General features: G+C 64.8%; 61 protein-coding genes and 4 pseudogenes (1 of these 65 only partly in view). 31 read left to right on the top strand and 34 right to left on the bottom strand.

Annotated features, from left to right (window positions below; genetic code table 11):
* Together G341_RS0111240 and G341_RS0111235 are read right to left on the bottom strand one after the other, a co-directional pair.
* On the bottom strand, window positions 1–280 hold the 5' end (the start) of the coding sequence (locus G341_RS0111240) for an NAD-dependent epimerase/dehydratase family protein (RefSeq protein WP_018179241.1). It extends 635 nt beyond the left edge of the window; 280 of the gene's 915 nt are visible here — the first part of the coding sequence; the start codon lies at window positions 278–280; the stop codon falls past the left edge of the window.
* 125 nt (window positions 281–405) lie between these two features.
* A complete protein-coding gene (locus G341_RS0111235) occupies window positions 406–1,089 on the bottom strand; it encodes a type 1 glutamine amidotransferase domain-containing protein (RefSeq protein ID WP_018179240.1) in 684 nt (227 codons plus the stop codon).
* A 263-nt stretch (window positions 1,090–1,352) separates the two neighbouring features.
* Between G341_RS0111235 and G341_RS0111230 the strand changes: the two genes are divergently transcribed.
* Both G341_RS0111230 and G341_RS21805 read left to right on the top strand, forming a co-directional pair.
* Complete coding sequence (locus G341_RS0111230) at window positions 1,353–3,107, top strand: hydroxysqualene dehydroxylase (protein WP_018179239.1); 1,755 nt, start codon at window positions 1,353–1,355, stop codon at window positions 3,105–3,107.
* A gap of 60 nt (window positions 3,108–3,167) precedes the next feature.
* Window positions 3,168–4,161 (top strand): annotated as a pseudogene (locus tag G341_RS21805) (SDR family NAD(P)-dependent oxidoreductase).
* 33 nt (window positions 4,162–4,194) lie between these two features.
* Here G341_RS21805 and G341_RS0111220 read toward each other — a convergent pair.
* Window positions 4,195–6,579 carry a phosphoketolase family protein gene (locus G341_RS0111220; protein WP_018179238.1) on the bottom strand — a complete coding sequence of 795 codons (2,385 nt, stop codon included), beginning with the start codon at window positions 6,577–6,579 and terminating at the stop codon, window positions 4,195–4,197.
* Window positions 6,580–6,585: 6 nt separating this feature from the next.
* Complete coding sequence (locus G341_RS0111215; RefSeq protein WP_026303547.1) at window positions 6,586–7,155, bottom strand: hemerythrin domain-containing protein; 570 nt, start codon at window positions 7,153–7,155, stop codon at window positions 6,586–6,588.
* A 189-nt stretch (window positions 7,156–7,344) separates the two neighbouring features.
* On the opposite strand from G341_RS0111215, the gene G341_RS0111210 reads away from it, so the two are divergent.
* Together G341_RS0111210 and G341_RS0111205 are read left to right on the top strand one after the other, a co-directional pair.
* Window positions 7,345–7,923 (top strand): type 1 glutamine amidotransferase domain-containing protein, encoded by a 579-nt coding sequence (locus G341_RS0111210; RefSeq protein WP_018179236.1) that lies wholly within the window; start codon window positions 7,345–7,347, stop codon window positions 7,921–7,923.
* A gap of 71 nt (window positions 7,924–7,994) precedes the next feature.
* Window positions 7,995–8,597 carry a Dps family protein gene (locus G341_RS0111205; protein WP_018179235.1) on the top strand — a complete coding sequence of 201 codons (603 nt, stop codon included), beginning with the start codon at window positions 7,995–7,997 and terminating at the stop codon, window positions 8,595–8,597.
* Between the two features lie 69 nt (window positions 8,598–8,666).
* Here G341_RS0111205 and G341_RS21800 read toward each other — a convergent pair whose 3' ends face one another.
* From G341_RS21800 to G341_RS0111180, 5 genes are all read right to left on the bottom strand, one after another.
* Window positions 8,667–9,542, bottom strand: coding sequence for a DoxX family protein (locus G341_RS21800; protein WP_081622509.1), 876 nt, complete (start codon window positions 9,540–9,542; stop codon window positions 8,667–8,669).
* Window positions 9,543–9,613: 71 nt separating this feature from the next.
* On the bottom strand, window positions 9,614–9,883 hold the full coding sequence (locus G341_RS0111195) for a DUF7218 family protein (RefSeq protein ID WP_018179233.1): 270 nt from the start codon (window positions 9,881–9,883) through the stop codon (window positions 9,614–9,616).
* 72 nt (window positions 9,884–9,955) lie between these two features.
* Window positions 9,956–10,444, bottom strand: coding sequence for a flavin reductase family protein (locus tag G341_RS0111190; RefSeq protein WP_018179232.1), 489 nt, complete (start codon window positions 10,442–10,444; stop codon window positions 9,956–9,958).
* A gap of 44 nt (window positions 10,445–10,488) precedes the next feature.
* On the bottom strand, window positions 10,489–10,659 hold the full coding sequence (locus G341_RS23800; protein ID WP_155826930.1) for a hypothetical protein: 171 nt from the start codon (window positions 10,657–10,659) through the stop codon (window positions 10,489–10,491).
* A gap of 110 nt (window positions 10,660–10,769) precedes the next feature.
* Window positions 10,770–11,222, bottom strand: coding sequence for an Hsp20/alpha crystallin family protein (locus tag G341_RS0111180; RefSeq protein WP_026303546.1), 453 nt, complete (start codon window positions 11,220–11,222; stop codon window positions 10,770–10,772).
* Between the two features lie 336 nt (window positions 11,223–11,558).
* On the opposite strand from G341_RS0111180, the gene G341_RS0111175 reads away from it, so the two are divergent.
* On the top strand, window positions 11,559–11,762 hold the full coding sequence (locus G341_RS0111175; protein ID WP_018179229.1) for a hypothetical protein: 204 nt from the start codon (window positions 11,559–11,561) through the stop codon (window positions 11,760–11,762).
* Window positions 11,763–11,826: 64 nt separating this feature from the next.
* On the opposite strand, the gene G341_RS0111170 is transcribed toward G341_RS0111175, so the two are convergent.
* Window positions 11,827–12,837 (bottom strand): helix-turn-helix transcriptional regulator, encoded by a 1,011-nt coding sequence (locus G341_RS0111170; RefSeq protein ID WP_018179228.1) that lies wholly within the window; start codon window positions 12,835–12,837, stop codon window positions 11,827–11,829.
* Between the two features lie 62 nt (window positions 12,838–12,899).
* On the opposite strand from G341_RS0111170, the gene G341_RS0111165 reads away from it, so the two are divergent.
* The 3 genes from G341_RS0111165 to G341_RS0111155 all read left to right on the top strand — a co-directional run bounded on the left by G341_RS0111165 (window position 12,900) and on the right by G341_RS0111155 (window position 14,919).
* Window positions 12,900–13,328, top strand: a complete 429-nt coding sequence (locus G341_RS0111165; protein WP_018179227.1) for a VOC family protein — start codon at window positions 12,900–12,902, stop codon at window positions 13,326–13,328.
* Window positions 13,329–13,478: 150 nt separating this feature from the next.
* Window positions 13,479–14,480, top strand: a complete 1,002-nt coding sequence (locus G341_RS0111160) for an IS481 family transposase (protein ID WP_081622508.1) — start codon at window positions 13,479–13,481, stop codon at window positions 14,478–14,480.
* A gap of 103 nt (window positions 14,481–14,583) precedes the next feature.
* Entirely contained in the window at window positions 14,584–14,919 is a 336-nt protein-coding gene (locus G341_RS0111155) for a hypothetical protein (RefSeq protein WP_018179225.1), read from the top strand.
* A gap of 117 nt (window positions 14,920–15,036) precedes the next feature.
* Here the strand turns inward: G341_RS0111155 and G341_RS0111150 are convergent, their stop codons facing one another.
* Complete coding sequence (locus G341_RS0111150) at window positions 15,037–16,026, bottom strand: TIGR03557 family F420-dependent LLM class oxidoreductase (RefSeq protein ID WP_026303545.1); 990 nt, start codon at window positions 16,024–16,026, stop codon at window positions 15,037–15,039.
* A 132-nt stretch (window positions 16,027–16,158) separates the two neighbouring features.
* Between G341_RS0111150 and G341_RS23795 the strand changes: the two genes are divergently transcribed.
* From G341_RS23795 to G341_RS0111125, 6 genes are all read left to right on the top strand, one after another.
* Window positions 16,159–16,425 (top strand): hypothetical protein, encoded by a 267-nt coding sequence (locus G341_RS23795; protein WP_155826929.1) that lies wholly within the window; start codon window positions 16,159–16,161, stop codon window positions 16,423–16,425.
* Window positions 16,426–16,576: 151 nt separating this feature from the next.
* Window positions 16,577–16,810 (top strand): hypothetical protein, encoded by a 234-nt coding sequence (locus G341_RS0111145; protein ID WP_018179223.1) that lies wholly within the window; start codon window positions 16,577–16,579, stop codon window positions 16,808–16,810.
* Window positions 16,811–16,890: 80 nt separating this feature from the next.
* A complete protein-coding gene (locus G341_RS0111140; protein WP_018179222.1) occupies window positions 16,891–17,484 on the top strand; it encodes a mycothiol transferase in 594 nt (197 codons plus the stop codon).
* A gap of 207 nt (window positions 17,485–17,691) precedes the next feature.
* Entirely contained in the window at window positions 17,692–18,111 is a 420-nt protein-coding gene (locus tag G341_RS21795; RefSeq protein WP_155826928.1) for an STAS domain-containing protein, read from the top strand.
* 223 nt (window positions 18,112–18,334) lie between these two features.
* Window positions 18,335–18,631, top strand: coding sequence for a DUF3263 domain-containing protein (locus G341_RS24420; protein ID WP_018179220.1), 297 nt, complete (start codon window positions 18,335–18,337; stop codon window positions 18,629–18,631).
* A gap of 255 nt (window positions 18,632–18,886) precedes the next feature.
* Window positions 18,887–19,663 carry a GAF and ANTAR domain-containing protein gene (locus G341_RS0111125; RefSeq protein ID WP_245556974.1) on the top strand — a complete coding sequence of 259 codons (777 nt, stop codon included), beginning with the start codon at window positions 18,887–18,889 and terminating at the stop codon, window positions 19,661–19,663.
* A 23-nt stretch (window positions 19,664–19,686) separates the two neighbouring features.
* On the opposite strand, the gene G341_RS0111120 is transcribed toward G341_RS0111125, so the two are convergent.
* The 3 genes and pseudogenes from G341_RS0111120 to G341_RS0111110 all read right to left on the bottom strand — a co-directional run bounded on the left by G341_RS0111120 (window position 19,687) and on the right by G341_RS0111110 (window position 22,240).
* Window positions 19,687–20,355 carry a DUF998 domain-containing protein gene (locus tag G341_RS0111120; protein ID WP_018179218.1) on the bottom strand — a complete coding sequence of 223 codons (669 nt, stop codon included), beginning with the start codon at window positions 20,353–20,355 and terminating at the stop codon, window positions 19,687–19,689.
* Window positions 20,356–20,696: 341 nt separating this feature from the next.
* Window positions 20,697–21,065, bottom strand: a pseudogene (locus G341_RS21790) (CBS domain-containing protein); the annotation flags it as partial.
* Window positions 21,066–21,451: 386 nt separating this feature from the next.
* Window positions 21,452–22,240: an SDR family NAD(P)-dependent oxidoreductase gene (locus G341_RS0111110; RefSeq protein ID WP_018179216.1), complete on the bottom strand. Its 789-nt coding sequence runs from the start codon at window positions 22,238–22,240 to the stop codon at window positions 21,452–21,454.
* Window positions 22,241–22,336: 96 nt separating this feature from the next.
* Here G341_RS0111110 and G341_RS0111105 point away from each other — a divergent pair, with 96 nt between their 5' ends.
* Window positions 22,337–23,245 carry an SCO6745 family protein gene (locus G341_RS0111105; protein WP_018179215.1) on the top strand — a complete coding sequence of 303 codons (909 nt, stop codon included), beginning with the start codon at window positions 22,337–22,339 and terminating at the stop codon, window positions 23,243–23,245.
* Window positions 23,246–23,258: 13 nt separating this feature from the next.
* Here the strand turns inward: G341_RS0111105 and G341_RS0111100 are convergent, their stop codons facing one another.
* From G341_RS0111100 to G341_RS0111080, 5 genes are all read right to left on the bottom strand, one after another.
* Entirely contained in the window at window positions 23,259–23,777 is a 519-nt protein-coding gene (locus G341_RS0111100) for a hypothetical protein (protein WP_018179214.1), read from the bottom strand.
* A gap of 76 nt (window positions 23,778–23,853) precedes the next feature.
* A complete protein-coding gene (locus G341_RS0111095; RefSeq protein ID WP_018179213.1) occupies window positions 23,854–24,657 on the bottom strand; it encodes a sulfate ABC transporter permease in 804 nt (267 codons plus the stop codon).
* On the bottom strand, window positions 24,635–25,513 hold the full coding sequence (cysT, locus tag G341_RS0111090) for a sulfate ABC transporter permease subunit CysT (RefSeq protein WP_018179212.1): 879 nt from the start codon (window positions 25,511–25,513) through the stop codon (window positions 24,635–24,637). Before cysT ends, G341_RS0111095 begins: the two co-directional genes overlap by 23 nt.
* On the bottom strand, window positions 25,514–26,479 hold the full coding sequence (locus G341_RS0111085) for a sulfate ABC transporter substrate-binding protein (protein WP_018179211.1): 966 nt from the start codon (window positions 26,477–26,479) through the stop codon (window positions 25,514–25,516).
* A 374-nt stretch (window positions 26,480–26,853) separates the two neighbouring features.
* Complete coding sequence (locus tag G341_RS0111080; protein ID WP_018179210.1) at window positions 26,854–28,212, bottom strand: TIGR01777 family oxidoreductase; 1,359 nt, start codon at window positions 28,210–28,212, stop codon at window positions 26,854–26,856.
* A 148-nt stretch (window positions 28,213–28,360) separates the two neighbouring features.
* Between G341_RS0111080 and G341_RS0111075 the strand changes: the two genes are divergently transcribed.
* Window positions 28,361–29,170, top strand: a complete 810-nt coding sequence (locus tag G341_RS0111075; RefSeq protein WP_018179209.1) for an SDR family NAD(P)-dependent oxidoreductase — start codon at window positions 28,361–28,363, stop codon at window positions 29,168–29,170.
* Between the two features lie 22 nt (window positions 29,171–29,192).
* Here G341_RS0111075 and G341_RS0111070 read toward each other — a convergent pair whose 3' ends face one another.
* Window positions 29,193–29,912: a 2OG-Fe(II) oxygenase gene (locus G341_RS0111070; protein ID WP_018179208.1), complete on the bottom strand. Its 720-nt coding sequence runs from the start codon at window positions 29,910–29,912 to the stop codon at window positions 29,193–29,195.
* Window positions 29,913–30,072: 160 nt separating this feature from the next.
* On the opposite strand from G341_RS0111070, the gene G341_RS0111065 reads away from it, so the two are divergent.
* A complete protein-coding gene (locus G341_RS0111065) occupies window positions 30,073–30,582 on the top strand; it encodes a methylated-DNA--[protein]-cysteine S-methyltransferase (protein ID WP_018179207.1) in 510 nt (169 codons plus the stop codon).
* Here G341_RS0111065 and G341_RS0111060 read toward each other — a convergent pair.
* The 4 genes from G341_RS0111060 to G341_RS0111045 all read right to left on the bottom strand — a co-directional run bounded on the left by G341_RS0111060 (window position 30,579) and on the right by G341_RS0111045 (window position 34,897).
* On the bottom strand, window positions 30,579–31,247 hold the full coding sequence (locus G341_RS0111060) for an alpha-ketoglutarate-dependent dioxygenase AlkB family protein (protein ID WP_018179206.1): 669 nt from the start codon (window positions 31,245–31,247) through the stop codon (window positions 30,579–30,581). The two genes, G341_RS0111065 and G341_RS0111060, sit on opposite strands and share 4 nt — an antisense overlap.
* 19 nt (window positions 31,248–31,266) lie before the next feature.
* Entirely contained in the window at window positions 31,267–31,539 is a 273-nt protein-coding gene (locus G341_RS0111055; protein ID WP_018179205.1) for an Ada metal-binding domain-containing protein, read from the bottom strand.
* Between the two features lie 118 nt (window positions 31,540–31,657).
* Window positions 31,658–33,832: a hypothetical protein gene (locus tag G341_RS0111050; RefSeq protein ID WP_018179204.1), complete on the bottom strand. Its 2,175-nt coding sequence runs from the start codon at window positions 33,830–33,832 to the stop codon at window positions 31,658–31,660.
* A gap of 12 nt (window positions 33,833–33,844) precedes the next feature.
* Window positions 33,845–34,897 (bottom strand): LamG domain-containing protein, encoded by a 1,053-nt coding sequence (locus G341_RS0111045; RefSeq protein WP_245556973.1) that lies wholly within the window; start codon window positions 34,895–34,897, stop codon window positions 33,845–33,847.
* 201 nt (window positions 34,898–35,098) lie between these two features.
* Here G341_RS0111045 and G341_RS21785 point away from each other — a divergent pair, with 201 nt between their 5' ends.
* Complete coding sequence (locus tag G341_RS21785; protein WP_018179202.1) at window positions 35,099–36,367, top strand: DUF4185 domain-containing protein; 1,269 nt, start codon at window positions 35,099–35,101, stop codon at window positions 36,365–36,367.
* A 17-nt stretch (window positions 36,368–36,384) separates the two neighbouring features.
* Here the strand turns inward: G341_RS21785 and G341_RS0111035 are convergent, their stop codons facing one another.
* From G341_RS0111035 to G341_RS23925, 3 genes are all read right to left on the bottom strand, one after another.
* Complete coding sequence (locus tag G341_RS0111035) at window positions 36,385–37,305, bottom strand: RNA polymerase sigma-70 factor (RefSeq protein WP_018179201.1); 921 nt, start codon at window positions 37,303–37,305, stop codon at window positions 36,385–36,387.
* The gene (locus G341_RS21780) at window positions 37,289–38,236 is read right to left on the bottom strand and encodes an NAD-dependent epimerase/dehydratase family protein (protein WP_043451318.1); all 948 of its coding nucleotides are present in this window, start codon (window positions 38,234–38,236) and stop codon (window positions 37,289–37,291) included. Before G341_RS21780 ends, G341_RS0111035 begins: the two co-directional genes overlap by 17 nt.
* A 94-nt stretch (window positions 38,237–38,330) precedes the next feature.
* Window positions 38,331–38,486 (bottom strand): membrane protein, encoded by a 156-nt coding sequence (locus G341_RS23925; protein ID WP_026303540.1) that lies wholly within the window; start codon window positions 38,484–38,486, stop codon window positions 38,331–38,333.
* Between the two features lie 351 nt (window positions 38,487–38,837).
* On the opposite strand from G341_RS23925, the gene G341_RS23980 reads away from it, so the two are divergent.
* The 6 genes from G341_RS23980 (at window position 38,838) to G341_RS0110995 (ending at window position 43,660) form a co-directional block, all read left to right on the top strand.
* Window positions 38,838–38,993, top strand: coding sequence for a DUF6131 family protein (locus G341_RS23980; protein ID WP_018179198.1), 156 nt, complete (start codon window positions 38,838–38,840; stop codon window positions 38,991–38,993).
* A gap of 35 nt (window positions 38,994–39,028) precedes the next feature.
* Window positions 39,029–39,244, top strand: a complete 216-nt coding sequence (locus tag G341_RS24165) for a hypothetical protein (RefSeq protein ID WP_018179197.1) — start codon at window positions 39,029–39,031, stop codon at window positions 39,242–39,244.
* 105 nt (window positions 39,245–39,349) lie between these two features.
* On the top strand, window positions 39,350–39,628 hold the full coding sequence (locus G341_RS0111010) for a hypothetical protein (protein WP_245556972.1): 279 nt from the start codon (window positions 39,350–39,352) through the stop codon (window positions 39,626–39,628).
* Window positions 39,629–39,774: 146 nt separating this feature from the next.
* Window positions 39,775–41,535, top strand: coding sequence for an oleate hydratase (locus G341_RS0111005; protein ID WP_026303539.1), 1,761 nt, complete (start codon window positions 39,775–39,777; stop codon window positions 41,533–41,535).
* Between the two features lie 23 nt (window positions 41,536–41,558).
* Entirely contained in the window at window positions 41,559–42,017 is a 459-nt protein-coding gene (locus G341_RS21775) for an elongation factor Tu (RefSeq protein ID WP_245556971.1), read from the top strand.
* 290 nt (window positions 42,018–42,307) lie between these two features.
* Window positions 42,308–43,660, top strand: coding sequence for a cryptochrome/photolyase family protein (locus tag G341_RS0110995; protein ID WP_018179193.1), 1,353 nt, complete (start codon window positions 42,308–42,310; stop codon window positions 43,658–43,660).
* Window positions 43,661–43,703: 43 nt separating this feature from the next.
* Here G341_RS0110995 and G341_RS0110990 read toward each other — a convergent pair whose 3' ends face one another.
* Genes G341_RS0110990 through G341_RS21770 form a run of 3 tightly spaced genes read right to left on the bottom strand, consistent with a single transcriptional unit; the run spans window position 43,704 to window position 47,409 of the window.
* A complete protein-coding gene (locus G341_RS0110990; RefSeq protein WP_018179192.1) occupies window positions 43,704–44,804 on the bottom strand; it encodes a lipase family protein in 1,101 nt (366 codons plus the stop codon).
* Entirely contained in the window at window positions 44,801–46,459 is a 1,659-nt protein-coding gene (locus G341_RS0110985; protein ID WP_018179191.1) for an AMP-binding protein, read from the bottom strand. Before G341_RS0110985 ends, G341_RS0110990 begins: the two co-directional genes overlap by 4 nt.
* Entirely contained in the window at window positions 46,459–47,409 is a 951-nt protein-coding gene (locus tag G341_RS21770; RefSeq protein ID WP_051092758.1) for an SDR family NAD(P)-dependent oxidoreductase, read from the bottom strand. The genes G341_RS0110985 and G341_RS21770 overlap by 1 nt, the downstream gene beginning before the upstream one ends.
* Before the next feature lie 86 nt (window positions 47,410–47,495).
* On the opposite strand from G341_RS21770, the gene G341_RS0110975 reads away from it, so the two are divergent.
* The gene (locus G341_RS0110975) at window positions 47,496–48,092 is read left to right on the top strand and encodes a TetR/AcrR family transcriptional regulator (RefSeq protein WP_245556970.1); all 597 of its coding nucleotides are present in this window, start codon (window positions 47,496–47,498) and stop codon (window positions 48,090–48,092) included.
* A 105-nt stretch (window positions 48,093–48,197) separates the two neighbouring features.
* Here G341_RS0110975 and arr read toward each other — a convergent pair whose 3' ends face one another.
* Window positions 48,198–48,620 carry an NAD(+)--rifampin ADP-ribosyltransferase gene (gene arr / locus G341_RS0110970; RefSeq protein ID WP_026303538.1) on the bottom strand — a complete coding sequence of 141 codons (423 nt, stop codon included), beginning with the start codon at window positions 48,618–48,620 and terminating at the stop codon, window positions 48,198–48,200.
* An 86-nt stretch (window positions 48,621–48,706) separates the two neighbouring features.
* Here arr and G341_RS0110965 point away from each other — a divergent pair, with 86 nt between their 5' ends.
* Window positions 48,707–49,060, top strand: a complete 354-nt coding sequence (locus G341_RS0110965) for a gamma-glutamylcyclotransferase family protein (protein WP_043451315.1) — start codon at window positions 48,707–48,709, stop codon at window positions 49,058–49,060.
* Here the strand turns inward: G341_RS0110965 and G341_RS0110960 are convergent.
* Entirely contained in the window at window positions 48,990–49,538 is a 549-nt protein-coding gene (locus G341_RS0110960) for a DinB family protein (protein ID WP_026303537.1), read from the bottom strand. The two genes, G341_RS0110965 and G341_RS0110960, sit on opposite strands and share 71 nt — an antisense overlap.
* Before the next feature lie 892 nt (window positions 49,539–50,430).
* On the opposite strand from G341_RS0110960, the gene G341_RS0110955 reads away from it, so the two are divergent.
* The 4 genes and pseudogenes from G341_RS0110955 to G341_RS24155 all read left to right on the top strand — a co-directional run bounded on the left by G341_RS0110955 (window position 50,431) and on the right by G341_RS24155 (window position 51,997).
* Window positions 50,431–50,829 carry a nitroreductase/quinone reductase family protein gene (locus G341_RS0110955; RefSeq protein WP_026303536.1) on the top strand — a complete coding sequence of 133 codons (399 nt, stop codon included), beginning with the start codon at window positions 50,431–50,433 and terminating at the stop codon, window positions 50,827–50,829.
* A 301-nt stretch (window positions 50,830–51,130) separates the two neighbouring features.
* Window positions 51,131–51,586 (top strand): annotated as a pseudogene (locus tag G341_RS21765) (aldo/keto reductase); the annotation flags it as partial.
* A gap of 20 nt (window positions 51,587–51,606) precedes the next feature.
* A pseudogene (locus tag G341_RS24160) lies at window positions 51,607–51,756 on the top strand (SDR family NAD(P)-dependent oxidoreductase); the annotation flags it as partial.
* A complete protein-coding gene (locus tag G341_RS24155) occupies window positions 51,698–51,997 on the top strand; it encodes a Rossmann-fold NAD(P)-binding domain-containing protein (RefSeq protein WP_245556989.1) in 300 nt (99 codons plus the stop codon). The pseudogene G341_RS24160 and the gene G341_RS24155, both read left to right, overlap by 59 nt.
* Window positions 51,998–52,447: 450 nt before the next feature.
* Here G341_RS24155 and G341_RS21760 read toward each other — a convergent pair whose 3' ends face one another.
* Window positions 52,448–52,867: a VOC family protein gene (locus G341_RS21760; RefSeq protein WP_043451312.1), complete on the bottom strand. Its 420-nt coding sequence runs from the start codon at window positions 52,865–52,867 to the stop codon at window positions 52,448–52,450.
* 118 nt (window positions 52,868–52,985) lie between these two features.
* A complete protein-coding gene (locus G341_RS24415; protein ID WP_425402072.1) occupies window positions 52,986–53,099 on the bottom strand; it encodes a YegP family protein in 114 nt (37 codons plus the stop codon).
* A gap of 55 nt (window positions 53,100–53,154) precedes the next feature.
* Here G341_RS24415 and G341_RS0110930 point away from each other — a divergent pair.
* A protein-coding gene (locus G341_RS0110930; protein ID WP_155826735.1) for an IS3 family transposase occupies window positions 53,155–54,320 on the top strand; the annotation gives its coding sequence in 2 pieces (ribosomal slippage) (window positions 53,155–53,439 and window positions 53,442–54,320; 1,164 coding nt in all).
* Window positions 54,321–54,351 lie beyond the last annotated feature (31 nt).

The following is a 54,351-nucleotide window of genomic DNA, read 5'->3' as shown; positions in this document are numbered from 1 at the left end:
GGCTTTGGGTGCGTTCCCAGAAGGTGGCCGCATCGGTGTCGCGCGGCATGTGTCGCACATCCTGGCCGGCAGCGAAGACGATCGCGTCGAACGGTGCGAGCTGTGCGGTGGTGAAGGTCTGTTCTGTGTAGTCGCCCAGCAGCGCGGGGAAGTCCCGTACCGGCGAGTCCTCGTCGAGCGGCCGACGAGCGGCGACCGTGACCGCGTTGCCGCGCTCGCGCAGGTGCAGTGCCGTGGATGCGCCGATCATTCCGGAGCCGCCGACTATCAGGATGTCCATTCGATCGTGGGCCTTCCTAGTTGCCGCATCAACAGCGGTGACGTATTTCGTGCGAATCGCGTACGCCCCGAAGCTAACGCGCGCATGCGGCGGCGTTCACCGAAGCTCCCACTGAGCGGAGAGAGTTAGAGCTTGGCTGCGATCTTCGTCGCGGTCTCCTTTGCCGATCCGGGGTTCTGGCCGGTGACGAGGTTGCCGTCGACCACCGCGTAGGAGACGAACGGCAGCCGGGCCTTCCGGTAGCGCGCCCCGCGCTTCTTCATCTCTGCCTCGGCGTTGTAGGGCACGAGCTTGTCCACCCGCGCGAGGACCTCTTCCTGCCAGGCGAACCCGGTGAGCTCGCGGCCCGCGACGAGATAGCTGCCGTCGGACAGCTTTGTGTTGAGCAGGCCGCAGTAGCCATGGCAGACCGCGGCGACGATGCCGCCGCGCTCGAAGATCTCCCGGCTGATCCGCTGCAGCCCGTCGCTGTCCGGGAAGTCGTACATGACGGCGTGCCCGCCGGTGAAGAAGATGGCGTCGTAGTCGGCCGAATCGATCTGGTCGGGGCTCGCGGTGTGCTCGAGGAGCGCCATTCGTGCGGTGTCGGCTCGCCATGCCTTCGCGGTCTTGTCGTAGTTGGGGAATGTGAGCGACCGCGGCTCCAGCGGACTGGGCCCGCCCGCGGGGCTCACGATGGACTGATCGAATCCGTGCTGTTCGAAGACGTGCCAGGCGTGCGTAAGTTCGGACAGCCACAGACCCGTCTCATGGGACGGATCGTCGTAGTGGCCGACGTTTGTGACGACGTTCAAGATGCGGGTGGCCATGGGCTGTGTCCTCGTCCTGTGTCGTGGTGTTATCGGGAAATCCGCCGCCGTCTCATCTTCGCAATGCTGGGCGTCCCGCGTGGCTGGTCGGCGACACTGCGCGAATCCAGCGACCGCCGATACCCGGCCCGTGGCACCGTCGCGGACCGACCGCGATAGTGTTCGCGTCCAGTGGGTCGGGCCGCTGAGTGGGAGAAAAATTGGGGATCGGCGCTGCACACGGTGTTTCCAGACGGGATCTGCTGCGGGGGACCGGCGCGGCGATGGGCGCTGCGATGTTCGGATCCACCGCCTTCGCACCGCACGCGGCCGCGAACCCGTCGACCGGTCGAGCGCGTGGCCGTGAGGTGGCGATCTTCGGCGGAGGCATGGCCGGACTGTCGGCCGCGCACGAGCTGATCGAACGCGGCTATTCGGTGACCGTGTACGAGCCGTCATACCTTGGCGGCAAGGCGCGGAGCATGCCGGTCGTCGGCACCGGAAAGGGTGGGCGTCAAGACCTGCCCGGCGAACATGGCTTCCGGTTCTTCCCCGGCTGTTATCAGCATGTGCCGAACACGATGTCTCGAATCCCGGTGGGGGACAGCAACGTGAAGGCGGCCCACCTGGTGAGTGCGGACGCGCTCACGCTGGGCCTCTACGGCGCCGACTACCGGCCGGTCATCATGCCGGCGTCCCGGATCGGGATCAAGAAGACGGCCGATACGACGCTGCAGCTGAAGAACATTCAGAACGCGTTCATCGACATGTTCGCCAGCATGAAGAACATCCCGATGACGGAGCAGACATATGCGGCGCTGCGGATGACGGTGATGGCCACCAGCTGCCAGGAACGTCGAATCGGCCAGTGGGACAACGTGTCGTGGATGAACTACATCAAGGCGTATCAGATGTCCGCCGACTACCGCACCTACCTGGCGACATCGTTCACGTCGTCGTTGGTGGCGGCCAAGGCGCAGACGGCGTCGGCGCGCACGATCGGGCAGACGGCGCTGGCGCTGGCATACGCGGGCAGCGGGCCGCTGGTTCCGCAATATGCCAACGGGCTGCTGCAGGGGATCGACCGGCTCCTCAACCGGCCCACCAACGAGGCCTGGATCGATCCGTGGGTCCGGTATCTGACATCGCGGGGCGTGCGGTTCGTGATGAACACCGGGCTGAGCGGTCTCCGGGTGTCCGGCAGGCGCATCACGGAGACCCAGGTGACGACGAGCTCAGGCGCGACGTCGTCGGTGGTCGCCGACTGGTACATGACGGCGATGCCGGTCGACCGGCTCAAGCCGCTGCTGACTCCCGATGTGCTGCGCGCGGCGCCCGGGCTCGCCGGGGTCCGTCAGCTCGTCGACGACTGGATGGTCGGCATTCAGTACTACCTCCGCAAACGTGCCGGGACCCCGACATCGCATATCGCGCTGCTGGGGGCGCCCTGGTCGCTGACGGCGATCTTCCAGGCCGAACCGTGGGGTCAGGATATCGGTCGCACCTACGGCGACGGCGAGGTCCAGGAGATTCTGTCGGTCGACATCTCGAACTGGGACGTGCCCGGCGTGCTGTACGGCAAGACCGCGAAGCAATGCACGGCCGAGGAGATCAGCCGCGAGGTGTGGGAGCAGCTCCGGCGTGGGCTGAACCGCGGTGGCTATCGGCTGATCAACGACGACGAACTGGTCAGGTGGCACCTGGATCCGGGCGTGACCTGGCGGAACGGCAAGGCTTTCAATGCGACCCCGTTGCTGGTGAATACCGCCGGCTCGTACCCGCATCGCCCCACCGCCGAGACGGAGATCTCGAACCTGTTCATCGGCGGCGACCATGTCCGGTCGAACATCGATCTCGCGACGATGGAGGGGGCCAACGAATCCGGCCGTCGCGTGGCGAATGCGATCCTCGACCGCACCGACAGCAACGCCGAGCGGGCCGCCATCTACCCGTTGTGGGAGCCCGAGTTGATGGATCCGCTCAAGGATCTCGACCGGGATCGGTGGCGGCAGGGCCTGCCGCACATCCTTGACGTCTGATCGTCCCGTCGTTCGGGACGAACCCTGGGGCAGCCGGTATGTCCGCATTAGCGTCGTCGTATGCGGGTATTGGTCACCGGTGGAACCGGATTCGTAGGTGGATGGACCGCGAAGGCGATCGTCGACGCGGGGCATGACGTGCGATTCCTGGTTCGTCGTCCCGAGCGGTTGTACTCCTCGACGGCGAACCTCGGCATCGACGTCTCCGATCATGTGATGGGCGATATCACCGATGCTGACTCGGTGAAACGCGCGCTGTCCGGCTGCGATGCCGTGGTCCATGCGGCGGCGATGGTCAGCACCGACCCGTCGCGGGCCGAGAACGATGGCCACGAATCTCGAAGGCGCACATAATGTCCTGGGCCAGGCAGCCGACCTGGGTCTGGACTCGATCGTGCACGTGTCGAGCATCGCGGCCCTGTTTCATCCGGGCCTGGAGAAGTTCGAGGCGGACCTGCCGGCGGCCGGTGGCAGCGAGGACGGCTATGGCCGGTCGAAGGCGCGCGTCGAGTTGTACGCCCGGGAGCTGCAAAACTCCGGCGCGCCGGTGAACATCACGTACCCGGGAATGGTGCTCGGGCCGCCCGTCGGCGAACAGTTCGGCGAGGCCGCCGAGGGCGTGCGTGGGGCACTGCAGGTGCGGTCGCTCCCCGGCCGCAGCGCCGCCTGGCTGGTGGTCGACGTTCGCGATCTGGGAATGCTGCATGCCGCGCTGCTGGAGCCCGGCCGCGGGCCGCGACGCTATACCGCCGGCGGCCACCGATTGTCGGTCGATGAAGTGGCGCAGCTGCTTTCGAAAGTATCGGGTACCACGGTGCATTCGATTCCGGTGCCGGATTCGTTCCTGCGTGCCGCCGGCGCAATCCTCGATCAGCTCGGCCGCGTCCTGCCGCTCAACTCGGCGTTCAGCGAGGCCGGCATGCAGTACTACACGCAGATGCCGGATTCGGATGACTCGCCCAGCGAGCGCGAACTCGGCGTCGTGTATCGCGACCCGCGAGAGACCCTCGCCGACACGGTAGCCGCGATGCGGCAGGGTAAAACGAAGTCGTAGAGGATATTTGGCTGTCTGACGCCTACGACGTCGTCACGGCCAGTCGGCGATCTCCGGCAGGTCATCGCCATGCTCGCGTGTCCATGCCCGTGCTCGAATGCGCGCATCGACCATGTCTTGACGGACATCGGCGGCACGCTCGCGCAGTCCGGGCACCCGATCGATCACATCCATCACCAGATGGAAACGGTCCAGGCCATTCAGCATCACCATGTCGAATGGTGTTGTGGTGGTTCCGTTTTCCTGGTAGCCGCGGACATGGAACTGGTCGTGGTTGTGCCGTCGATAGGTCAGTCGGTGGATGAGCCAGGGGTAGCCGTGGAACGCGAAGACCACCGGCCGATCTCGAGTGAACAGCGAGTCGAATTCCGCGTCGCCCAACCCGTGCGGGTGCACATCAGTCGGCTGCAGACGCATCAGATCGACGACATTGATCACTCGAACCTTCAGATCGGGCAACCGGGACCGCAGGATCGCGCTCGCCGCGACGGTCTCCGCCGTCGGGACATCACCGGCACAGCCGAGCACCACATCCGGGAGCGAGCCGGTCGTGTTGTCGGAGCCGGCCCAGTCCCAGATCCCGATGCCGCGTGCGCAGTGCACGGCCGCGTCCTCGACAGACAGCCAATCGGCCTGGGGCTGTTTGCCGGCAACGACCACATTCACCCGGTTGCGGGTCCCCATGACGTGATGCATCGTGGCGAGCAGCGTGTTCGTATCCGGGGGCAGATACACCCGGACGATCTTCGCCTTCTTGTTCAGCACCACATCGAGGAAACCCGGGTCCTGATGTGTGAAGCCGTTGTGGTCCTGACGCCAGACATGTGATGACAGAACGTAATTGAGACTCGCGATCGGTCGGCGCCAGGGCAACCGACTGCTCGCGTCGAGCCATTTCGCATGCTGATTGAACATCGCGTCCACGATGTGAATAAACGCCTCATAGCACGTGAACACGCCGTGCCGGCCGGTCAGCAGGTATCCCTCGAGGAGTCCTTGGCAGACGTTCTCCGACAAGAATTCGATGACGCGGCCCTGCGGATCCAACCCGACGTCCGCGTCGTTCGACCACTCGCGCCATCGACGCCCGGTGACCTCCAGGATGGCGTCGAGGCGATTGCTGGCCAGCTCGTCCGGCGCAAAGGTCAGATAGTTGTCCGGATTGGCACTCGTGACATCGCGCAGCCACTCGCCGAGCACCCGGGTGGCCTCGTGTCGCGTCGTGCCGGCGGCACCGACCGGTACGCCGTAGTCGCGCCACTGCGGTAGCCGCAGATCGCGGAGCAGCGCACCGCCGTTGCTGGCCGGCGCGGCGCTCATCCGCTTGTCGCCGTCCGGGCACACTGCCAGGACCTCTGGGACCGGGGCCCCGTTTTCGTCGAACAGTTCCTCGGGCCGATAGGACCGCAGCCACTGCTCCAGCACGTCGCGGTGCCGTGGATCTTCGCGAACGCCGGGGAGTGGGACCTGGTGTGCCCGAAAGGTTCCCGCGACCGGCTTGCCGTCGACCTCTGGCGGACCGGTCCACCCTTTCGGGGTCCGCAGCACGATCATCGGGTGCGGAGCGCGAAGCGGGTTGGCGGTGCGCCCCTGGACGGCGGAGTCCAAGCAGGCGTCCATCGCGGCGCTGAGGTCCTGATGGACGGAGGCCGGATCATCGCCGCTCACGAAATGCGGTTCGTATCCGTAGCCGCGCAGCAGCGTGTCCAACTCCGACTCGGGGATCCGCGCGAGCACGGTGGGATTGGCGATCTTGTAGCCGTTGAGCGCGAGAATCGGCAACACGGTGCCGTCGCGCTGCGGGTCCATGAGCTTGCCGACGTGCCATGAGGTGGCCAACGACGCCGTCTCCGCCTCGCCGTCGCCGATGACCGCAAACACGGTGAGGTCCGGATTGTCCAGCGCCGCACCATATGCGTGGAGCAGTGAGTAGCCGAGTTCGCCGCCCTCATGGATCGATCCGGGCGTCTCGGGAGCGCAGTGGCTCGGGACGCCGCCCGGGAACGAAAACTGCGCGAACAGCTCTCGCATGCCCGCGGCATCGCGCCGGATTCGGCTGTGCAACTCACTGTACGTGCCTTCGAGCCAGGCGCAGGCGTTGGGGCCGGGGCCGCCGTGCCCGGGGCCGGCGATGAACAGGGCGTTCAGATCCCGACGCAGAATCTGGCGATTCGCATGCGCCCACACCAGATTGAGGCCCGGTACGGTGCCGAAGTGTCCCAGAAGCCGGGGCTTGATGTGCTCGGCGCAAAGGGGTTCGGTCAGCAATGGGTTGTCGAGCAGATAGATCTGACCGACGGACAAATAGTTTGCGGCCCGCCACCAGGCGTCAAGGCGCGCCAGCTCATCCACATCGAGCGGACCGGACGCGGCGCCCAACGCATACGAGGTGGGCGCGATCGTCTCCTCGTCGGTCATCGACGTTCAGGTCTGCCGGCTGGGGCCATTGATCGCGTCGCGCGCCCGGTCGAGCATCGCCGCGAACGGGCCGATCAGGATGTTCTCGCTCGGTGTGTTCACGTCCGGATGCGGGCGCGTCGGCGCGATCGATTCGGCGAGCGCCACCGCGTTGGCCAGTCGTTCGGCATCTGCTTGCGGAAATTCGGCTCGCAGCACATTGAATTCGTCGTGCTCCTCATGCTCGGCGTGCTCGACCACCGCGTCGCGCAACGCGCTGAGCTTTGTCGTGAATTCGACGGAGTCGACGGAAAGGTCTTCCAGCTCGGTCAGCATCTGTTTTGCCGACTGCTCCTCATCAAGGCGCTCGTCGACGATGGCGCTGCCGTCACTGAGCATGGATCGGGCCTGCGGATGGATGAGCTCTTCTTCGGCGGACTCATGCACTGCGAGTAGTCGGCGAAGTTCGAAGAACGCACGTTCCCGCTCCTCGGCCCGGCTGTCCAGCGCTGCCGCGAAGAGCCGCTTGATCTCTAGGTGTTGTGCTTCGAGCAGCTGAATCACGTCGTTCGATGTCGAGTGTTGTGCGAGGGTCATCTGCCAGTCCTTCTCGTTGGATGGGTTGATCAACAGCCCGACGGGCTTGTACCACCCAACGTCGGGTTTGAAACCTCGAGCTGGCATCGGTCGGCTCGCCGAGTGCACCACAGGTTTCAGTGCCGCACATGCGGGGTAGTCACCATGGAACAGACGTCCGTCGATCGCCGAGCGAGAGGATGACGACATATGCCGGAGACCACCACACGTGACAAGGTTGCCTTCCTTGTGGCAGCCGAGGGAATCGAGCAGGTCGAGCTCACTGAGCCATGGCAAGCGATCAAGGAAACCGGACTACGGCCGACTCTGGTCGCGACGACCCCCGGGCCGGTTCAGGCATTCGAACATCTCGACCCGGCAGAGGAATTCATCGTCGACCACGTGGTCGATGACGTCGATGCTGCCGATTTCGCCGCGCTGGTGATACCGGGCGGTGTGGCGAATTCGGACCAGCTCCGCACGCATAAACCTGCCGTCGACTTCGCGCGCAGGTTCTTCGAACTCGGCAGTCCGGTGGCGGCCATCTGTCATGGACCGTGGACGCTGGTCGAGGCCGACGTGCTGCCGGGCCGGACTTTGACTTCGTGGCACAGCCTGCGGACGGACATCGTCAACGCCGGCGGACAGTGGACTGATGAGCCGGTGGTCGTGTGCCGGCACGGCAACAACACCTTGATCACAAGTCGCGGACCTGACGATCTGCCGGGATTCTGTTCGGCCCTTACCGATGAACTCACCGAAGCCGGTCGGCAGGTGCCGGGATCGTGATCGTGATCGGCGGACCACTTCGGTGACCGCAACGTCAACAACAGTGAAGGAACCAGGAGGATGACAAGACGATGACTGCGACCCATGCAAGCGGAACCGCAACGAGCCCCATCTATTTCAGCGTGCCCGGTGTTGCCGTCGGCGATGCCGGCACGGTCATCGCGATACTGCAGGATCGGCTCAACGCGCTCAACGATCTGGCACTGACTCTGAAGCACGTGCACTGGAACGTGGTCGGCACCCATTTCGTCGCCGTCCACACGATGCTCGATCCGCAGGTGGAGACCGTGCGATCGATGATCGATGAGACGGCCGAACGCATCGCCGCACTCGGCGGATCGCCAGTAGGAACGCCCGGAGCACTTGTCGCCCAACGCACCTGGGATGATTACGACCTGCGGCGGGCGAACGCGATCGACCACATGGGGGCGCTCGATGTGGTGTATGCGGGTGTGATCGATGCCCATCGGCACGCGATCGCCGACACCGAGACCGCCGACCCCGTGACGCAGGACATGCTGATCGGCCACTGCCGAGAGCTCGAGCAGGCGCACTGGTTCGTGCGGGCACATCTCGAAGACGCAGCGGGATCGCTGAGCACGGCGGGCGCTCACACCGAGCGCTCCGCAGCGGAACGCGCCGGCGCAATGGATTCGCCGGTCGCGCACCGCTGATCGGATGATCGTTGCGTGGGGGCCGCTGGCTTATAGCCAGCGGCCCCCTTCAGTTAGCACCCACTTTCTTCAGTCAGCGGTGCGCAGTGCGTCTGCCTTGTCCCGCAGGTTCGCTGCGTGGCGACGAGTCTGGCGGCGGGCCTTCCGTGCGGTCCGACGGGCGGTTCGTTCGGCCCCGGAGGCCAGCTGTGGAGCCTCCGCTTGTAACTCCCGGAGATTTCGGCCCACGGCCGACCCGATCTCGGCCGCCGCGTCCGAGGCCTGCGCCGCAGTCTTGGACAGCACCGGCTTCGCCCGGTCCACGGCATCCGATAGCTTCTCGCCGACGACCGTCGCTGCGTCGTCCAGGTGCTCGACGGTGTGCGCCGCAGCGCTTTTCGCGGTCTCGGCGTACTGAGCGATCGGCTTGTCGTCGGATCCGCCAGAAATGCGCGTCGCCTGATCGGATACGCGTGTGGCGGCCCGCCGGGCGCGCCACATCACCCCAGGCTTGCCCTCCGTATCAAAGCCGGCGATCAGCAGGCCGCCCATCAGGGAGAGGTTCTTGAGGAAATGGACCGTCTGATCTTGGCGGGCGGCCGGGTCTGCCTCATTCCAGAACGAGTGGGTGGCGGTGGCGGGTACCAGCGAGCCCGCGAGGACAAGAGATGCCGGGCGCGGGAAGCGGCCGGTGGCGAGCATCAGCCCAGCACCCAGCTGAACGCCGCCATACGCGCGGGCAAGCGCTTGCTTGTTCGCCCCTTGCGCGTGGTTGTCCACGCCTTGTCCGGGCGGGGCGCTCTGCGGTTCCGACACCGAGCGGGTCGAGACCGACTGCGCGATATCGCTTGCCGTGTCGATCAGCGGCTCGGCGGCTTCGGCCACGGGCTGTGGATGGACGAGTGCCTGATAGCCGGAGTACACGAAGATCGATCCAAGTAGCGGTCGTGCGACATGGCGGATCATGTGAATCCCTTCTGCACAGGGCTGACCCTCGCGTCCACGACGGAGGGTCGGCCGATGATGGGTAAAGGTGCTCAGTGATTGCGGAGGGCGTCGATCAGGTCGCTCTTCTTCATCGATGAACGTCCGGAAATGCCCAGCTCTCGAGCACGCTTGCGGAGATCTGTCACTGTCCAGTCCTCATATGCCGGCGAAGACCCGCCGCGCCGACCTACCGCGCTACGGCCGGAGTTCGCGGCCGCGTTGGCGATCCGTGCAGCCTTTTGCTTGGAATCGCCGCGATCACGCAGATCCTCGTAGAGCTTCTTGTCCTTGACGCTTGGTCCGGGGCTTCGCTGCGGCATATCGGGTCCTTTCTTCGCTCCGCCGGGGGTTGTCCCCGGTTATCGCTCATACCCAATGCGGCGGCAATCCAATCACGAACGGCCGTGACCAGGCTGAAGCCTTCGGACATCGGCGAACGACAGCAGCCGGTCCGCCCGTGTCGAGGTCTCGCCGGCGATGGGAGCGAGGAGGTGCCCGATGTGGTCGCCCATCGCGAAGCGGTCGCGGACCGCGCCGGCGAACCAACCGCTCACGTTGTCGAGAATCGGCAGCCCCTCGGGCCCGCGATGCCAGGCGCAACGGGTGAATTTGTCGACGGCATCGCCGGTCTCGCCGCCGAAGAGTCGGGCAAGCTCGATCTGCTCGGCTGACAACGCATGTACGGCGAGGTGCGTGGCCCGGCGCGCCACGTCGTACGTGTGGTTGTCGATCGAGACGCCGACCAGGAATGTCGGCGGGTCGATACTGGCCTGCGTCGCGAAGCCGACCAGGCACCCCGCGAGATCATCGCCGGCCCGCGTCGTCACGACGAACATCGGATAGTCGAGCATGTCGACGAAGTCGTCGAATGCGTCACTCATGATTGATGCCCTCCCCGGCACCATCTCATGGTTGCCGTGCTTCGCTACGCACGATGCCGGATCGGGCCATCGTCCGGAGGCGCATCGGGGATGTCGGATGCGGGATCGAGATGCGGGTATTCGTCTTCACCGTCGTCACGGTCGGCTTCGATCTGCTGCTCGATCACGTCGGCAATATCAGCCTCAGGAACGGCTCGCTCTTCATCGGTCGGCATCGCATGCTCCTCTCATTCCGCGGAAGGACAACAAACGCCAAGCAGGCCAACAACACTCACGGGGCATCGGTCGAGCGCGCTCCGTGAGTGTTGTCGGCGTGCATCAGCGACTAGCCGGTATCTTTTCTGGCAGTGGATATCTCACGCTGCCGATCACGGTGCTCGACGGACACCTTGTGTGGCCGTGCGTGCGCCGCCAACGGGATGGTGACGGTCAAGACCCCGTTGTCATAGTGGGCGCCGATGTTTCCCGGGTCGATGCTGTCACCCAAGGTGATCTGACGCCGGAACGAGCCGGCCTGGCGTTCATTGGCGAGCCACTGAACGCCCTCGTCCGAAGGCGACGTGCGTTGTGCCGCAAGGGTCAAGACCCCGTTTTCGACGTTCACGTCGATCGATCCCGGATCGGCACCGGGCAGATCTGCCGTCAGGACATAGTGGTCGTCGACTTTGTAGAGGTCCATCGGCATGAACCGGGGAGCTCGCAGAGATCCAGCTGCTTGCCCGGCGAGCATGCTACGAGCCAAGGAGTCGACATCGGCAAAAGGATCAAAACGAAGCACAGCTACACCTCCTCGTTAAGGCTGCCCAACCACCTTGGTAGGCAGCGTGACATTCACTGTGCGACATTGAGATTAGCACTCGGTCCGGGAGAGTGCCAGTGGTTCTGGGGCGTGGATATCTTGTTTCAGGAAATGGCTGGTCCCGTCGCGCCAACCCGACGACCGAGTGTCCGCACCGAACCGCCGTAGGGGATCGATCGCGCAAGTGCCGCGCCGGCCACATCGAAAAATGAGTGGCTGACGTAGCGCCTGATGTTTGACAGTCTCTTCTTGTGGAAAGCGAAAGACTAGATGGTGCAACACCGTTGGCCGACCCGGCGAAAGGAACAATCACGCATGACTGAACGCAACGCGACCACCGACGGGATCAGAGCCGTGTCGGAGACCACGAAGGGCCGTTGCAAACAGTTCATCGGGAAGCTTGTTCGCCGGCGCAGGTTGGCTGAGCGCGGACGTGTTCAACGTATACTCGGCGACGCCATCGGACGAGCCGCCAGAGCCGAGTTTGAACAGGATCTCTACCACGTGTCCAACGACTAGCTGTTGCTGGCCAAGAGGTTGTTGACGGCCGGTCAGACGCCATGGCAGCCGATCCGGTGCCGGGCTACGTGGCGGGCTGGCTTGCAGTGTCCTCGCATGCAGCAAGCAGGCGTTCGGCGAGAACCCGGGTCTGCTCCCGGAGTTCGCTCGGTTCTTCGATGACGAGGTCGCGGCCGAGCCCGGCGAAGTACGGGGCCACCCAGTCGAGCCGCTCAGCGCGCAGGCGTACGCGGGTCCACGGCTCCGTGTTGTCGGACGAGGCCGGCTCCAGCGTTGCCAGCCCGGCGGGTACCTGCAGGCGCAGCTCGTTGACGGTGCCGGCGACGCGGACCGAGACCTGATAACGCCACGGTGTGGCAGCCAGGCTTGCCAACACTGCTGCCCTCACGTCGAAGCCGGCGGGCAGGTTGAACGAGCCAGGCAACGCGACGGGGTTGCTGATCCGATCGACGCGGAACGTCCGGACCTCACCGGTGCGCGACTCGTGGCCCGTGACGTACCAGCGGCCGGAGCGGGCGACAATGCCGTACGGGAGGATCGTGCGCTGACTGGCTTGTCCGCCGTGGCGGGTGTAGCCGATCTCAACGGGGTGACGATCGCGCGCCGCTTCGGCGACGATCATTAGCACGTTCGGATCGGTGTCACCGGTGGCCTGCGCCGAACGGTCCGACGGGCCGAGGAGTGACAGGTCCGCGGAAAACAGCAGCGCGTCCAACCGCGCCGCCGTTCCCTGTGGGAGCACGCGCCGCAGCTTGCTAATGGCGTCTTCCACGGTCTCGTCGTCGATCGGCAACCCGCCGCTACGGCGGCCGACGGCCAGCCCTAAAAGCAGTGTGAGGGCCTCCTCGTCGGTCAGCATCAGCGGCGGCATTCGGTAGCCAGGCGCGACTCGGTATCCGCCGTGTCGACCCCGGATCGACTCGACCGGGACCCCCATCTCGACCAGCTGCGTGACATAGCGGCGCACGGTTCGTTCGTCGACGCCCAATCGCGTGGAGAGCGTTGCGACCGACTGGGTTCCCCCGGCCTGGAGGAGCTCCAGGAGGGTCAGCACACGAGCAGTCGGGCGGGCCATGGGGATAGATTCCCATGAATACCGGGCGGATTCAGCCCGGTATCGACTCTAGAGTCACGGCCATGACCGACTCGCATGTCACCGCCTTCGTCTCGACCCGCATCATCACCGACAACCTCGATGCGATGGTCGCCTTCTACGAACAGCTCACCGGCACCACCGCCGTACGCCCCGCGCCGGTATTCGCCGAGATCATCACTCCGACCGCAACGCTCGCGATCGGCAGCACCGCCACGGTGCCGCTGTTCGCACCCGGCTCCGCCGAGGCAGCCGCCAACCGGTCGGCCATCCTCGAGTTCCTTGTCCAGGACGTCGACGCCGAGTTCGCCCGCTTGGCCGCGCTGGGCATGGAGTTCGTTGCCGAGCCAGCACTCATGCCGTGGGGCAACCGGGTGTTCTTTGTCCGTGACCCCGACCAGAACTTGGTGGGGGTCTTCAGCCCAGTGAGTGCGGAAGCAACTGAGCGCTTCGCCGGCCGCTACGGACGCTGAGAGCCTGGGGCCGAGCAGGGTAAAGCGCCCCTGCTGGAGAAGAGGCTCCGACCTACACCGGAGTGGGCCGGGCCTTGTGGTGCTCCAGGACCACCTTGCCGAGACCGGAATCGTCCCTGTCGATCGTTCACGCCTCCCTGAAGAACACTTATGACTCATCGAAACGCACCGCTGTCCGTCGAAGGACGTCGTCGCCTCGTTGCCCGCTGCACAGCCCGTCCGATCGCGCACGTCGCGGCCGAGATGGGGATTTCTCGCGCCACAGCGTCGAAGTGGGTCAACCGCTACCGCCGCTATGGGGATCTCGGACTGGAAGATCGGACTCCCACACCCCATCGACAGCCCTCAGCAACCGACTCCACTGTCGTCGCTCGCATTGAGGAGATGCGTCGTACTCACAAGTGGCCAGCCTCCCGGATCACCTTCGAGCTCGCAGCAGACGGCATCCTGATCAGCCGCCGCACCGTCACTCGCCACCTCGCCGCTCTAGGCTTGAACCATCGTCGCTTCATCGACCCCAACGGCGAGACCAACCGCGAGCCGCGCAAGATCATCGCCCGCCGACCGGGCCATATGGTTCACATCGATGTGAAGAAGGTCGGCCGCATACCCGACGGCGGGGGCTGGCGGGCGCACGGGCGCGGAAGCGACCAAGCCAAGAACGCCGCGCGCAACAAAGAGAAGACACAGCGCGGTGGCTACATCTACCTGCACTCCGCCATCGACGGTTACTCTCGCCTCGCCTACACCGAAGCCCTACCTGACGAGAAGGCCGTCACCGCGGTCGGATTCATGCACCGTGCCCGCGCGTGGTTCGCCGCCCACGGCATCACCCTCATCGAGCGGATCGTCACCGACAACGGGGCCTGCTATCGCGCCGAAGCCTTCACGCGGGCATTGCTCGGCTCGCGGCACCAGCGGATCACGCCGTACACACCCCGCCACAACGGCAAGGTAGAGCGCTACAACCGGATCATCTCCGAGGAGTTCCTCTACGCCCGCACCTGGATCTCAGAGGACCAACGTCGAGAGGCGCTCGGCGTCTGGAATGTTCACTACAACTACCACCGGCCGCACAGCGCGGCGGATGGCGAACCTCCAGCCTCTCGGCTCCCGACTGGAGTCAGCAATGTGCTGGCCTCCTACAACTAGCCTCGATCGCCGGCGGGCTCGACGTTTCCGGATCGCGTCCGATGGGTATTCAGGCTCCGGATGGGGAGGCAGTTCCGCACGATCCGCGACTCGAGGAGGTCTCATGCAACCGCTCCGCAAGGCCTGGGGGATGCTCGGTTACGTCATTCTGTTGGTGGCGGTGGCCGGCATCGTCGTCGGTATCGTCGGCCTGGGCGGCGACAATTCGTGGGCCTGGCTGGTGCTCGTCGTCAGTCTGGCGGTGGCGCTTCTTGCGGCCGCCGCGATGTTCCTGGTGCCGGCCAGCCGACACCGCGACAGATATCGAGATCGCACCCAGCGTGATCCGCTCATGGAAGACGTCACGAACGACGAGGAGCAGCGTTATTTTCGCCGGTATCGCTGGCCGCTTTCGGTGTCGGAACTGCGAGATCGGCGCGCGAGAAGCCGTCGCGTCTAGAGTTGCTTGTGCGCCCACATGCGAGTGCCGTGACCGGCAGCGGGCAACGTCTCTCCACCCGGAACCGTGTGGTCCGCACTACGAATCAGCACTAGCCGAAAGCCGTTGATCGGCAGGTCATCCGGCTGCTTCTCGTAGCCTTGTCAGCAACTCCGGGGCGATGTCGGACAGGAACTCCGATTGGCCCTCGTCGCCGATCTGCACCAGCGCGATGTCGGTGAAACCGGTCTCCCAGAACGGCCGCACGGCCTCCACCACCGCCGTCAGGTCCGGTCCGCAGGGGATGGAATCTGCCACGTCGTCCGGACGCACGTACTGCGTCGCCGCATCGAACCCGGCCGGGGTGCGCAGATCCGCGTTGACCTCGCATCCGCCGCTGAACCAGCGGAACTGGTCGTGCGCGCGGTGAATCGCCTTGTCGCGGTCGCGATCCCAGCAGATCGGTATCTGACCGAAAGCCCGTGCACCGTCGCCGACCGCAGACGTTGACCGCCGCTCGTTCCAGCGGCGGATCAGCTCGGCGTCCGGCGCGACGGCGATCAGGTGATCCGCAAGATCCGCGAAGGCGTCGAGCCCTCGCTCGCCAGTCAGCGCCACGCCGATCTTGATGGGCTCCTGCGGCATATCCCAGAGCCGGGCCGCGTCGACCTGGAAGTACTCTCCGCGATGGTCGACCGTATCGCCGGAAAACAGCGCTCGAATGATCTCGATCGCCTCTCGCAATGCGGCTTGTCGCTGCGGCACCGCCGGCCAGCCGCGCCCGACGACGTGCTCGTTGAGGTTCTCGCCGCTCCCGAGTCCCAGGGTGAACCGCCCCTCGCTCAACAGCGCCAGCGTGGCCGCGCTCTGCGCCACGACCGCGGGGTGGTAACGCATCGTGGGACAGGTTATGTAGGTCATCAGGTCGATCCGTTCCGTCGCCTGGGCGACCGCGCCGAGAACGCTCCACGCGAAGGGGGCGTGTCCCTGAGATGCCAGCCATGGCGAATAGTGGTCGCTGGAGACGGCGAAGTCGAAGCCGGCAGCTTCTGCCTGCTGGGCATAGCGCACCAACTCCCGCGGGCCGGACTGTTCGGTCATGAGTGTGCAACCAAATCGCGTCACCATGCAGAAACCTCCTTGTGGACCTGTCGGCGTTGGTCGGACTACCCAAAACCTGGTCCTGAGAAACGCCGCCCGGGTGTTTCTTGACGGCATCGATTGGGTACAAGCGGCCGATAGCTCGAGTCAGGAGACGTAATGATCACCATTGGCACCCAATTGGATACGTTGGTTCGAGGCCGCCACATGCGTTACCGGATCGCGGCGATTCGTCATGCGCCCTTCAGCTATGTTGAACTCGAGCCGGTTGACGGCGGACCTCGGCGACAGCTGCCGATGTATGTCGCCGAACGGATACCGGTCGTGGATGACGGCACTCCCACTCCGGCTGATATAGCCGAACAAGAAGCGGTGCGAAAGGCGCCTGAAGCGTCGCGCAAGTGGTCACGGTCGGCGCCACCGTGACACCCGATTGGTCGCACAGCTCAGCCACCGCAGATCCGTTGCACGGTACCGGTTTAGCGATCCCAAAGCGGTCTCGCTAGATGCGATAGATGGCCGGTCAATGAGATTCGGCCCTTTATGCAAAGGGGGCGAATGCGGCACCGTGGCAGGAATGCAGTTCATATTCGTGCCCGGCATCCTGGTCTTCGCGGTGCTGTCGATCGTCGGCACCGCCGTTGCGCTGCGACTGTGTTCGATGATCATCACCGGTGATCCGTTACGCCAAACCGTCTCTATTGCTTGGCATTCCGACGTCCTGCAGCATGCCCAGGCCTGCTGGTCGGACGGTCCGCACAGCACCTTGCTGTGTTCCTGCGGCCGAACATGGGACATGGCCGGGCGATGAACCGCGGCAGTTTGTCGGTGGCACGTGGGATGGTGGCAGCGCCGGACGGACCTGTCGCCGAACAATAGGAACCCACTGCCATGTACGCACCCGCACGAGACGATGAGGCGACTTCCGTCGCGAGATACATTGACCAGCAGCTTGAGGCCATCCGTGCCTCCGCGCTGGGGCTGACCGAGGATCAGGCGCGGTCCACGCCCTGCCGTAGCGCGCTGTCGATCGGCGGCATCATCAAGCACGCGGTGCATGGAGCCCGTAACGCAGCGACGCGCATTCGCAACCTCCACGTGGAGCGGTCATTGGACGAGGCGGCCTTCGCCGAGTACATGGCGAGCTTCGTCGTGTCCGACGATGCGACAGTCGCCGGCACCATCGAGGAATTCGATGCGGCTCGTGCAGATCTGCTGGCCGCGCTCGCCGCGGCCGATCCCGACGTCGAGGCCACTGAGCCGCCGGCACCCTGGGACGGGATCTATCAGCCGAACCCGATCCGGTTGCGTTTCTTCCTCAACCACCAGATCGAGGAGTTCGCGCGCCATGCCGGACATGCGGACATCATTCGCGAACAGATCGACGGCGAGTCCGTGCAAACTCTCGTCCACACGCTGGCCGGTTCGCCGGCGAACGACTTCTTCACGCCCTACGTCGCGGAGCCGGGAACGCTTCTGTCCTGAACGCGGGCCGGGGCCGGGCACCGGGCGCATTTGGGGGCCTCAGTGTTGACGTGTCAATCGCGCTGTGCATAGCATCGAATCGGTTGAACATGCAGCCGTATTGATCGCCGAAGCTGTACTGCCTGGATCGCAGGTGACACCGGCGTCATACTCCAATCTGAGTATGGGATATGAGTTATGCATTCTTCCAACAGGTTTGACGGCCAAGTGCTCGTTCGGCCAGCCCAGATCGATGTGTATCCGCCGCCGCGTCACGGCCCGCAGCGTCCCGCCGTGGTGGCCGTGCGCGGCGAGGTGGATGCGTCCAACGCCGACGAGGTCGGCTTGGCCGCGACCGCACTATTCGACGAGCTGGTGGATGTCGTCGTCGATCTGCGAGCGGTGAGTTTCATTGCGTCCCGGGGTTTGTGGATTCTGACCGAACTGCCCCTGCTCGCTCGGCGGCATGGCGTGGGGTGTGCCGTGGTCGCCAGCCCCGCCACGAATCGACTGCTCAGGATCGTCGGCCAACACCGGCCGAAGTGGGTATTCGATACCGCGGATATGGCGGTGAACGCCGTCGCTGAGGAGTCCCGCACTCTCGAACATCTTGTGCCGCTTCGCTCGCCGCCCGCGCATTGCAGCTGAGCCGACTCGAGGGGCGGCCGCCGGCGTATGCAAGCCTGCACGCCGACGACTGATGCGCCCCTCATCGGTTCGGACATAACCACGGTGAGGCCACCCATTCTTGGTGTCCTGCGAGTGTGCCGCCTGTGCTATCGAGGTCGATCGCAGGCGGCACACATACCGTCCGGTTCGCAGTGAACCTCGGCGGATCTTCAGATGCCGGATCGTTTCCGAAAGGGACGCGATGAGCGCGACTCGAGCAACCAATCACCAAACATCCAGCCGGACGATCCACACGGATGAGTACGGGCGTGGGCAGTACGCCCAGATCGTCGGCTTCGCCCTCAGGTGGTATCGCCACGGAGGCGGAGCCGATGAGATCATCCGCGAGCAGTTGGGCCTTGAGTCGACTCGCTACTTCACAGAACTGCTGTGGCAGTTGACCATCGACCCGCCCGCACCGATCCGTCCGACTGTCATGGACTCGGTCAAATCGGTGGCCCGACGGAGGCTGTGGCTGGATTCTCTGCAACGGACCTAGCGATCGGATCAGGTCCGGTCTCCGTGCGCTGGCGAGGCGGCCTGCTGGCTCCGGTCTGAACCAACAGACCTGGGCATTGCCGCACTCCGGAATGCGACGGCGTCCTCTCCCAGGATAGGCACGTAGCCGTCTGGATAGGGCGTGGGCGCGCTCCGACGAAACGATCCGTGCAACTTGGTGTGCGGTGACGGAAACGAACGATTTTCGCGCCTGCTCTCGTGGAGCAGCTACTCCTGATCGGCCCCGTTTGGAACAATGGCTGAGTTCGGCTCGGCAGCAATGTCCGACGGGAGGAGCGCTGTGGACGTTCACGCGGAGATCGCCCGGTTGGCGCGGGTAGTGCACGGCCCCGTAAACCACGATGTCACGCCCGCACATGTTCTCGATGAAGTGACCAGATCAGCGGTGGAGGTATTGCCGCCAGTGGAAGACGCCGCGATCACGCTGGTGCGTAAGCGTCATCGCGAAGGCCGGGCGGAGCTGGAATCGACTGCGGCGACCGGGCCCATCGCGCAACTGTTCGACACGCTTCAGCACGAGTTGGACGACGGCCCCTGCTTCGAATCGATCTGGCAGCAGCGCACTGTGCGGATCGATGACATGGCGATTGAGACCAGGTGGCCCAAGCTTGCTGCGGCGGCCCTGGAGCGGACCCCGATCAGATCGACCTTGTCGATGCAGCTGTATATCGAGGAACGCGAGCTGGGTGCACTCAATCTGCACGCACATAGCGCGCACGCATTCGATGAAGAGATCGAGGATCTCGCGACGGTGCTGGCGACTCACGCCGCCATCGCACTGAGCACCGCACGGCGTGGGCAGGAGTTTCGAAGCGCGCTGGCCAGTCGCGACACCATCGGACAGGCCAAGGGCATGATCATGGAGCGGTTTCAGGTGGACGCAGTGCGCGCCTTCGACATACTTCGACAGCTGTCGCAGGAATCCAATACTCCTGTTGCTGAGATCGCCGCGCGGCTGGTCCATAGCGAACGGCCGACGCTCGCGGAGGCGACAGACCTGCCCACTGGTTAGCGCGGACGGCCAGAACCGGACACCTATGACCGCGACGAACCGGTGATCTGGGGCGGACCGGCAACGTCCTTCGCAGCGGACGCGATCGGCGGAGTCTGCCGGCGCTGCGACAACCACAGGCTCATCACGATGAAGAACGGCCAGCTGATCTCCGCGAAGATCGCGACCCGCTCCGCGACGCCCAGGAGAGCCCCGCCGGCCGCCTCGAAGACCACCCAGCCCAACAGCCCCGCGAGCATCACGCTGGCGCCGACGTTGGTCCTGAAGCGAAACATCAAGGGGGATCGGTCTTGTCGGGAGGCCGCTGAGACCGGCCACGCCGCGAGCAATATCGCGCCCGCCGCCGCGGCGCCCAGGTGCACCGTCGACACAGTGGTGATCGGAATCGCCGCGATCACCAGGCCGCACCCGCCCGCACCGATCAGGAGCGTGCGCGACAGCCGCGATATGTCGGGAAATGTGAGGCCGGTGGCGATGAGGCCGGCGGCGCTGAGCCCGAATCCGATGGTGATGATGAGGTCCGTCTGACTGAAGGAAGCCAGGGTACTGACGGTGTCGCGGGCGGGGTCATAGCCGTTGTCGGGGCGGAGCACCAGGCCAGCCACTGCGACCGCGGCCAACAGGCCGATGGGACCGACGCCCGCCGCGACCAGGGCGGCGGCCGACACCGTCGTATTCGGTTCTTCCTCCATCGGTGCCTCCCACGGGCCCGACCCTCACTGTGCAACAGTCGAACCCGTCGCGATATTTCGCAACGGAACCACGTATCGAATCGCGGCTGCGAACCGACGGCCTGCGCCGCGCGTGGACCACCCGCGTCGCTACCGGCGCGGGCACGAATGCGCGGCCTTCGGACGCGACGGGAACGCCGGCCGTGTCCTTTGTGCACTCGTGCTCCCGACCGACTCGGGCTCCATGCATGAGCCCGTCACGGTGCGCGCCGCGCCGTGGAAGGCGAGAGCCACCGGTTCATTCATTGCATCTCCTTGCCGGACAGCCCGATTGATAGCGGACCGCCCCGGCCACGGTCACCGTCCACCAGGAGCAGGGTGATCAGGTCCCGGCGCGTGACGATCCCGACCAGATCGTGGCCGTGCACGATTGGAATTCCGCGCAGCCCGGACCGGAGAAGCGCGGAGGCCAACGCACTGACGTCGGCGTCCGGCCGCATCGCCACCACCGGACTGGTCATCGCTTCGGCCGTCGACATTGCGGTGGACGGGGAGCGGAACTTCGCACGTAGGAGATCGCCTTCAGACACGATCCCCACCAGCCGTCGCTTGTCGTCGAGGACCGGCAAGACGGTGAACCCGGACCGTTCGACGATCTGCAGACATTCGTCCACCGATGTTCGCGGTGTCACGCTCATCACCGGGCCGCTCATGATGTGTCGCGCCTGCATCACCGCTCCTTTCCGCTACTAGCAGCGTCACAGGCGGTCATATTCGTGGATAGGGCCATTCGGCCCTGTGGTTGGGGTCGAAATGTTGTCGAGGGTGTCGACAGCCACTAACACGTACCCCACATAGAAATATGGACGGGCCATGGCGCGAGCGCGGCGACGTCAGACGTCTTCAACGCGATCGCCGAGCCACGGCGTCGAGAAATCCTGGTTGCTCCGTGCCGGGGAGCGGCCGGCGATCGAGCTGGCGCAGGAGCTGGGGATGCCGCAACCGGACGCGTCCAAACAACGTCTGTATGGCCTTGACGCACAGGGGCTTTCGCAGGGCCGCGCGGGCCACTCACCTGACTTTGCGGCGCGGCGGCGCTAGCCCGCGTCAGATTCGCCTACGGTCGGTAGGCGTTCGCCCCGCCGTCGACGGTGATGCGCTGACCGGTGAGGTAGCCGGCGCCGGCCGAGGTCAGGTACAGGACGACGTCAGCGATGTCCTCGGGCCGGCAGACGCGACCAAAAGGTGACGAGTCGTCGAGGTCGGTGGCCGTCTCGTACTTGCCGCGCGTGACGGCCTTGGTGAGCCGGTCGCCCATCTCGGTGGCGACCAGGCCCGGGGCGACGATGTTCACATGAATCCCATGGCGCACTTCCTCTTTCGCGAGAGTGTGGGCGAGCGCCTCGAGTGCGGCCTTGGCCATGTTGTAGGGCGCTCCGCCGGCGCCGAGTGTATGCGCGGCGACGCTGCTGATCATCACGATGTCACCGCGCGGCTCGGCGCGCATGCCGGGTAGCACCAGTCCGGTGAGATGGTGCGGTCCGATCGCCTGGACGCGTAGTAGTCGCTCCACCTCGTCGGCGCCGGTGTCCGCGACGGAACGGCCGCGGCTGGCGATGCCGCCGTTGTGGACCAGGATGCTGATCGGGCCGAGCTCGGACACGACGGTGTCGACCATCGTCTGGTGCGCGTCGAGATCGTCGACTCGACCCTGCACCGCAAGGGCGGTTCGGCCGCCGGCCCGGATCTCGTCGACGGTGGCCTGCGCTGCGCCTTCATCCCGCGCCCAGTTCACCGCGACTGCAGCACCATTCCTGGCGAGCGTCAGGCTGATGGCCCGGCCGATGCCGCGCCCACCGCCGGTGACCAGCGCGGTTCGGCCGGACAGGGTATTCGTCTCGGGCATCGCCACCGTCCTCCGAAAACATCACTGCGATACGCAGGTTCATTCACGCTAACCGAACCGCTACCCAGTTCGGGCTCGCACTGGCATGGTGGGGCCATGGCCGAAACTTCCGCAGCGATCGCCCGCCGTGCCTACGAGACCCTCGAGCCCTATCACGTGCTCGCCTACTTCAATCCCGGTCTGCACGATGCACAGACCGACCTGGACCTCGATGCGCAGGCGTTCTACGTCGGAGCACGGGCCGCGCCGCTAGGCGAAACCGTCTCGGCAGTGGTGACCGCAACCTTCTTCAACTTCGCGCCGGCGACGATCGATCGGGCGTGGCAGGCCGCGCTGGCCGCGGGCCTTGCCGAGATCGACGACCGTCGTTACGCGATGCTCGACGAGCAGTACCGCACGGTCCTGGGGGAGGCGGTCGCGGATATCGCACCGCTGCTGCCCGATTACCGGGCCATGACCGCGGATCTGCCGGTGTCGGGCAGGCCACTCGGGGCCGCCTGGGCCGCAACGGACCTACCGGTTGCCCCGCATCTGGAACTGTGGCGCCATCTGTCGGTGCTGCGAGAATGGCGCGGCGACAACCATATTGCGGAACTCGTGCGGCATGGCTTGACCGGCCTGGAGGCCGGCGTGTTCCACGAGGCGGAGCTGCCGGACCCGACCGTGAAGCGTCGAGCGCTGGGACGCAAATTCTTTCAGATCAGTCGAGGCTGGACCGATCTTGACTGGGAGACAGCGGTTCTGGCCTTGGCTGACCGCGGCCTTCTGGAGCCGCAGGGCGATCCGTCCGCCGATCCCGAATCGGCGATCGCGCCCATTCCGGGTGGCGCCACTCATCGATTGACGTCCGCGGGTTTCGATCTGTATCGGGAGATCGAGGCGGGCACCGACGCGATCACCGGTGCTGCGCTGGGTGCCGAGTTCGCCGATCTCATCGATCGGACGCGGCCCTTCGTGAAGCGCGTCATCGACGCCGGCGTGCTGCCCGGCACGCGTAAGCGCTGATACCGCAGTCGACTCAGGAGTGAGCGAGCACCTGCAGGCTGATGACGCCCAACCCGAGGGCCCCCTCGATCGCCAGCACGATCACCCGCTGCCACCACCGGAGTTCTACGCTGCGCACCGCGAGGTGTGCGATGAGCACCAACGCGACCGTCAGGGCGATGGCGGAGACGGTCAGCGCGGTGGTCACCGACCAGCCGGTGGTCGCAGCGATGATCAGGAAGATGAACGGCAGTGCGACGGCGGGTAGTGCACCGAAACTCGACATGACGAGATGTCGCGTTTCGGCGCGAGTCATGATTCGTTCGTGGACGACCATGTGCGAGACCAGGTCGGCGGTGAACATCGCCAGGACCGCTCCCAACACCGTGATCGCCAATGTGGTGATCGCCGCTGACGCGGAGATGCCGCCGTGGTACGACAGCGCGACGGACAATGCGAGCGCCGTGAACGTGAGATACAGGCTTTCCTTCAGGTGATCTGCCCGTTCTCGTCGAAGCGATACGGCGTCACCACCGTCGTCGGCATCAGACATACCGTGCACCTCACAGGGCTACTGCGACAGACGGGTCTCGTCTGGTTCGGTACATCGTAGGCCCGCTAGCAACCGATCAGTCGCTGCCCTTGCGGCGGGCCAGCGCGGTCATGCCGATCAAGGCGACGATTGCGATCAGCATGAGCGTCGTCGCGCCGGTGTATGCGCCGTACTCGTTGCCCTGCTGGTAGCGGCCGTAGACCAGCAACGTCAGCGATTGCGACACACCGGGTTCATTCGACGAGACCATGATGACCGCGCCGAACTCGCCAAGGCTCCGCGCGATCGTCAGAATCACGCCGTAGGCGAGTCCCCACCGGATCGCAGGCAAGGTGACGCGGGCGAACGTCTGCCACGGCGCGGCACCCAGGGTGGCAGCGGCCTCCTGTTGCTCGAGCCCGATTTCGCGGAGCACCGGTTCGACCTCCCGGACGACGAACGGCAGCGTCACGAAGATCGTCGCAAGCACCATGCCCGGGACCGCGAAAATGATCTGCACGCCCCAGTCGGCCAGGAATCCGAACCAGCCGCCGACACCCCATACCAAAACCAATGAGACGCCGACGATTACCGGCGAGATCGCGAACGGCAGGTCGACGATGGCCTGGACCACGGAGCGCCCTCGCCACGTCCCACGAGTCAGCGCGAGCGCGATCAGAACCCCGAAGATCGCGTTGAGCGGCACGACGATCGCGACGATCAGCAACGTCAGGTTGATCGCCGAGATCGCAGCCGGCGACGTCATCGAATCGATGAACGCGCCGATTCCGGGTTGAAAGGTGCGGTACAGGATCAATCCCAGCGGAACGATCAGCAGGATCGTCAGGTAGGTGATCGTGAACGCGCGGTTGAGGTATTTAGCTGTGGCGCTTGCTCGCACGGGGCTCCTCCTCGCGTCGGGACAGTCGATCGGCGCCGACGCGCAGCACGAACAGCGACGCGAATGACAGTCCTAGCAGTACGACCGCGACGGCGGCCGCCTCCTGCGGGCTGTCCTGCTCGATCAGCGAACGGATGTATTGCGACGAGACCTCGGTGTGCTTCGGGATGCCGCCGCCGATCAGAACGAGCGATCCGAACTCGCCGATCGCGCGCGAGAAGGCCAGTCCCGCACCGGATAGCAGGGCGGGCGCCAGGGCGGGAAAGATGATTCGGCGCAGGATCGTGGCACGGTTCGCGCCGAGAGTAGCCGCGGCCTGTTCGCTCTCGCGCTCGAGTTCGATCATCACCGGTTGGACGGTGCGAACCACGAACGGCAGCGTGACGAACAGCAGTGCGATCACCAACGCGGTCTTGGTGTGCTGCACATGGATTCCGACCGGGCTCGCCGGACCGTACAACGACAGCAGGACGATGCTCGCGACGATCGTCGGCAGTGCGAACGGCAGGTCGATCAGGGCGTCGAGCAGCCACTTGCCCGGAAACGAATCGCGGGTCAGAACCCAGGCGATCTGCAGGCCGACCACGCTGTTGATGACGGTGACCACGACCGAGGTCTCGACGGTCGTCCGCAGTGAGCTGACCGCGGCGTCGGTGGTGATGGCGTGCCAGAAGGCGCCGAGGCCATCGTCGAACGATCGGGCGATGATCGCGGCGATCGGGATGAGGACGATCAGGCTGAGCCAGAGGGTTCCGGCGCCGATCCCGAGTGCAGTGGCCGCACGCGTACGTCGCCCACCCTTGCGACTGAAGGTGGGCGACGACGCGGTGACGGCTCGATCGTGAGCCAGCGACATCTAGCCGGTCGCTTTGGCGTACACCTGGGTCAACAGGCCGTCGTTCTTGTCGAACAGGTCCTTGTCGACCGAGGGCCAGCCACCGAGGTCGTTGATCGTCCAGACCTTGCCCAGCGCCGGGAAGCTGCTGGCCGTCTCCGCGGCGACCTGCGGGTCCACGGGCCGGAATCCGGCCTGAGCCCATAGCTTCTGGCCGGCCGGCGAGATGATGTAGTTGACGAATTCCGTCGCCTCGGCGGTATGTGATCCCTTCACGACCGCGACCGGGTTCTCGATCTTGAAAGTGGTTGACGGGTCGATGAATTCGATGTTCTTGCCCTGGCGCTGCAGATTGATCGCCTCGTTCTCATAGGAGATCAGCACGTCGCCGGTGCCCTGCAGGAAGAGGCTGGATGCATCGCTGCCTGAGCCCGGGCGGGTCTTGATGTGGTCGCTCACCAGCTTGGTGACGAAGTCGATGCCGGCCTGCTTGTTGGCGCCGCCGTTGCTGGCTGCGGCGTAGGGCGCCAAAAGATTCCACTTGGCCGAGCCCGACGAGCGCGGGTCGGGACTGACGACCTCGATACCGGGCTTGAGGAGATCGTCCCAGGTGTGGATGTTCTTCGGGTTGCCCTTGCGCACGACGAGGGAAACCACCGAACCGAAACCGATGCCCTTGTACTGCCCGGCGTTCCACGAGGGGTCGACCTTGTTCGCCTTCACCAGACGGGTCACGTCGGGCTCGACGGACAACGCCACGACGTCGGCGCCCAGGCCCTGCACCACCTTGCGGGACTGGTCGCCCGAAGCGCCATAGCTCTGGGTGAAGCCGATGCCCTTGCCGGCCGGAGTCGCCTGGAAACCGGGGATGACCTTTGCAAAGCCGGGCTGCGGGACCGCGTAACCGACCAAGGAGAGCGTGGTCTTGGCCGCCGCCTGAGTCTCCCCGCTGGTGTCGCTGCTGCCGCCACCGCAGGCAGTCAGCATCACAGCGGCGGCGCTGAGTGCGACTACGGGCGCGACGAAACGAGATCTCTTCACGGGAGGCCTTTCTACGGGCGATCGCACCGATCGGTGCGACCACGGTTCTTCGAAGATGCTGCGATGGCAGTAGGGCGGATCACGAGGTGGCCGCCCTACGGTGCACAGGACGCTAACACCGGGTTGAGCGCGGAGAAGGTGCGAAAAATGCTGACCCGTGCGAACTTTCGTTCAGGTCCACACGCGGTCGTTATGGCCGCCGGGCGATAGTTGCTGCTCAGGATGCGTCGTCGACGCGACACCACGTCGGCGACCCGCGTCGGCCGGAAACCGGCCAATAATAAAAGTCCGAGTGGGTGCAAATTTGCGCGCTGCAGGCTTCAGCGGCCGCCCTTGCCCAGCAAGTGGCGCAACGCCGGCTCGATGTCCGAATATCGGAACCGGTGGCCGCGTGCAGCCAACCGTGACGGTTCGACCCGCTGGCTGGCGTATGCCAGTTCGCGGGCGCCCTCTTTGCCGAGGAGCAGGCGTGGACCGAACGAGGGGACCGGTAGTACTGCCGGCCGACGCAGGCAGCCGGCGAGGGCGTTGGTGTAGTCGCTGTTGCGGACCGGCGCCGGTGCCACGCCGTTCACCGGCCCTGACAGTTCGGTATCCCACAAGGCGCGGTGATAGATGTCGACCAGATCGTCGATCCCGATCCAGGACAGCCACTGCGTGCCGTCGCCGAGCCGGCCGCCGAGGCCCGCGCGGAATGGCAGCAGCAGCAGCCGCAGTGTGCCGCCTAGTGGCGACTGCACAATCCCGGTCCGAACCATGACCGTCCGGACGCCTGCCTGTTCAGCCGGCACGGTGGCATGCTCCCAATCGGCGACCAGGTCTGCCAGGAAATCGTCGCCGTGATCGCTGTCCTCGGTCAGGCTCTCGTCGCCGCGATCACTGCCGTAGTAGCCGATGGCCGACGCGGACACGAATGCCCGTAGACCATCCGTGCGTGCGGCGAGCTCGGCCAGCTTTCGGGTGGGTTCGATGCGACTGTTCTTGATCGCGTCCTTGTGTTCCGCGGTAAACCGTCCGGCGATCGACTCACCCGCGAGATGAATCACCGCGTCGACGCCGTCGAGCAGCGCCGAATCGGGATCGGCTGGGTTCCAATGCCGTTCGTCAGGGTGCTGCGGATTACCCCGAACCAGCCGGATCACTCGGTGACCGCCGGTGCTGAGGAACGCCGTCAGCGCGGTGCCCACCAGACCCGACGATCCGGTGACCGCGACGGTCGTCGGATCGGTTCCGCTCGCCCGTGCCACCTGATGCGCCCGAAGATCGTCTGCGAGCTGAGCATGCCGATAGTCGAACATGCGCCGCAAGGCGAATCCCGGTACGGGACTGTCGATTCGGTCGATGACGCGGGTATGCGCGTCGTCGACCGCCTCGAATGCATGCGTATGTCGCCAGCGCGGTACCGCGAGACGGGCCGGAAGCGAACGCACGCCATCCACACCTATCTCGTCGACGAACTGGCGGGATTCGTCGTATCCGGCGGGGTCATGCTCGGCCGCCCACAGCAATCCGCCCGGGAGCCGCAGCAGCGTCTGGCCGCGCTCCAGCGAATCCGTTTGGGAGATCGGGCGAAGCGGTGCCCAGGGCGGACTGAGGCGTTGCAGCGCACCCGGCCGGCCGAACCAGGCGAATACCTCGTCCCGCGGCGCATCAACGACACTCGAATATTGCAGTCCCATCTCTGGAAGCCTAGTTTCACTGCGCCGGAACCGCAGGCCCCAGAGGCCAGGCGCGGAAAGTGTTCCGTGGAATGAGACAGCCCGCGGGCGGTCCGATCCCGGCGGTAATGATTGGTCGAGCATCACGGCGGAGGCGAAAGGACTGCGGATGACCAACGACCACGAGGGCGGGACCAGCACCCGTCGGCTCGAGAACAAGCGTGCGCTGATCCTCGGCGCGGCGCCCGGCAATCTCGGCGCGGTGATCGCGTCGCGGTTCGTCGAGGAGGGCGCCCGGGTCGCGGTCGCAGCGCGCCGGCCCGACGCCGCGGAAGCCATGGCGGACGAGCTCGGCGTCACCGGCTTGGTCTGCGACATCACCGATGGGGCGGCGATCGACCGAGCCGTGGGGGAGGCGTCGTCCCGGTTCGGCGGGCTGGACATCGGCATCAACACCAGCGGCTGGGGTCTGCTCAAACCTTTCCTCGAGACCACCGAGGACGATCTCAACACGATGGCCGCGATCCAGTTCGTCGGACCGTTCCGCTTCTTTCAGGCATTGGTGAAGGCGATGACCGGCGGGGGCTCGATCATCCAGATCTCGTCGGTCACCGCGACCATCATGATGGAGAACCACGCCGCATACATGGGGACCAAGGCTGGCATGGACCACATCGTCCGCACGATCGCGAACGAGTTCGGCACGCAGGGAATCCGCGCCAACTCCATCGCGCCGGGCGGTATCGCCGACACCCCGATGTCCGCAGGAGGGCTCAACATTCCGCAGATCGCGAACCTCTACAACCGCGAGATCCCGATCGGGCGTCCGGGCGTCGCCGACGACGTCGCGAATACCGCGGTGTGGCTGGCCAGCGATGAGTCTGGCTTCGTGACCGGCCAGATGATCCACGTCAGCGGCGGTCAGACGCTGCGCCGGAACCCGTCGTTCGCCGATATTCAGGGAGCTTTCGGCGCATAGAGCCCCGCGCCCGTCGGGATCGTCAACGCGCATCGTGAAAGACGAGGCCGAGCGTGTGGCGTTGGCCGGATCGGATCGGCGAGACGCCGTGCCGGATATGCCCGACCGACCAGCCGCGCGTTGATCGCACCGGCCGTTCGCGCGCGGTGAAGACCAGGCCGTGCCCATACGGGATCGTGAACGAGGTGCCGCGCGATTGCGCTCTGGGGCGTTGCTCGACGAGCATGAATTCGCCGCCGGTGTGGTCGATGCCGTGCTCGTTCAGGTTGATCACAACCTGGAGTGGAAAGATCAGGTCTCCGTACAGGTCCTGATGCAGGGCGTTCCAGTCATTCTCGTTGTAGCGCAAGAGGATTGCTGTCGACTTGGTCTGGCCTGCACGATGGCACTGATCGAGCCATTCGTCGAGCGAATCCGGCCACGGCGTCGAGCGGCCGAGGCGCGTCCACCAATCGCGAGCGATCGGCAGCAACCGCGGATAGAGCGCCTGTTTGAGACAGCCGATCGACTGGGGGTACGGCTCACGGAAGTACCGGTACTGCCCCTCGCCGAAGCGGTAGCGGGCCATGTCGATGGTGGATCGGAACCGTGACGTCTCGTCGTACATCTCGCGGAGCTGTCGTGCCTCGGCGGGCGTCAGAAGCTGGGGGAGCAGCGCGCCGCCGAGCGTGTCCAGCTCGGCCGCGATCGCATCCCAGTCGGCCCCATCAACCCGCAGGCGCCACCGATCGTGTCTGCTCATGTTCCTCCAGACGTTTGTCATTGTCCTTCGTCATGAAGACGCGCCGCACGGCCGAAACGTGAGATCGAGGACCGCGGTAACACACCACCCGGCGTGGAATCTCACGTTTCCGGCGGTTGAGACGTCTACCCGGTAGCGGATCGACAGAAGGAGAGCACCCATGATTCGACACACGATCCTAGAGACCAGTCTCGGCCTTATCACCCTTGTCGCTTCGGGTGACGCGATCACCGGGCTCTACTTCCGGCGTCACATCCGTCGCCCGGCCGACGATACCTTCGGGCCGCGGATGGACTCCGGTGATGATGTGTTGCTCGACGAAGCGGCACGGCAGCTCACCGACTACCTCGCCGGCGACCGTCGGGTGTTCGACTTGCCGGTCGACGCCGTGGGCGACGACTTTCAACGATCGGTCTGGACCATCGCCTGCGCGATCGCTCGTGGCCGCACCCGCACCTACGGCGACATCGCGACGGAGCTGGGCAATGGCCACTACGCACAGGAGGTCGGAAAGGCGTTGGGCGCCAATCCGATCTGTATCGTGATCCCGTGTCACCGGGTCGTCGCCGCGGACGGATCGCTGACCGGCTATGCCGGCGGCCTCAAACGCAAGCGGGCGCTGCTGGAGCTCGAGGCGCCGGCACCCGAGTCGGTCGGGCGCCTGTTCTAATCGGCTAGGCCAGTGGTGCGCATGGTGATGTTGATTCTGCCGGCGGCCAGTCCGCAGCCATCTGGAGCCGTATCCGGGTGGACGCGGGTTATGCCGTGATAGGCGAGGCGTGATTCACCGCCGAAGACGAATAGATCGCCGGATCGCAACCGCAGGTCGGTGTACGGCTTGCCGCGATTCGTGGCATTGCCGAACCGGAACGTGCACGAGTCGCCGATCGACAACGACACCACTGGCGCCGACGAGCGTTCATCCTTGTCCTGATGCATGCCCATTCGGGCGTCGGCGTCGTAGTAGTTCACCAACGCTGTGTCCGGGAGGTATGCGTTCGCTTCCGCTTCGGGGTAGCCCGCATCCAGGAGCGCGCGACGCCCCAGCCGGACCATCCAATCGGGAAACGGGAGGACTTGCGCTCCGTTGACGTCGGTCGCCGCCCGCGTGTATTTGTATGGCTGCCAATGCCATCCGAGGCAGACAGTACGCACCGACATCTGATGGCCCCGAACCGTCGCGGCCCGGATAGGAACCGGGCCGTCCGTCCACCGGTGAAATTGGCCGACGATCCACCGCTGCTGATCCAGGGTGAGCCAGCCCGGAACGTGAATCGCCCCGGCCGCCGGTTCGTGGCGGTCGCCCGGGTGTGGCTCGGGGGTGAACAAGGTCATCGCGGATGGCGTCTCGTTATCAGTGTTGTCCCACATGGCATTTCCAGGTCCGGTAGCGGTCACTGCAGCACACCGCGCAGGGCCGGTATCCGGCCGCGATCGCAGTGGCTTCGTCGGCGAAGAACACGCGCTCTGTGACATACCCGCCACGGGCGATTGCGCATAGGGCCGACCGGCAGTCGAGCCGGCCGTAGATTCGGTCACGACGATGGCCGCCCCAGCGACCCTTGGTGATCGATATATACGCCGCGCCGTCCGCGCCGATCAACGCATACGTCTTCGTCGCCGTCACCGAATCCTCTGTTCGCGTCAATGCCAGTTTCAGCGGCAGGACGATGTCGAGCCGCTGCTATCCAGTAAACGCCGCGGAGGTCGAAAACGTGAGGTCGGTCCTGCGGCCGCCATTGCCGTCAGGTCGGGAACAGGCACCGGTTGTCGCCGTAAGCCACTGCGTCCAGGAACAGCCCGACCATGTCGGGGAACTGTGGTCCGGCGCGGACGCTCTCGGGATCCGACGTAACCCGCTCGCCCCAGCGACCGCGGAAGCCCGACTCCTGATCGGTTGACGGCCAGAAGGTCTGCGTCTCCCGGTCGACGACGAAATCGTAGGTGCGACCATCGATGTCCAATGCGCGCTGGGAGGCCCATTCGTTCCGGACAGCGACATTCGGCACCGTCACGCCCGGCGGCGCCAGCACCGTCGACTCCTCGGCCTCCGGCGGCTTATCGGTATCGGGAACGTCGCCATATCCCACGACGTCAAGTCCGTAGGCGTGCGGCAGCACTCCTTCCGCACCGGCGGCGACCAAGCCGGCCGCCAAGCCGACCGGGCCGAGCACACCGCCGAGCGCGCCGCCGATTCCGGCGCCGCCCAAGAACTTCGCCAGGAACGTGAGCATGTCTCGTCCGAGATCCTCGTCGCTATGCGGGATAAGGTCGGGCGGGACCGGAACACCCGGGTCGAACCGCCCGCAGAATGCGGTGCCGGCGCTAACCGTCGGCCGCTCGCCAGGCGACAGATACATCGAATGCGTTCCGTCGGCGACGTAAATGCGTGGATGCCCGTCCACGAGTTTCGGGAGTCCGCTCGTGAGCCCCGTTGCCGGTCTCCACGAGCGCACCGTCATCGTCGGGCCACCGGCCGCGTCCCGGGAGTAGGCGGGAAATGCGGAGCCGCCGTCGTCGGCCGACAGGCGCGACACGGTCGTACCGACCAATCGCGGTTCGGTGTTCTGTGCGTCATCCTCGGGTTCGTCGAACAGCAAGGCGACGCAATGCCAATCACCGGCATGGGATAAGGCCTGCTGTGCAGCAACCGATCCCGCGCAATCACCCGAGTCCTGGCCGACAGACTCGGAGTGGAAGGGATAGAACAAGTAGTAGCAGAGCAACGCGGGTCGACTGGCGTACGTCTGCAGCACTCGATCCAGTCCCCGGGGCCCCGCCGCCCGCGCAAGGAGCTTGTCAGAGTCGATGTATTCCGCGTGATACCAATACCGGCTTGCGTTGAGACCCGGTTCGTTGGCGTAGCGGCCCGCGATCGCGTCGGCGTTGCCGTAAGTCGACACGCTGTCGACATCAATTGTGTCGCTTGCTCTTCCCGCGCCGTCGGTCCAGCCGGCGAACTGCAGGAACTTGCCCTCCATGCCGCCGGCCGTACCGGGGATCTGGTCGCCGATCGATGTACCCGGCTCGCCCACTCTGGCCGAGATCGTGCCGGCCGCGGCAAGCGGCCGGCGAGGGTATGGATCACCGGGCACGCCGCCCCAGCTGTCAGTGGTATCGAACGGCGAATTCGACTGCCACAGAGCCGAATGCTCGACGTATCGTTTGGCATCGACGGGTACGAACCGCTCCGCTGGATGCAGGTGCAGAATCGGGGCAAACTTGCGCGCCAGCACCTCGACGAGTGGTACGGAACCGGATGGCCCTGGGCGCCGAGGACCGGTCGGAGCGGATGCGGCCAGCAGCGCGACGGCGATACCGAGCGCCGAGGCGTTGTCGGCCCATTGCCACGTCATCGCGGGAGCGGCAGAATCTCGGCCCGCCGTCTCCAGAGTGATCTCCCGGCCGCTGGACTGGTTGCTGGCCTCCTGCACCTCGGTGGCTCCGCCGCCTGGATTCACAGCGGTCGCCGCCGCCACGGTGACCGCGGCGACCAGACTCAGACCGGCGCCGGTCACCGGCGTGGTCACCGAGAGGTCCGTGCCGGTGCCGGAGGCAACGAACGAGGCAAGCGGACCTTTGGTTGCCACGCCGGTGTACGCGATAACCGACCACGCGCAGAGGTCTTGACGTTTGTTGGCGAAGGAGAACGTGACTGCCCCGGTGGCCGCCGCAGCCGACGTCGCGATAAACGCAGTCAGCCGGCGGCGGTCGACTCCTTCGATGACGACCGTATTCAGTTGTGCGAAAGTCAGATTGAGTCCGCTGATCGCCGGCGGGTCCGGCGTGGCGGGGAACAGCCCGGTCTCGGCGCTGGCCACGAACACGATGATCCGCGCATCGGCCGGAGCGGCGACGGAGGCGGTGGCGAAGGTCGAGGCACCGGTCCCGGTGTCGGCCGTGAGGGGAAGACGAGTCATGGCCTGTATTCCTCAGCTCGGTCCGGACGGATTGCGGATTGCGTTGATTCCGTTGATGACTCCGGTGATCTCGCCGGTGAAGTCCGGATCGCATGTTGCGGCACCGACCGTTTCGACCATGCGTTGGAAGCACGGATCATCGCGCAGGGCGGCGAATGACTGGGACGCCATCGGGTCGAGGCCGCGGTTCACAAGGTAGCCATAGTGATCCACGAGCAGCTGCGCCACGCCGTCGAGGTCGCCGGTCGGCCACAGGCCGCGATAGCGCTGAGAGACCAGCTGCCATTCGCGGCGGACGCCGTCACTGTGTGCTGAGCCGCTGGCCAGCATGTCGTCGATCGCCGTGCGTATGAGGTCCATCACGCGAGCGACGCAGTCCGGGTCGTTGCGCGCGAAATCGGTCAGTGCGGCAAGCCAACTCAGCCAGCATTGCCGGGTCGACTCGTCCATCGGGCGGCCGAAGAATTCGTCGTTGATTCGATGCGGATTGGCCCGCCAGATCGCGACGTCGTCGATGAGTCCTTGGAAGGGGCGCTGCAGCTCTTTGTTATTGCCGATGGTCACCGATCGCAGCGGCGACAAGCCGACGCCGTCGATCTGAGTAGCCACCGTGCCGTCGATCATCATGAACGCCGTCGACACGCCGTCGTGCAGAAAGCCCACGGTGGACCAGCCGTCCGGGTCTGGGCGGAAGGGCGCGACATGCACGAGGTCGGACGGGGTGGCGCCGGTGCCACGTAGATAGAGGGTCAGGAAACCGGTGCCGATCGCCAGCGAGAAGGCGTCCCCGACGACGAGTGCACCCTCGGCGTGCTGATCGCCCGCGATCGCGACCTCCAGCCGGAGTCCGCGAAGGGGATTCACGCCGGATAGCCGAGCGGTGACCACCCCACCACCTCGGAAGTCGATGACCCCGGAGCCCGGTTCGGTGCCGTCAGGATAGTACTGATTGAGCGAGATCTGTTGCGGCATACCATAAGCTTGTCGACCCGGCGACAGGTCGGCGATCACCCCCGGCGTTCCCGAATAGGTGTGATGTAGGATCTGTTCCCAGGGGTCAGCCATAACACACTCCAGTCGGCGAGTCGTGCTGGTCGCATGGAAAGTGTATTCGAAAGAACTGCCCTTAATGCCCTAACCGCGCAAATTCGCCAACCGAATACAATACGGACAATATTCCGAATATGCCCTGGCGCAATATGTTTCGGTTCGCTCAGGAAATTGTGTTCGTGCTGCGCGATTCGCATCAGATGTTTGCGTAGGCTCATGAGTGGAAGCGACGATCCGGACAAGACCATCGGGGATACCAACATGCGTTGGACACGACGAGACGCCCGAACTGCCAACGAGGGCATGAAGATCTGCAACCTCACCGGGCCCGGCCTGTCGAGCCGGTTCGGGGTCGGCGCCGCCGACCTCGGCGCGATGGTCGAGGCGCCCAACGGCGACATCGTGGCGGTATTCGGCGACACCTGGCGGGATGCGCTGGTGGGGTCGTCCGACTGGCGGTCACCGGTTGTCCTGATCGGCAGCCGCGAGGCCGGGGGACCGGTGGTGTGGCATCGTGCCGGCGGCCCCGATCCGGGATACGCGCGCCAGCTGTGGCCGTACATCCACGATTCGCCGCCATGGAAGCACGGAGGATTCTCCACGGTGATTCCCAGTGATCTGCTCCGCGTGGGCAACGATCTCTATCTGCATGCGATGGTCATACGCGGGTTCCCGGCCGTCGCCTGGACGGAGATCTGGCGCTCGGCGGACAACGGTGTCACGTGGGGGCACATGGGAGCCGGGGCCGCCTTCGCGGCCGACTTGCATGACGGCCTGGCGCAGTCGTGGACATGGGATTTCGACCCGGACGACGGCTGGGTCTACGTGATCTCGACAGCATTCCAGTCGGGCTCAGGCATGATCCTCCGCCGAGTTCGCCCTGACGGCATCGGCGATCGCAGCGCCTACATCGGCTGGGGATACCGAGATGGTGCGTGGGCGTGGGGGAACCCGCCGACCGTCATCACCCCGGACGGCGAGACCTGGCGGGAGACCACATTTCGGCGGATCGGCGTCGGCCAGCAGGCGAATTGGATACTGGGCGGGTTCTGCATCTCCGATAGCGGGCTCTCGTACCGTGTACTCGCGTCTCCGACCGACAACGTTCATCGACGCGTGAAGACCACGCCGATCGCTGAAATCCACGACTGGCGCCGCGAAGACCATGCCGGCGGCAGGGTGGGACAGGCGTACGGCGGCTACATCATCCCCGGGTCGACGCTGGACGACGCTCATGGAGTCCATCTGGCTGTCTCACAATGGAATACCAGAACGAACTGGCCCTACCGCGTGATGCAGTTCGCGACGACTCTCAGCTCGGTATCGGTCACACCCAATTCTTCCGTTCTTGCACAACGGATCCCGGACTGGTTGGCCACGCTCGAGGCTCACCGCGGAGTGGCTGGCACGGCAGGGGAGAAGCTCGACGCCGCCAGAATGGCGCTGGATGCCCTTCAACGGGCGTTGGAAGGCCGCTCATGGTGAGCAGCTGATAGCCAGCGCTACCGGCGTTTGCCTATTTGTGCTGCGCGAGCGGCGAATTCCCATGGGTCGGCGACCGGGCCCAGATGGCTGAGCTTGTCGGGGCTGAGCACGAATCGGATCGTCTGGATCTGTTCGGCGCCTGCATCGATGGTCATTGTTGTCACGATGTCGCCGTCGCGGTCGTAGACGATGGCACCCAGCTGGCCGTTGATCTGCCTGGGTTGCACGCTGGCCTCGACGGCGGCGAGTTTGGCGAAGATCGATGCGAGCGCGCGGGCGACGTTCCGATTACCGCTGACGCCCTTGGCCAGCGCAGGTGCTTTGCCGCCGCTGTCGCCGATCGCAACGACGTCCGCGGCCAGTAGCTGTCTCAACCGATCGACGTCGCCGTCCTGGAGGGCATCGAAGAAGCGGGCGGCAAGTGCGTCTCGTCCGGCACGATCGGCCTCGAAGCGGGGACGGCTGTCCTTCATGTGATTGCGTGCCCGGACCGCGAGTTGACGGCAGGCGTCCTCGGAGCGCCCGACCGTTGTGGCGATATCGGCGAACCCAAACCCGAAGACGTCGCGGAGCACGAAGACTGCGCGTTCGAGGGGACTGAGTCGCTCGAGGAGGACCAGCGCTGCGGTCGAGAGCGAGTCAGCCAACTCGGCTGCTCGTGCCGGGTCCACGTAGGGGTCGTCCAGGAGCGGTTCGGGCAGCCATGGCCCGGGGTAGGTCTCTCGCTGTCGCCGGGCTGAACGCAGGACATCAATGGAAATTCTGGTCACCGTGGCAGCCAAGAAATCCTTGACGGAACGGACCGGAGTGGTCGATTGCTCCCATCGCAGCCAGGTCTCCTGCACGGCATCTTCAGCCTCGCTGACGCTGCCGAGGATGCGGTAGGCGATCGCGAAGAGCAGCGGCCGTAGCCGTTCGAAGTCATCGACCTTGCTCATGTGCTGCCTCGGGGGTCGCGTGTTCGGCAAATTCTCTGAACCCTTGTCGCCAGGACGGGTATTTCAGTGTCCAGCCCAGCTCGCGCTTGGCCTTCTCGTTGGAAAAGCCACTGCCGCTGGTCATCATCGTCACCATCATCTCTCCGGCCAGGGGACGAGCCAACCATGTCGGCACCGTCCGCGGCGGCTTCGCGCCGGTGCACTCGGCAAGATAGGGCAGCCAGTCGGCAACCGGGGCGGGCTCGTCGTCGACGATGTTGAACACTCCCTCGGCTCTGAGCTCGACCGCCAACACGGTCGCCGTGGCCGCGTCGTCGGCATGCACGAGTGAGACATGCCCGCGGCCGCGGCCGATGAGCGGAAACATGCGCTTGTGCAGCAGATCGATCTGGTCATCGTTGGCGCCCACGCCGTACAACGATCCGTAGCGGACAACACCACCGCCGGCGCCGCGCACTGCCCTCTCGAGGTGGTAGATCGCATCGGCACCGGGAACCTCGAGGGGATCATCCTCCGTCTTGACCAGACCACCCACCGGCGTGGCGTTGAACAACGCCGCGCTCTGAGCGATCAGGTGAGCACCGCCGGCCGCCCGCGCGGCGGCCACCAGATTGTCGGTGCCCTCGCTACGCAACCGATTGGTGGTCTCGAAGAACCGGCCCGGCCGCAAGGGATTCAGTCTCCCGGCGTGCTCCGGCGCCAGCGCAGTCATTTCACTCACGATCACGTCCGGCATCGCGGCAACCACGGCGTCACGCACCGCGTCCGGGTCCAATCCGTCCATCACCACGGTCTCGGCCCCAAGGGCGCCAAGGAATTCCAGCTTGTTTCCACTAGTCGTGGTCGCGATCACCTGATGATTGCGCGCTACCAGTTGCGATACCAGCCGGCGTCCTACGACACCAGTGCCACCCGCCACAAATACACGCATAGCCACGCTCCTTTGTCCGTCTGACAGATCCTGCGTTCTCTATGACGAACGGGACGGGCCAGTCTGTGACATCGGCGCGTGGATAGCGCGCAGCTTACTTGTCCGCTCCGCGCCTGATCCAGCCAACGATCGAGGTGGCGATGAAGAGGATGAGCCCGATGATGGCCAGCCAGACCAGACCTTTGATCGCGAACCCGATGACCACGAACGCGATCCAGATGAGAAGCAGAACTCCTAGAAATGCCAACATGTACGGGACCATACCCGTTCAGATTTTCTGCTCTTACTGAACGCAAATATATGTAGCGCGTAGCTAACCAATGTCCACCCCGGGGCGAGAACCGGCTTCCACCATCCACCCTGCGCATCCGGTGATCCCCTGGCGCCATCGCTGGGGGCCGGGCCGATCGATGACGCGGGGCGGCAGCAGAAGCTTTTCGATTGGCATCCGCCAGAGCGAACGCGTTGACAGAAAAGCTCAACCCGATATACGGTTAAATCTACTTCCGATGACATAGATTTAGGAATGCGCTCGGAAGGCGTGGCCGGCTCCAGCAGGGGGGCGTGCGGCAGTCAGGTCAGCGGATAAGGGGAACACGACATGATCGTTGTAGGCATCATTCTGCTCATTCTCGGTTTCATCTTCAATATTCCGGTGCTGTGGACGATCGGTCTCGTCGCCCTCATCATCGGCCTGGTCTTGGCGGCGCTCGGTGCGCTCGGTCACGCTGTCGGTGGTCGACGGCACTACTACTGAGTTGTCCCAGCCACTGACGGGAAGTCGAGGCCGAAATGTTCACGCGCGGAATGAGTCTGGTCGCGACCCTAGTGGTCATATGGCTGATCATCGGGGCGATCGCTGCCTGGCAGCGCGGGTATTTCAAACACACCGAACCCAACTGCGTGAGCACTGGGACGACGGCCGTAACGGTGATCGCCGGGCCGCTGAACTACTTCGGGGCGAACCCGAAGGTATCCGACTGCAAAACCCCGCAACCGAGCAAGTAGTGCGGCGGGTCCATTCGACAACGTCGAGTCCGACACGAAGAAGTCGGACCGACGATCGCAATCCTGTTGTGGCAGTTGTCGTATCAGCACGATCGGAGGCCGGCAGTGAGATCCCAGTGGCGTGAGCACAGCGACGAGATGTTGGCGTTCGCGATGCGATGGGCCCCATTCGGCGGTGGCGAAGCAGGCGAGATCTGGGCTCAATTCGGGGCACCCGAACGCGTGTTCTTCCTTCGGCTCCGGACCCTTTTGTCCGGGCCACCGGCCGGCGGCCTCGATGAGCTGACCTGGGCGCGCCTGCGGTTGGTCTGCGAACGCCGGTTGCTCCGGCCCGAGCCACCGCTGCCCGCACCGTCAGACACCGACGACACGCTGTCGGGCTGATAGCGCAAAGGCCGAACTCACGTTACTTACCAACCACTTTCGGCTCCGGCGGATGCGCACTGCCGAATCCGTCGCTAACTGTTGCGACCCCGACGAAGGCGGTCCGCGCATACCATTGTCTCCAGAACCCGAAAGGAGCCAGGTACATGCGCTACACAGCAGGCAACTATGAAGCCTTCGCTCGTCCCCGCAAGCCGGTAAAGGTGGAGGGCAAACGGGCGTGGTTTGTTGGCGCCGGCCTGGCATCCCTGTCAGGCGCGGCATTCCTCATCCGCGATGCTCAAATGCCCGGCTCCCGCATCACGATCCTGGAGGAGTTAAAGCTCCCCGGCGGCGCTCTCGACGGAATCAAGGAACCCGAAAAGGGGTTCGTCATCCGAGGCGGCCGCGAGATGGAAAATCACTTCGAGTGTCTCTGGGACCTGTTCCGATCCATACCGTCGATCGAGGTCGACGACGCCAGCGTGCTGGACGAGTTCTATTGGCTCAACATCGATGATCCGAACTCCTCGCTGCAACGCGTCACCGAAAAGTGCGGTGCGGATGCACATTTCGACGGGCTCTTCCGACTGCCGGACAAGGCTCAGCGTGACATCGTGAAGATGTTCTCAGCCACCCGGGAGGAGATGGAGGGCAAGTCGATTGAAGCCGTCGTCAGCGAGGACTTCCTCAAGTCCCAGTTCTGGACGTACTGGCGCACCATGTTCGCCTTCGAGAACTGGCACTCGGCCCTGGAACTCAAGCTCTACCTGCACCGCTTCATTCATCATATCGACGGGCTACCCGACCTGTCGGCGCTGAAGTTCACCAAGTACAACCAGTACGAATCTCTGGTGCTGCCGCTCTACAAGTGGTTGCTCGATCAGGGCGTCACCATCGAGTTCGACACCACTGTGACGGACGTGGACTTCGATCTGGAGGCGGGCCGCAAACAGGCGACGCACCTGCATTGGACCAAGGAAGGGACCGCCGGAGGTGCCTCGTTGACTGAGGACGACCTGCTGTTCATGACGATCGGGTCGCTCACTGAGAACTCCGACGAGGGCGATCATCACACGCCGGCGAAGCTGAACACCGGCCCGGCGCCCGCATGGGACTTGTGGCGGACCGTCGCGAAGAAGGATCCGGCGTTCGGAAGGCCCGATGTCTTCGCCGGTGACATCGACCGGACGAAATGGGAATCGTGCACGGTGACCACGCTCGACAAGCGGATACCGGAGTACATTCAGCGCGTCTGCAAGCGAGATCCGTTCAGCGGCAAGGTCGTTACCGGCGGCATCGTCACCGCACTGGATTCGTCGTGGTTGCTGTCATGGACCGTCAATCGCCAGCCTCATTTCAAGCAGCAACCGGACGATCAGATCGTTGTCTGGGTGTACGCGCTGTTCTCCGAAGTGCCCGGTGACTATGTCAAGAAGCCGATACAAGAGTGCACCGGCGAGGAGATCACTCGGGAATGGCTGTACCACATGGGCGTGCCGGTAGCCGATATCGACGAACTGGCATCCACGGCAGCGAAGGCAGTGCCCTGCATGATGCCTTACGTGACAGCATTTTTCATGCCGCGTCGAGCCGGTGACCGGCCTGACGTCGTCCCCGAGGGATCGGTGAACTTCGCGTTCATCGGCCAGTTCTCCGAGTCTGCGCAGCGCGACTGCATCTTCACGACTGAATACTCGGTTCGTACTCCGATGGAGGCGGTGTACACACTGCTCGATATTGAGCGAGGTGTCCCCGAGGTGTGGAACTCCACGTATGACGTGCGCGAGTTGCTCAAAGCCACCAGCCGATTGCGCGACGGGGACAAGATCGAGCTGCACGCACCTGACGTGATCAAGCGCTGGATCCTCGGCAAGCTCGATGAGACCGAGATCGGACCAATCATGAGAGACGCCGGGTTGGTCTGACCATCAGCGGCGACTGCCGCTCGGTGACGGCAAGTTCGGTGGTTTCGGCCGGCAACCGGACCGATAAGGTTCGACAAATGGGACTCTTCAGTAGGAAGCCAGAAACCGCGGCGGTGAATGTCGGTCCGGCCGGACCATTCGTGTTTCGTATCGATGATGTTTTCACGATTACCGGCAAAGGACGGATGTTCACGGGGACCGTCGAGTCGGGCAGGGTCGACGCCGGCACCCCGGCCTCGTTGGTGATCGGCGATCGCGTCCTAACGGCCCAGATCGGTCGGCTCGAGGTGCGGGGACGCCGGAAGCCGGTCGCACTGAACGCGGGGGAGAGCGGCGCTATCGGACTTGACGGGGTCGTGACCGATGATCTGCCGCTCACGGTCTACGGAGGACAGATGATCGTCGACACGGCAGCATTGAAGGGTGCCCTCATCAGGTCGCGCCTGGAGTCGGATTTCACGCCACCGACGCGCGGGGACTGACTGAACGAGCCAGCGAGAGTGCGCTATTCGTCTTCGTCGTATGCGTCTGCCTCCGCAGTACGAGCTTGAGCGATCTCGGGTGCTCGAGCGGCGGTGGCTTCGTCGGGGAACGGTCCGAGTCGATCAGACGAGCCGCACGGATTCCCATGTTCGGGTCGCTGATGCTTCACGCAGAACCACCAGCGGTCAAGGCTGCTGTCACTCATGAACTAGATCGTCGCACAGCTTGCAGGGCTCGCGTTGACCTACGGTTAGGCAGACGCGTGTCGATCAACGGATAGGGACTGGCTATGTCGGTGACGATCGTTCTGTTCACCCGTGATCTCCGGGTGCACGACAACCCCGCGCTGGCCGCGGCGTGCCGCCGCGGTTCAGACGTGGTGCCATTGTTCGTCCTGGACGACGGGATCACGTCGGGCGCTTTCAACGCGCCCAACCGGGCCGCGTTTCTGGCAGCGGCGCTGCAGGAGCTGGATGATGAATTGCGCAGGCGCGGAGGTCGATTGGTGTTGCGTCGTGGCGACGTGATCGACGAGGCCGCGCGGGTCGTGGCGGAGACGGATGCGGCGGAGTTGCACATCGCCGACGACGTCAGCGCGTACAGCCGGCGGCGCGAGGGGCGGCTTCGAGAGCGCCTCGCATCACTCGACTGCAATCTTGTGGTGCATGCGGGATCCACCACCGTCGCCGACCCGAGTGAACTCACCCCGTCCACCGGTCGCGACCACTTCGCCGTGTTCACCCCATACTTCCGCCGGTGGCAGGAGATACCGCGACGCAAGCCGATCGCACCGCCGACTCGCATCGATGTGCCAGCGGTGAGCGGTGCCTCGCTGCCGCGAGCCGACGCCACCTGCCCGGGTGCTGCCTCCCCGCAATTGATGGTCGGCGGCGAACGCTCCGGCCGGGCGCTACTCACGCGATGGCTTAGGCGCTCGGTCCAGGATTACGACGAGCGCAGCGACGACCTCGCCGGTGACATGACATCGCATCTGTCGCCGTATCTGCATTTCGGATGTTTGTCCGCTACCGAGATCCTGGACCGTCTGGATCTCTCCGATTCGGGGGCGCAGGCCTTTGCTCGCCAGTTGTGCTGGCGAGACTTCCATCACCAGGTGCTCGCGGCCCGTCCGGATGCCGCTACCGTGGACTATCGACCACGCGGAATCTCCTGGGCAACAGACGATCTTGTATTCAAGTCGTGGTGTGAGGGGCGCACGGGCTACCCGATCGTGGATGCGGGCATGCGTCAGCTGTTGACGCAGGGATGGATGCACGGTCGAGCGAGACTGATTGCGGCCAGTTTTCTCGCGAAGACGCTCCGCATCGATTGGCGTTTGGGTGCAGCACATTTCGAGCGGTGGTTGGTCGACGGTGACATCGCGAACAATCGGATGAACTGGCAGTGGGCTGCCGGCACCGGCACCGATACCCGGCCGAACCGAGTGCTCAATCCGTTGCGTCAGGCCGAACGCTTCGATCCGCTCGGCGACTATGTTCGGCGGTGGGTTCCAGAGTTGGCGCACCTGGAGGGCAAAAGCATTCATCGGCCGTGGCGGCATGGCGTCCCGCACTCGGTGTACCCGCCGCCGATGCACTCTGCGGGCGGTGAGAGCCAACCGACGCTCGACCTGTTCTCTTGAGATGCCAGGGCGATTCGGTGAGGACTCGGGACGGAGCCGCCTCCTAGGCGATGGAGCGGGAATCGCTCGGTCGTGCGGCGTCGCCGACGTGCCGGTCGATGTGCTCGAACGCACTGCGGAAGAAGCCGGGCGCGCCCACGACATGCTCGCCCCATCGGACCGATCGGAATGTCACATTGCCGCCCGCTGCAACCCATTTCTGCGCCAGCTCGGCGTTCTGCGGATAGGGGATCGCTTGGTCGCGTACGACGGCTCCGACGAGGACAGGCACCGCCGGAGCCGTTTCGCCGAGACAGTTCTCTCGCAGTCGTTGCTGCACAGCAGGATCGTCCAGGGGATGGCTCGTGACGAACCCGTCCACCGTTCGCCAGGAGGTCAGGACCAACCCGAGGAGAATCGCAGCCAGAATGTGCGTCCTGCGGAACAGGGCGAATATTCGCTCGCCGCGTTTCGTCAGCAGGCCACGAAGATTCAGATCGGGGTACGCCGCATCGAGCCCGATCAACCCGTAGACGAGCAGAAAGGCGAACGTGCCCTTGTCATGGTGTGCCAGACAGGAATCCAGGTCGGCCGGGACGCCGCCCGCGGAGCCGGCGACGATCGGCATGTCGGGGGCGTAGCTCGGCTGCAGCTGCAGGGCCCAGCCGGCGGCACATCCGCCTTCCGAGTACCCGGTGATCGCCACGGGCAGGTCCGTAAGCTCGTGCGCGGGCAATTGCCGTGCGGCGGTGATGCAGTCCAGCACCGCCGGACCAAGCGCGTGGCCGATGACATATGGGTGCACTGACGCGGTGTCGTCCCCGAGTCCGGGATAGTCCGGGATGGCCAATGCCCATCCTCGACGCAGGGCGGCGGCAAACACCGCGGCCTCGTATTCCAGCCCGAGGCGCAACTGCACCGATACGGCGGCCGCCCGGGTCGCGAGCCCTTGCGTACCCACCGCGTAGCCGACGAGGGCGCGCGGCGACTGCTTGGTGGGAATCAGCACCGTTCCGCTCACCTCGGTCAGATCGCCGGTGGCGGTCGTGGTGGTGTACCGAATCTTCCACGCCTCTGCCCGAAGTCGCAGGCCCGGAACGAGGAATGCGGTGGTGAGCCGATAGTCGATGAGTCGCCCCGCCGACGGGTGCGGTGTGGCGCTCATCGTCTCGGTCCGTTCGTGGCGTCCGACAGCTGTGACCGCAGGACCTTTCCGCTGGCGTTGCGCGGTATCTCGTCGAGCGTGATGAATCGCTTCGGGATCTTGTAGCGCTCCACCCTCTCGCGGAGATAACTCTTCAGCTCATCGGCCGGTACGTCCTGGCCATCGCGGACGACGATAAAGGCATTCAGAACCTGACCGAACTCGGTATCGGGAACTCCGATGACGACCGCGTCAGCGACGGCCGGATGCGATGCGAGAGCGTCTTCGATTTCGCCGGGGAAGACGTTCTCGCCGCCGGAGACGATCATGTCGTCCGAACGGCCGTCGATGAACAGCAGGCCGTCGGCGTCGATGTGGCCGCGGTCGCCGGTGTCGACGTGCCCATCAAGCACCGTCTTGGATTGTGTCGGATTGGCCGAATCGGGGGTATATCCCTCGTAGTCGAGCGGGCCCCGCACCATGATTCGACCAATGACTCCCGTGTCCACGATGGTGCCGGCGTCATCGAGAATGCGGATCGAGACGCCCAACGCGGGCCGCCCCGCCGTGCCCGGCGCATGCGCAAGGTCGTTTGCGGACGCGATCGACACCACACCGGCCTCGGTGGAGCCGTAGCCGTTGACCAGTATGTTGCCGAACGCCTGCTGAAAGGCGACGACGGTGGCGGTGGTGATCGGGGCCGCTCCGGTCAGGGTGGTGCGCAACGGAATCGACTGCGCGCGACTGCGCACGTCGGGAACGTTGACGATGCGCTGCAGCATCGCCGGCACGGCATGGAGCATGGTTGTTCGATGGCGTGCCATGTCATCGAGCGCCGCCTCGGCATCGAAGCGGCGTCGGCAGACGATCGTGCCGCCGACGGTCACGGTACCCAGCACTGATAGCAGGCCGAACCCGTGGAAGAACGGCGGCGCCACGTAAACGACTTCGCCGTTGCCCAGGCCGGCATGCGCGAGCCCTGTCGCCGCAAGCTTCGCGATCGCGGCCGGACTCACCTGCCGCGGCACGCCTTTCGCGAGTCCGGTGGTCCCGGAGGTCAGTAACGTGAGGTGGGGACCGCCGCCGGCAGGCGCGGTTGCCGGGCCGCGGTCATGGAAACGTGTTCTCTGCGAGGATTGTTCGTGTCCCGGGGCGTCGACGATGATCGAGTGGCCCGCCCAGCCGGCCGCGGTCAGTGGTGCGGCGAACTCAGTGTCGTGCACCAATGCGTCGAATCGGTGGCGTTGCAGTAGTGCGGCGAGTTGGTGCGATGGCAGTTCCGTGTTGATCGGCACCATGTTGGAGTTGGTCTGGGCCGCGGCCGCCAGACCGATCACAAACCCCCGATGGTTTCGACACAGGATGCCCACGGATCCGCCGTTATCGCCCAGCGCGTCTCGACGAAGGTCGGCGGCCATCGCCATGGATGCCGCCAGGAGATCGCGGTAGGTGATGGATCCGGCCTCGTCGATGAGGGCCACCCGGTCCGGATAGCGGGCAGCGGAAATTGCGAACAAGGTAGCCGGGCTCGCGCCGAATACCTTGCGGGCGCGGACTATGTCGCGCGCGGCCCGCGGGCCCGGGGGAGTGAGGGTGCCGGATTTTGCCAGGGCGACGGCCGCGGCGATCCACTGTCGTCGGGAACCGCGAACGGCGGCCTGCTGGTGTCGGCTCATCAGCGGACCACCTTGCCGTTGCGGCCTGAGTCGGCCAGGGTGCCGACGCCTCTCTTCGCCATCGCGGCCGCGAACGCGGCGTCCGATGCCGGTGTCTCGCCCGCGCGGCGATCGAACCTGCCGAGCATGGCCTCCAGCGGCGCCTCGAATGCGACGCTGACCAGTTTCAGCAATCCGAATCCGTGCGGTTGCAGCACTCGCGGACGGTGAGTGATCGCGTACGCCACGACCCCGGCCGCCTGCGCCGGGGTGTGTCCTGGCATCGCGCTGACCCAGCCGGTCGCCACCATTCGGCTCTTGATATGGCCGGCGTACAGGCTGGTCACAGTGATCCCATGGGGACGCGCCTCCATTGCCACGCCGCGAATCCACCGATCGAACGCGGCCTTGGACGCGATGTAGAAACCCCAGCGCGGCGCGTTAGGCATCTGCAATCCGGCGGTGGCCACGTTCACAATGTGCGCTCCACCTTGCGCTTTCATGATTGGCAGCAGGGCCAGGGTCAGGCGCATCGGGCCGAGCAGGTTGACCCCCAGCATCACGTCCATGTCCTGCATTCGCAATGCGCTGCGGAATACCGAGCGCCGCAACGACTTACCGGCGTTGTGTACCAGTACGTCGACCCGGCCGAAGTCGGCATCGACCGCCGATGCGAAGAGTTCTACCGAGTCGGGGTCTCCGAGGTCGAGGGCATAGGCGTGGGCGGTGCCGCCGGCGGCGTTGATCTGGTCGACGATCTCCGACAGCCGGTCGACGGTCCGGGCGGCCATCACCACCGTCGCACCGTGCGCGGCAAGTAGGCGCGCGGTCGCCTCGCCTTGGCCGTACGAGGCGCCGGTGATCACCACGACCTTGCCGTCCACTGCCCGCCGAATCCGCGCCGTATTCCGTTCCATCGACGGTCCGATCACCTGCAGAACCATCCGCTCACCGCGACGACTGTCGCTCATCAAGCCTCCCAAATAATGCCGTTATTTGGGATAACGGTACTATTCAAATGGGCGATGTCAAGAGCTCGACGCGGTACGGTGAAGCGGTGCAGGGCAATTCACGGGTGATAGCGCAGGCCGAGACCAGGCAGCGGATCAAGGAGACGGCGCGGCAGCGGCTGTTGACGCAGGGCTACACGCCGACCTCGGTCGCCGCGGTGACCGAGCAGGCCGGCTTCACCACGGGCGCTTTCTACTCGAATTTCGCCAGCAAGGCCGAATTGACCCTGGAAGTGCTCGAGGAGCTGCAGCAGGAGGTGCATGCCGAGCTGACCGAGCTCCTCACGAGTCACCGGGGCAGTGGCCTGGTGGACGCGCTCCAGGGTTGGGCCGAGCGTCTCTTGAACTCCGGGCTGCCGCGCCTGGAGCTGGAATTCGCGTTATCGGTGCGGGGCGATGAGCAACTGGTCGCCACGGAGGCCGGCCGCAACCGGGCGGCCGTCACGCGGCTGACCCCGCTGCTCGCCGCGGTGCTGCCGACCGGCATCCCGACGCCGCTACCGGTGGAGTACCTGGCCGACCTGATCCTCAACATGGTCTTCGGCCTCGCCGTGCGCAAGATCATCGATCCGAGGGTCAGTAGCGACTCGCTCTTCGAGTCGATCAAACTGCTACTACCGCCCGAGCGGCACGCCGACGACTGACGACGACCAGGGCGGCAGATAGGAGCGGCTATCGACCGGCGCGCACAAGACAGATGAGCCACGCCACGGCGCCACCGATCGGCACCACATGCGGATTTCGAAGAGTCAGTCCTCGATGAGACTGCGTCCGACGGCCCTGAGCTGCTTGAGCGCCTCGCGTCTTGCCTGGATCTGCTCGGTGGTGTGACCGACCCAGTCGACGAGTTCGTCCACGACACGTACCGCTTCACGGCTGCGGTAGGACCGTGTCGGGTTGCCCGGGAACTTCTTATCGGTGACGTTCGGGTCGTCCTCGATCGCGCCCTGCGGTTCCACGATGTAGATGCGGCCCGGAGCTTCGCCCGCCGCCAGTTCGGCGCCCCAGGCCGCCGCGTCCAGGGTCTGCGTGAAGTAGATGTGGTTCATGATGCGCTCGGGGTCATAGTTCGAGCGGAACCCGGGAGTCAGAAGGTCGCCGGGGGACAAGTCGGCTTTGGTGCCATGAAGAAAGGCGCCGGAGTGATGGGGCTCAAACGGTTTCGGTGTCATCGTGTTCGATTCTGTACCAACGAGCTCGGCCGCGAAGGCCGCGGTCTCAGGCCGACCACTGTCCATGCAGGTCGTACCATCAATCGATGCACTCACTCTTCACCTACGGAACTCTTCGAAATCCGGAAGTGCAGCAAGAATTATTCGGCCGCACCATTGCGGGTGAGGATGATGCTCTCGGCGGACTTCGCCGTGACTTCATCACCATTACCGATCCTGACGTGATTCGAATCAGCGGCTCGAATCGGCATCCGGTCCTCCGAGTCGGCACCGCGACGGACTCCGTGTCGGGAACGCGCTTGACGCTGACCGACGCCGAGCTGTCTGCCGCAGATGACTACGAGGTCGACGACTACTACCGCGTCGAAGTCACCCTGGTGTCCGGTTATCGCGCGTGGGTCTACGCGTCTGCGGCCGAGCGGGAGATTCTGCAGCAGTGATCTGCTCACGCAGGATGTCGCCGTGGCCGGCGTGGCGCGCAAAGTCCTCGATCGCGAGCAGATAGATAAATCGCAGACTGACCTCGCCGAGGTGTGCATGAATCCTGACGTCGTCGAGGCCGAATTCGCTTGCAATCGTGCGTGATCGAGCGCTGGCACGCTCGAATTCGGCGATCACGTCGGCGACGGTCTCGCGATCGCCGACTATGAAACTGGCATCGCCGGCCGTCGTGGGGCCGTCGCATTCGGTCATCGGGATGTCGCCTAGGACATGCTGGAACCAGATCCGTTCGGCGACGGCGGCATGTTTGAGCAGTCCTATCGGGGTGGTCATGGACTCGAGTCGGCGGGCGTGAGCATCTTCCTCCGACAGGCCACGCACGGTGTTGATCAGTTCGGTCCGGTTGCGGTCGAGCGTGGCCTCGAGCAGCCGACGCTCGGTGCCGGTGGTGATTAGCGGTATGGACCATGTCGCCATTTTTGACTCCTTCTATTGGATACGGGGGTGGAACATGTTGTCGTGCTTGCAGTCTCGGGACGTACGCGACCCCAATGCGGTGTCCGGATAATGTTGCGCGATCAGGGAGGCGCAGCATGCGAGTGCGCATGAGACGTTGACGCGGGCGCCAAGACGGCTGACTTCGTCGTGCTGAGAGGCGATTTTCGGCAACTGTCCGGGGCTTGGATCAACCCGGGTTATATCTCAATCAGCCGATGAGAGAAATCCAAATGTCTAACGCGTCAGACATTAGCCCTGCCCGTCGGAGCCGGCAAGACCCAATTGCCTAATCGGACATCCGGACCTTCAGTCAGGATCGTCGCCATGGCGACACAATCCCTTCGCGCGCTGCGAATTTGGAGCCCGTGGCCACTGTGTCCGGTCATGGCCGCATTGCATAGCGCGGGTCGGTGGGAGATCGTAACGGTCGTAGTGACTGACCCCCTCAGATCTCAAGCCACGCGGCGTCGGCGGCAATGATGTCATTTTCGAGCTGCCCACCGCGAGTGTGGAACGTCCCCCAGCGATGGTGCGGTCCGCAGCAGTCAGGAATTCGGCCAACGCCTGATACTCGATCGCGTGCGACGAGTTTCGTTGTTCCGGTGGGCGAATGCCGCCATGAGTTCGGTGATAGCCCCCAACTCGATCTCCACGCCCTGATCAGTTGCTCGCCAACATGATTGGCTGCAATCAGTGTCGAATTCTCATCGAATCCGGGTGCGCGCCGGGGCTGGATGTGGCGGGGACGCGACCTGCCCGGGGCAACTATTGGCCAGTTCGATGAGACTTGATCGCTGGCCATAGGAAGTCGGGCGGCGATCTCCTACCACGGACGGTTGTGTGAACCAGCCGGGCAAGGTGCGATGGAGTCATGACCCAGCGAGATTCCTTGAAGTTCCGGTTCGTACACGCGGTTCAGCGACGGATGGTCAACCCGGTGGCCCGTCGCTCAAACAGGTTGATCATGGTCGAGACCACGGGCCGCAAGAGCGGTCTCCCGCGGCAGACTCCCATTGGTGGTCGGCGCGAGGGCAACTCATTCTGGTTGGTTTCCGAACACGGTTACCGATCGGACTATGTTCGCAACATCCAGGCATGTCCGACTGTTCGAGTGCGGCTCAATGGCCGGTGGCATTCGGGTGAGGCGATACTGCTGCCCGAGGACGACACCACCGCTCGGCTGAGCCAATTGGGCGGCATAAATAGCGTGGCGGTGCGGGCGGCAGGAACGGGGCGCCTGACAATCCGGATCGACCTGGATGCCGGCTGACACACGATGTCTCCCGCGCTGATTGCCGAAGGCTCTGCCAATGCGTCGGCCAGATCGATCTGGTTGGAAATCCAAACCGACACCCACTGGTCTGATCCATCCGACGTAGAACGCGGGTCCGTGTACCGGCCGTACACCCCAGGACCGCAAGGATCGGCCTACCGTCAAAGCCATGGATCAACGCAGCGATGTCGGGGAGTTCCTGCGCAGCCGCCGCGCGAAGGTGACTCCGGACCAGGCGGGCATCATCAGCGGTGGCCGCCGCCGCGTGCCGGGTTTGCGCCGCGAAGAGGTCGCCACGCTGGCCGATCATCTCGCCGCGCTGCGCGAACGGACGACCGTCGTGCCCGCGGTGAACCAGATCGAGGTTCATCCCTACTTCTCACAACCGGCCGTGCAACAGGCGAACGCCGAACTGGGCATCGTCACCCAGGCCTGGTCGCCGATGGGCGGCATCACCTCCTATCGCGGCACGGGTACCAGCACATTCGATGATCCGACGATCGGCGAGGTCGCGGCCGCGCACGACAAGACCGCTGCGCAGGTGATGCTGCGCTGGCATCTGCAGCAGGGCCGTTCCGCGATCCCGAAATCAGTGAAACCCGAACGGATCGCCGCCAACTTCGATGTCTTCGATTTCGACCTCACCGCCGCCGAGTTGCAGCGGATCGATGCCCTCGACACCGGCGTGCGCGGGGGCCCAGAACCCGAGGCCGTGACCCGGGAAGCATTCCACCGCGACATCCCTGAAGCCTGACCGACAATGAGAGGCCGCACATGACCGACACACAGAAGTCCGCGTCCGTTGCCGTAATCACCGGTGCCTCATCAGGAATCGGTGCCGCGACAGCCCGCGTACTGAACGCGCATGGCGATTGTGTCGCCCTGCTCGCGCGACGCATCGACCGGATCGAAGCACTCGCCGCCCGCCGGGTACGAGAAGAACTCAGGGAGCGGACGTACTTGTCAACAATGCCGGCACGATGCTGTTGGGCCCGTTCTCGTCCACATCACTCATGAGGCAACCCGAGAGGATGTGCAGAAGAGGTACGACGTAGCGACCGTCAAACCCGACGAGATCGCCAACATCATTGGCTTCGTCCTGGCGCAACCACGCCATCTGGCCATCAACGAAATCCTCATCCGCCCAGCAGATCAGCTCAACTGATCCAGTCCGACCAACGCTTCGCTCCGAGGCGTGTTCGGTCGGGCCGCGCGAGCAGAGGCACGTGGTCCGCGGGGCGGTCGCAACGGGCGCATCGTCAGTGGCCGTTGCGCCTCTCGAGCGCCGCGTGCGGGCGGCCCGTCCAGGGTGTGGTCAACAACGGGTCGCCTGACGCGCTGTCGACGAGACGGGCCGGGGGAATGAATGCGGCTGCTGGGGTCGCGGCGGTGGCACCGCCCGCCAGAAGGAGCTTGTGGGACTTCATTTCGGATCTCCTCGTCAGTGGGGAACTGGTATGAGAAGAACGGTATGGACCAGAATTGTTGCGCCAGTAAGCCAACTATGAAGGTTTTATGAGACTGCGCATCGAGCAAGGAACACGGCTTGGACAGGCGCTGATCAGGCCTTGTTCGCGGTATCGCCGGCAGCGTCAGGCCCGAGCCTCAGCGGTGCTCAGATCTTCGTGGCGTCGATACTTGGTGCAGTCTGCTGTAGGTCTCCACTGATAACCCACAGATGCCCGAACGGGTCTTGAATTCGCCCCTCACGCTTGCCATACGGTCGGTCGTCGATGGGGATAACTACCTGTGCGCCGTGCTCGACCATGCGATCGGCGGTCGAGTCCGGGTCGACGACGGTGAGCACTAGCAGCACGGGCGAGCCACCGATTGATTGTGGGTCTATCCAGCCCCAGTCCTTGACGCTCTGGGCGACGGCGAAAACGGTCGAGCCGGTTGCTATCTCGGCGTGGTTCACTACACCATCGTGGTCGACGACCCTCAGTCGCAGTTGGGCCCCAAGTGCCTTGGTGTAGAACGTGATAGCTGCGTCGGCGTCGGTCACCAGAAGTTTCGGAACCAGTTGTGCATTCATCTCGCCATCATCGCGATGTACGAGTCTGCCTGACTTGAACGTTTCGGAACTCTTCGTCCGCGCACGCCAAAGTCCGACAGGCGTTCGTCCCCACGGACGAAGACCACCGGCAGGTCATTTAGCTTTCGGCGTCGACGATCGGGGCTCCGGGGGCGTTCTTCTTGATTGATTCGATGCCTTGGACCGCGCTCGATCGCGACGTATAACCTTGGCTAGCTGGGGACTGCTGCACGTTCAGGTGACATCTGATCTGGCTTGCCTCTGGGCGGGCCTGGAAGGATGTTGTTGTGCCCAAGCCGTATCCGAGAGAGTTTCGTGATGATGTCGTGCGCGTGGCCCGTGCCCGCGAGTCCGGTGTCACGTTGGCCCAGATCGCGCGGGACTTCGGTGTTCATGAAATGACGTTGACCAAATGGCTGCGTCAGGCCGCTGTCGATGATGGCGAGCGGCCCGGAACGAGTACGTCGGAGTCGGCCGAGTTGCGGGAGGCGAATCGGCGGATCCGGTTGCTGGAGCAGGAGAACGAGGTCTTGCGGCGGGCGACCGCCTATCTGTCGCAGGCCAATCTGCCGGGAAAAGGCTCTACCCGCTCGTGAAAGAGCTCGCCGCCGACGGTATCCCCGTCGCGGTGACGTGCCGGGTCCTGCAGCTCGCCCGTCAGCCCTACTATCGGTGGCTGGCCGTTCCGGTGACCGCCGCGGAGCTGGTCGAGGCCTATCGGGCTAACGCGTTGTGTGATGCCCACCGTGATGATCCCGAGTTCGGCTACCGGTTCCTTACTGATGAGGCGGCTGCCGCCGGCCAGGCGATGGCCTCGCGCACGGCATGGCGGATCTGCCGGTCCAACCGGTGGTGGTCGAGTTTCGGTAAACCTGGCCGCGGGAAGAATCGCCGGCCGGGCCCGCCGGTGCATGATGATCTGGTGTGCCGGGATTTCACCGCTGATAAACCGAATCAGTTGTGGCTCACCGATATCACCGAGCACCGCACCGGTGAGGGCAAGTTGTACCTGTGTGCGGTCAAGGATGTGTGCTCGGGCCGGATCGTCGGGTACTCGATGGACTCACGGATGAAGTCCCGGTTGGCGGTGGCGGCGATCAATAACGCCGTGGCCCGCCGGGACGATGTGGCCGGCTGCATCGTGCATAGCGATCGTGGCAGCCAATTCCGTTCCCGCCGTTACGTTCACACGCTGAACGTCCATCGGCTGGTCGGGTCGATGGGGCGCGTCGGCGCGGCCGGTGACAACGCGGCGATGGAATCGTTCTTCGCGCTGCTGCAGAAGAACGTCTTGGACCGGCGGCCGTGGGCCACCCGGGAAGAGTTGCAGATCGCGATCGTGACCTGGATTGAACGTACCTACCACCGGCGCCGTCGCCAAGACCGACTCGGACGATTGACCCCGATCGAATTCGAGACCATGATGACCACAGCAGTCACTCAGGCTGCGTGACCAAACTGTCACCTGAACGTGCAGCAGTCCC

Source organism: Jongsikchunia kroppenstedtii DSM 45133 (genome assembly GCF_000380485.1).
GTDB classification, from domain to species: domain Bacteria; phylum Actinomycetota; class Actinomycetes; order Mycobacteriales; family Mycobacteriaceae; genus Jongsikchunia; species Jongsikchunia kroppenstedtii.
The sequence above is the reverse complement of the archived record's forward strand: the minus strand, read 5'-3'. Positions and strand labels throughout refer to the sequence as shown.

Coding starts and splice junctions, on each gene's coding strand:
- G341_RS0111235 (WP_018179240.1), bottom strand. CDS start 1,089: ATGGCCACCCGCATCTTGAACGTCGTCACAAACGTCGGCCACTACGAC.
- G341_RS0111230 (WP_018179239.1), top strand. CDS start 1,353: ATGGGCGCTGCGATGTTCGGATCCACCGCCTTCGCACCGCACGCGGCC.
- G341_RS0111220 (WP_018179238.1), bottom strand. CDS start 6,579: ATGACCGACGAGGAGACGATCGCGCCCACCTCGTATGCGTTGGGCGCC.
- G341_RS0111215 (WP_026303547.1), bottom strand. CDS start 7,155: ATGACCCTCGCACAACACTCGACATCGAACGACGTGATTCAGCTGCTC.
- G341_RS0111210 (WP_018179236.1), top strand. CDS start 7,345: ATGCCGGAGACCACCACACGTGACAAGGTTGCCTTCCTTGTGGCAGCC.
- G341_RS0111205 (WP_018179235.1), top strand. CDS start 7,995: ATGACTGCGACCCATGCAAGCGGAACCGCAACGAGCCCCATCTATTTC.
- G341_RS21800 (WP_081622509.1), bottom strand. CDS start 9,542: ATGATCCGCCATGTCGCACGACCGCTACTTGGATCGATCTTCGTGTAC.
- G341_RS0111195 (WP_018179233.1), bottom strand. CDS start 9,883: ATGCCGCAGCGAAGCCCCGGACCAAGCGTCAAGGACAAGAAGCTCTAC.
- G341_RS0111190 (WP_018179232.1), bottom strand. CDS start 10,444: ATGAGTGACGCATTCGACGACTTCGTCGACATGCTCGACTATCCGATG.
- G341_RS23800 (WP_155826930.1), bottom strand. CDS start 10,659: ATGCCGACCGATGAAGAGCGAGCCGTTCCTGAGGCTGATATTGCCGAC.
- G341_RS0111175 (WP_018179229.1), top strand. CDS start 11,559: ATGACTGAACGCAACGCGACCACCGACGGGATCAGAGCCGTGTCGGAG.
- G341_RS0111170 (WP_018179228.1), bottom strand. CDS start 12,837: ATGGCCCGCCCGACTGCTCGTGTGCTGACCCTCCTGGAGCTCCTCCAG.
- G341_RS0111165 (WP_018179227.1), top strand. CDS start 12,900: ATGACCGACTCGCATGTCACCGCCTTCGTCTCGACCCGCATCATCACC.
- G341_RS0111160 (WP_081622508.1), top strand. CDS start 13,479: ATGACTCATCGAAACGCACCGCTGTCCGTCGAAGGACGTCGTCGCCTC.
- G341_RS0111155 (WP_018179225.1), top strand. CDS start 14,584: ATGCAACCGCTCCGCAAGGCCTGGGGGATGCTCGGTTACGTCATTCTG.
- G341_RS0111150 (WP_026303545.1), bottom strand. CDS start 16,026: ATGGTGACGCGATTTGGTTGCACACTCATGACCGAACAGTCCGGCCCG.
- G341_RS23795 (WP_155826929.1), top strand. CDS start 16,159: ATGATCACCATTGGCACCCAATTGGATACGTTGGTTCGAGGCCGCCAC.
- G341_RS0111145 (WP_018179223.1), top strand. CDS start 16,577: ATGCAGTTCATATTCGTGCCCGGCATCCTGGTCTTCGCGGTGCTGTCG.
- G341_RS0111140 (WP_018179222.1), top strand. CDS start 16,891: ATGTACGCACCCGCACGAGACGATGAGGCGACTTCCGTCGCGAGATAC.
- G341_RS24420 (WP_018179220.1), top strand. CDS start 18,335: ATGAGCGCGACTCGAGCAACCAATCACCAAACATCCAGCCGGACGATC.
- G341_RS0111125 (WP_245556974.1), top strand. CDS start 18,887: ATGGCTGAGTTCGGCTCGGCAGCAATGTCCGACGGGAGGAGCGCTGTG.
- G341_RS0111120 (WP_018179218.1), bottom strand. CDS start 20,355: ATGGAGGAAGAACCGAATACGACGGTGTCGGCCGCCGCCCTGGTCGCG.
- G341_RS0111110 (WP_018179216.1), bottom strand. CDS start 22,240: ATGCCCGAGACGAATACCCTGTCCGGCCGAACCGCGCTGGTCACCGGC.
- G341_RS0111105 (WP_018179215.1), top strand. CDS start 22,337: ATGGCCGAAACTTCCGCAGCGATCGCCCGCCGTGCCTACGAGACCCTC.
- G341_RS0111100 (WP_018179214.1), bottom strand. CDS start 23,777: ATGTCTGATGCCGACGACGGTGGTGACGCCGTATCGCTTCGACGAGAA.
- cysT (WP_018179212.1), bottom strand. CDS start 25,513: ATGTCGCTGGCTCACGATCGAGCCGTCACCGCGTCGTCGCCCACCTTC.
- G341_RS0111085 (WP_018179211.1), bottom strand. CDS start 26,479: ATGCTGACTGCCTGCGGTGGCGGCAGCAGCGACACCAGCGGGGAGACT.
- G341_RS0111080 (WP_018179210.1), bottom strand. CDS start 28,212: ATGGGACTGCAATATTCGAGTGTCGTTGATGCGCCGCGGGACGAGGTA.
- G341_RS0111075 (WP_018179209.1), top strand. CDS start 28,361: ATGACCAACGACCACGAGGGCGGGACCAGCACCCGTCGGCTCGAGAAC.
- G341_RS0111070 (WP_018179208.1), bottom strand. CDS start 29,912: ATGAGCAGACACGATCGGTGGCGCCTGCGGGTTGATGGGGCCGACTGG.
- G341_RS0111065 (WP_018179207.1), top strand. CDS start 30,073: ATGATTCGACACACGATCCTAGAGACCAGTCTCGGCCTTATCACCCTT.
- G341_RS0111060 (WP_018179206.1), bottom strand. CDS start 31,247: ATGACCTTGTTCACCCCCGAGCCACACCCGGGCGACCGCCACGAACCG.
- G341_RS0111050 (WP_018179204.1), bottom strand. CDS start 33,832: ATGACTCGTCTTCCCCTCACGGCCGACACCGGGACCGGTGCCTCGACC.
- G341_RS0111045 (WP_245556973.1), bottom strand. CDS start 34,897: ATGGCTGACCCCTGGGAACAGATCCTACATCACACCTATTCGGGAACG.
- G341_RS21785 (WP_018179202.1), top strand. CDS start 35,099: ATGAGTGGAAGCGACGATCCGGACAAGACCATCGGGGATACCAACATG.
- G341_RS0111035 (WP_018179201.1), bottom strand. CDS start 37,305: ATGAGCAAGGTCGATGACTTCGAACGGCTACGGCCGCTGCTCTTCGCG.
- G341_RS21780 (WP_043451318.1), bottom strand. CDS start 38,236: ATGCGTGTATTTGTGGCGGGTGGCACTGGTGTCGTAGGACGCCGGCTG.
- G341_RS23925 (WP_026303540.1), bottom strand. CDS start 38,486: ATGTTGGCATTTCTAGGAGTTCTGCTTCTCATCTGGATCGCGTTCGTG.
- G341_RS23980 (WP_018179198.1), top strand. CDS start 38,838: ATGATCGTTGTAGGCATCATTCTGCTCATTCTCGGTTTCATCTTCAAT.
- G341_RS24165 (WP_018179197.1), top strand. CDS start 39,029: ATGTTCACGCGCGGAATGAGTCTGGTCGCGACCCTAGTGGTCATATGG.
- G341_RS0111005 (WP_026303539.1), top strand. CDS start 39,775: ATGCGCTACACAGCAGGCAACTATGAAGCCTTCGCTCGTCCCCGCAAG.
- G341_RS0110995 (WP_018179193.1), top strand. CDS start 42,308: ATGTCGGTGACGATCGTTCTGTTCACCCGTGATCTCCGGGTGCACGAC.
- G341_RS0110990 (WP_018179192.1), bottom strand. CDS start 44,804: ATGAGCGCCACACCGCACCCGTCGGCGGGGCGACTCATCGACTATCGG.
- G341_RS0110985 (WP_018179191.1), bottom strand. CDS start 46,459: ATGAGCCGACACCAGCAGGCCGCCGTTCGCGGTTCCCGACGACAGTGG.
- G341_RS21770 (WP_051092758.1), bottom strand. CDS start 47,409: ATGAGCGACAGTCGTCGCGGTGAGCGGATGGTTCTGCAGGTGATCGGA.
- arr (WP_026303538.1), bottom strand. CDS start 48,620: ATGACACCGAAACCGTTTGAGCCCCATCACTCCGGCGCCTTTCTTCAT.
- G341_RS0110965 (WP_043451315.1), top strand. CDS start 48,707: ATGCACTCACTCTTCACCTACGGAACTCTTCGAAATCCGGAAGTGCAG.
- G341_RS0110960 (WP_026303537.1), bottom strand. CDS start 49,538: ATGGCGACATGGTCCATACCGCTAATCACCACCGGCACCGAGCGTCGG.
- G341_RS0110955 (WP_026303536.1), top strand. CDS start 50,431: ATGACCCAGCGAGATTCCTTGAAGTTCCGGTTCGTACACGCGGTTCAG.
- G341_RS24155 (WP_245556989.1), top strand. CDS start 51,698: ATGGCGATTGTGTCGCCCTGCTCGCGCGACGCATCGACCGGATCGAAG.
- G341_RS21760 (WP_043451312.1), bottom strand. CDS start 52,867: ATGAATGCACAACTGGTTCCGAAACTTCTGGTGACCGACGCCGACGCA.